General features: G+C 71.4%; 49 protein-coding genes and 2 pseudogenes. 32 read left to right on the top strand and 19 right to left on the bottom strand.

All coding sequences use genetic code 11. The features are described 5' to 3' along the window. The first annotated feature begins 136 nt into the window (after nt 1–136). The gene (locus tag ODJ79_RS41955; RefSeq protein ID WP_263029298.1) at nt 137–961 is read left to right on the top strand and encodes a rod shape-determining protein; all 825 of its coding nucleotides are present in this window, start codon (nt 137–139) and stop codon (nt 959–961) included. A 521-nt stretch (nt 962–1,482) separates the two neighbouring features. Beyond that, nucleotides 1,483–2,370: a transaldolase gene (tal, locus tag ODJ79_RS41950; RefSeq protein WP_263029297.1), complete on the top strand. Its 888-nt coding sequence runs from the start codon at nt 1,483–1,485 to the stop codon at nt 2,368–2,370. A 296-nt stretch (nt 2,371–2,666) separates the two neighbouring features. Here tal and ODJ79_RS41945 read toward each other — a convergent pair whose 3' ends face one another. Continuing rightward, entirely contained in the window at nt 2,667–3,269 is a 603-nt protein-coding gene (locus tag ODJ79_RS41945) for a DUF2249 domain-containing protein (RefSeq protein ID WP_263029296.1), read from the bottom strand. Between the two features lie 156 nt (nt 3,270–3,425). Between ODJ79_RS41945 and ODJ79_RS41940 the strand changes: the two genes are divergently transcribed. The 6 genes from ODJ79_RS41940 to ODJ79_RS41915 all read left to right on the top strand — a co-directional run bounded on the left by ODJ79_RS41940 (nt 3,426) and on the right by ODJ79_RS41915 (nt 7,469). Further along, nucleotides 3,426–4,094, top strand: coding sequence for a helix-turn-helix transcriptional regulator (locus tag ODJ79_RS41940; protein ID WP_263029295.1), 669 nt, complete (start codon nt 3,426–3,428; stop codon nt 4,092–4,094). Then, the gene (locus tag ODJ79_RS41935) at nt 4,094–4,426 is read left to right on the top strand and encodes a cupin domain-containing protein (protein ID WP_263029294.1); all 333 of its coding nucleotides are present in this window, start codon (nt 4,094–4,096) and stop codon (nt 4,424–4,426) included. The genes ODJ79_RS41940 and ODJ79_RS41935 overlap by 1 nt, the downstream gene beginning before the upstream one ends. Before the next feature lie 104 nt (nt 4,427–4,530). Then, nucleotides 4,531–4,989, top strand: coding sequence for a hypothetical protein (locus tag ODJ79_RS41930; protein WP_263029293.1), 459 nt, complete (start codon nt 4,531–4,533; stop codon nt 4,987–4,989). 423 nt (nt 4,990–5,412) lie between these two features. Continuing rightward, nucleotides 5,413–6,240: a universal stress protein gene (locus ODJ79_RS41925; protein WP_263029292.1), complete on the top strand. Its 828-nt coding sequence runs from the start codon at nt 5,413–5,415 to the stop codon at nt 6,238–6,240. A 50-nt stretch (nt 6,241–6,290) separates the two neighbouring features. Beyond that, nucleotides 6,291–6,626, top strand: coding sequence for a TraR/DksA family transcriptional regulator (locus ODJ79_RS41920; protein WP_263029291.1), 336 nt, complete (start codon nt 6,291–6,293; stop codon nt 6,624–6,626). A 516-nt stretch (nt 6,627–7,142) separates the two neighbouring features. Then, complete coding sequence (locus ODJ79_RS41915) at nt 7,143–7,469, top strand: TraR/DksA family transcriptional regulator (protein ID WP_263029290.1); 327 nt, start codon at nt 7,143–7,145, stop codon at nt 7,467–7,469. Between the two features lie 486 nt (nt 7,470–7,955). Here ODJ79_RS41915 and ODJ79_RS41910 read toward each other — a convergent pair whose 3' ends face one another. After that, on the bottom strand, nt 7,956–9,620 hold the full coding sequence (locus tag ODJ79_RS41910; protein ID WP_263029289.1) for a SigB/SigF/SigG family RNA polymerase sigma factor: 1,665 nt from the start codon (nt 9,618–9,620) through the stop codon (nt 7,956–7,958). 261 nt (nt 9,621–9,881) lie between these two features. Then, nucleotides 9,882–10,334 (bottom strand): SPW repeat protein, encoded by a 453-nt coding sequence (locus tag ODJ79_RS41905; RefSeq protein WP_263029288.1) that lies wholly within the window; start codon nt 10,332–10,334, stop codon nt 9,882–9,884. A gap of 239 nt (nt 10,335–10,573) precedes the next feature. On the opposite strand from ODJ79_RS41905, the gene ODJ79_RS41900 reads away from it, so the two are divergent. Together ODJ79_RS41900 and ODJ79_RS41895 are read left to right on the top strand one after the other, a co-directional pair. Beyond that, nucleotides 10,574–11,941 carry an APC family permease gene (locus tag ODJ79_RS41900; protein WP_317620749.1) on the top strand — a complete coding sequence of 456 codons (1,368 nt, stop codon included), beginning with the start codon at nt 10,574–10,576 and terminating at the stop codon, nt 11,939–11,941. 2 nt (nt 11,942–11,943) lie between these two features. Then, nucleotides 11,944–12,807, top strand: coding sequence for a class II glutamine amidotransferase (locus tag ODJ79_RS41895; protein WP_263029287.1), 864 nt, complete (start codon nt 11,944–11,946; stop codon nt 12,805–12,807). Nucleotides 12,808–13,030: 223 nt separating this feature from the next. On the opposite strand, the gene ODJ79_RS41890 is transcribed toward ODJ79_RS41895, so the two are convergent. Continuing rightward, nucleotides 13,031–14,095, bottom strand: coding sequence for a sodium:calcium antiporter (locus tag ODJ79_RS41890; RefSeq protein ID WP_263029286.1), 1,065 nt, complete (start codon nt 14,093–14,095; stop codon nt 13,031–13,033). Further along, nucleotides 14,092–14,634 carry a MarR family winged helix-turn-helix transcriptional regulator gene (locus ODJ79_RS41885; RefSeq protein WP_263029285.1) on the bottom strand — a complete coding sequence of 181 codons (543 nt, stop codon included), beginning with the start codon at nt 14,632–14,634 and terminating at the stop codon, nt 14,092–14,094. Before ODJ79_RS41885 ends, ODJ79_RS41890 begins: the two co-directional genes overlap by 4 nt. Nucleotides 14,635–14,716: 82 nt before the next feature. Here ODJ79_RS41885 and ODJ79_RS41880 point away from each other — a divergent pair, with 82 nt between their 5' ends. The 8 genes and pseudogenes from ODJ79_RS41880 to ODJ79_RS47340 form a co-directional block, all read left to right on the top strand. Next, entirely contained in the window at nt 14,717–16,519 is a 1,803-nt protein-coding gene (locus ODJ79_RS41880) for a glycoside hydrolase family 15 protein (protein WP_263029284.1), read from the top strand. Then, nucleotides 16,519–17,580 carry a glucose 1-dehydrogenase gene (locus tag ODJ79_RS41875; protein ID WP_263029283.1) on the top strand — a complete coding sequence of 354 codons (1,062 nt, stop codon included), beginning with the start codon at nt 16,519–16,521 and terminating at the stop codon, nt 17,578–17,580. Before ODJ79_RS41880 ends, ODJ79_RS41875 begins: the two co-directional genes overlap by 1 nt. Further along, nucleotides 17,577–17,774: pseudogene (locus ODJ79_RS47345) on the top strand (FAD-dependent oxidoreductase); the annotation flags it as partial. The gene ODJ79_RS41875 and the pseudogene ODJ79_RS47345, both read left to right, overlap by 4 nt. A 291-nt stretch (nt 17,775–18,065) precedes the next feature. After that, on the top strand, nt 18,066–18,596 hold the full coding sequence (locus ODJ79_RS41870) for a BON domain-containing protein (protein WP_263029282.1): 531 nt from the start codon (nt 18,066–18,068) through the stop codon (nt 18,594–18,596). Nucleotides 18,597–18,675: 79 nt separating this feature from the next. Continuing rightward, nucleotides 18,676–19,008, top strand: coding sequence for a hypothetical protein (locus ODJ79_RS41865; protein ID WP_263029281.1), 333 nt, complete (start codon nt 18,676–18,678; stop codon nt 19,006–19,008). A gap of 216 nt (nt 19,009–19,224) precedes the next feature. Next, a complete protein-coding gene (locus ODJ79_RS41860) occupies nt 19,225–19,737 on the top strand; it encodes a hypothetical protein (protein ID WP_263029280.1) in 513 nt (170 codons plus the stop codon). A gap of 107 nt (nt 19,738–19,844) precedes the next feature. After that, nucleotides 19,845–20,303 carry an SPW repeat protein gene (locus tag ODJ79_RS41855; RefSeq protein WP_263029279.1) on the top strand — a complete coding sequence of 153 codons (459 nt, stop codon included), beginning with the start codon at nt 19,845–19,847 and terminating at the stop codon, nt 20,301–20,303. A gap of 235 nt (nt 20,304–20,538) precedes the next feature. Further along, a pseudogene (locus tag ODJ79_RS47340) lies at nt 20,539–21,600 on the top strand (SigB/SigF/SigG family RNA polymerase sigma factor); the annotation flags it as partial. A 129-nt stretch (nt 21,601–21,729) separates the two neighbouring features. On the opposite strand, the gene ODJ79_RS41845 reads toward ODJ79_RS47340, so the two are convergent. Next, nucleotides 21,730–24,546: an ANTAR domain-containing protein gene (locus ODJ79_RS41845; protein WP_263029277.1), complete on the bottom strand. Its 2,817-nt coding sequence runs from the start codon at nt 24,544–24,546 to the stop codon at nt 21,730–21,732. Between the two features lie 100 nt (nt 24,547–24,646). On the opposite strand from ODJ79_RS41845, the gene fdh reads away from it, so the two are divergent. The 13 genes from fdh to ODJ79_RS41780 are packed head-to-tail and all read left to right on the top strand — an operon-like array spanning nt 24,647 to nt 39,268. Continuing rightward, nucleotides 24,647–27,970, top strand: a complete 3,324-nt coding sequence (gene fdh, locus ODJ79_RS41840; RefSeq protein ID WP_263029299.1) for a formate dehydrogenase — start codon at nt 24,647–24,649, stop codon at nt 27,968–27,970. Next, a complete protein-coding gene (locus tag ODJ79_RS41835) occupies nt 27,963–28,955 on the top strand; it encodes a 4Fe-4S dicluster domain-containing protein (RefSeq protein WP_263029276.1) in 993 nt (330 codons plus the stop codon). The genes fdh and ODJ79_RS41835 overlap by 8 nt, the downstream gene beginning before the upstream one ends. Then, nucleotides 28,952–30,010, top strand: coding sequence for an NrfD/PsrC family molybdoenzyme membrane anchor subunit (gene nrfD / locus ODJ79_RS41830; RefSeq protein WP_263029275.1), 1,059 nt, complete (start codon nt 28,952–28,954; stop codon nt 30,008–30,010). The genes ODJ79_RS41835 and nrfD overlap by 4 nt, the downstream gene beginning before the upstream one ends. 12 nt (nt 30,011–30,022) lie before the next feature. Further along, nucleotides 30,023–30,796 (top strand): DUF6629 family protein, encoded by a 774-nt coding sequence (locus ODJ79_RS41825; RefSeq protein ID WP_263029274.1) that lies wholly within the window; start codon nt 30,023–30,025, stop codon nt 30,794–30,796. Nucleotides 30,797–30,851: 55 nt separating this feature from the next. After that, entirely contained in the window at nt 30,852–31,847 is a 996-nt protein-coding gene (gene coxB / locus ODJ79_RS41820) for a cytochrome c oxidase subunit II (protein WP_263029273.1), read from the top strand. A 13-nt stretch (nt 31,848–31,860) separates the two neighbouring features. Then, nucleotides 31,861–33,747, top strand: a complete 1,887-nt coding sequence (ctaD, locus tag ODJ79_RS41815; RefSeq protein WP_263029272.1) for a cytochrome c oxidase subunit I — start codon at nt 31,861–31,863, stop codon at nt 33,745–33,747. Further along, on the top strand, nt 33,744–34,358 hold the full coding sequence (locus ODJ79_RS41810) for a heme-copper oxidase subunit III (RefSeq protein ID WP_263029271.1): 615 nt from the start codon (nt 33,744–33,746) through the stop codon (nt 34,356–34,358). The genes ctaD and ODJ79_RS41810 overlap by 4 nt, the downstream gene beginning before the upstream one ends. Further along, nucleotides 34,358–34,756: a hypothetical protein gene (locus tag ODJ79_RS41805; protein ID WP_263029270.1), complete on the top strand. Its 399-nt coding sequence runs from the start codon at nt 34,358–34,360 to the stop codon at nt 34,754–34,756. Before ODJ79_RS41810 ends, ODJ79_RS41805 begins: the two co-directional genes overlap by 1 nt. Next, nucleotides 34,744–35,565, top strand: a complete 822-nt coding sequence (locus ODJ79_RS41800) for a cytochrome c oxidase assembly protein (RefSeq protein ID WP_263029269.1) — start codon at nt 34,744–34,746, stop codon at nt 35,563–35,565. The genes ODJ79_RS41805 and ODJ79_RS41800 overlap by 13 nt, the downstream gene beginning before the upstream one ends. Beyond that, complete coding sequence (locus ODJ79_RS41795; protein ID WP_263029268.1) at nt 35,562–36,350, top strand: c-type cytochrome; 789 nt, start codon at nt 35,562–35,564, stop codon at nt 36,348–36,350. Before ODJ79_RS41800 ends, ODJ79_RS41795 begins: the two co-directional genes overlap by 4 nt. A 40-nt stretch (nt 36,351–36,390) precedes the next feature. After that, nucleotides 36,391–37,224 carry a ubiquinol-cytochrome c reductase iron-sulfur subunit gene (locus ODJ79_RS41790; protein ID WP_263029267.1) on the top strand — a complete coding sequence of 278 codons (834 nt, stop codon included), beginning with the start codon at nt 36,391–36,393 and terminating at the stop codon, nt 37,222–37,224. Further along, nucleotides 37,221–38,873, top strand: a complete 1,653-nt coding sequence (locus ODJ79_RS41785; RefSeq protein WP_263029266.1) for a cytochrome b — start codon at nt 37,221–37,223, stop codon at nt 38,871–38,873. The genes ODJ79_RS41790 and ODJ79_RS41785 overlap by 4 nt, the downstream gene beginning before the upstream one ends. Nucleotides 38,874–38,899: 26 nt before the next feature. After that, a complete protein-coding gene (locus ODJ79_RS41780) occupies nt 38,900–39,268 on the top strand; it encodes a sensory rhodopsin transducer (protein ID WP_263029265.1) in 369 nt (122 codons plus the stop codon). On the opposite strand, the gene ODJ79_RS41775 is transcribed toward ODJ79_RS41780, so the two are convergent. The 13 genes from ODJ79_RS41775 to ODJ79_RS41715 all read right to left on the bottom strand — a co-directional run bounded on the left by ODJ79_RS41775 (nt 39,265) and on the right by ODJ79_RS41715 (nt 49,795). Beyond that, nucleotides 39,265–40,122, bottom strand: a complete 858-nt coding sequence (locus tag ODJ79_RS41775; protein ID WP_263029264.1) for a cytochrome c-type biogenesis protein CcmH — start codon at nt 40,120–40,122, stop codon at nt 39,265–39,267. The two genes, ODJ79_RS41780 and ODJ79_RS41775, sit on opposite strands and share 4 nt — an antisense overlap. Then, a complete protein-coding gene (locus ODJ79_RS41770; RefSeq protein ID WP_263029263.1) occupies nt 40,119–40,658 on the bottom strand; it encodes a TlpA family protein disulfide reductase in 540 nt (179 codons plus the stop codon). Before ODJ79_RS41770 ends, ODJ79_RS41775 begins: the two co-directional genes overlap by 4 nt. After that, nucleotides 40,655–42,529 carry a heme lyase CcmF/NrfE family subunit gene (locus ODJ79_RS41765; protein ID WP_263029262.1) on the bottom strand — a complete coding sequence of 625 codons (1,875 nt, stop codon included), beginning with the start codon at nt 42,527–42,529 and terminating at the stop codon, nt 40,655–40,657. The genes ODJ79_RS41770 and ODJ79_RS41765 overlap by 4 nt, the downstream gene beginning before the upstream one ends. Beyond that, a complete protein-coding gene (locus ODJ79_RS41760) occupies nt 42,526–42,909 on the bottom strand; it encodes a cytochrome c maturation protein CcmE (protein WP_263029261.1) in 384 nt (127 codons plus the stop codon). The genes ODJ79_RS41765 and ODJ79_RS41760 overlap by 4 nt, the downstream gene beginning before the upstream one ends. Next, a complete protein-coding gene (locus ODJ79_RS41755; protein WP_263029260.1) occupies nt 42,906–43,622 on the bottom strand; it encodes a cytochrome c biogenesis protein in 717 nt (238 codons plus the stop codon). The genes ODJ79_RS41760 and ODJ79_RS41755 overlap by 4 nt, the downstream gene beginning before the upstream one ends. Before the next feature lie 196 nt (nt 43,623–43,818). Continuing rightward, complete coding sequence (locus tag ODJ79_RS41750; protein WP_263029259.1) at nt 43,819–45,609, bottom strand: thiamine pyrophosphate-requiring protein; 1,791 nt, start codon at nt 45,607–45,609, stop codon at nt 43,819–43,821. Beyond that, on the bottom strand, nt 45,606–47,234 hold the full coding sequence (locus ODJ79_RS41745; protein WP_263029258.1) for a GMC family oxidoreductase: 1,629 nt from the start codon (nt 47,232–47,234) through the stop codon (nt 45,606–45,608). The genes ODJ79_RS41750 and ODJ79_RS41745 overlap by 4 nt, the downstream gene beginning before the upstream one ends. Next, nucleotides 47,231–47,839: a gluconate 2-dehydrogenase subunit 3 family protein gene (locus ODJ79_RS41740; RefSeq protein WP_263029257.1), complete on the bottom strand. Its 609-nt coding sequence runs from the start codon at nt 47,837–47,839 to the stop codon at nt 47,231–47,233. Before ODJ79_RS41740 ends, ODJ79_RS41745 begins: the two co-directional genes overlap by 4 nt. Beyond that, the gene (locus ODJ79_RS41735; RefSeq protein WP_263029256.1) at nt 47,829–48,287 is read right to left on the bottom strand and encodes a hypothetical protein; all 459 of its coding nucleotides are present in this window, start codon (nt 48,285–48,287) and stop codon (nt 47,829–47,831) included. Before ODJ79_RS41735 ends, ODJ79_RS41740 begins: the two co-directional genes overlap by 11 nt. A 2-nt stretch (nt 48,288–48,289) precedes the next feature. Next, nucleotides 48,290–48,661, bottom strand: coding sequence for an STAS domain-containing protein (locus tag ODJ79_RS47335; RefSeq protein WP_411267426.1), 372 nt, complete (start codon nt 48,659–48,661; stop codon nt 48,290–48,292). Between the two features lie 44 nt (nt 48,662–48,705). Further along, nucleotides 48,706–48,870, bottom strand: a complete 165-nt coding sequence (locus ODJ79_RS41725) for a hypothetical protein (protein WP_263029254.1) — start codon at nt 48,868–48,870, stop codon at nt 48,706–48,708. Between the two features lie 17 nt (nt 48,871–48,887). Next, entirely contained in the window at nt 48,888–49,271 is a 384-nt protein-coding gene (locus ODJ79_RS41720) for a hypothetical protein (protein WP_263029253.1), read from the bottom strand. Then, nucleotides 49,271–49,795, bottom strand: coding sequence for a MarR family winged helix-turn-helix transcriptional regulator (locus tag ODJ79_RS41715; RefSeq protein ID WP_263029252.1), 525 nt, complete (start codon nt 49,793–49,795; stop codon nt 49,271–49,273). Before ODJ79_RS41715 ends, ODJ79_RS41720 begins: the two co-directional genes overlap by 1 nt. A gap of 666 nt (nt 49,796–50,461) precedes the next feature. Between ODJ79_RS41715 and ODJ79_RS41710 the strand changes: the two genes are divergently transcribed. Then, nucleotides 50,462–51,325, top strand: coding sequence for an alpha/beta fold hydrolase (locus ODJ79_RS41710; protein WP_263029251.1), 864 nt, complete (start codon nt 50,462–50,464; stop codon nt 51,323–51,325). Nucleotides 51,326–51,432: the final 107 nt, after the last annotated feature.

Genomic DNA, 51,432 nt, shown 5'->3' with positions numbered 1-51,432 from the left:
AGTCTTCCTGTGACGGCTCCTGTGGTTGCCCGAGCGGTCGCGCAGGCTGGAGATACAGCGGTCCCGCAGGCAAGGGAGGCAGTGACGACAGCGCGAGCAACGACCGTCTCAACGGAGTTCGAGAAATGAGGTCGGCATGTCCGTATTCACCACGATCGCCTCCGGCCGTTACCCGTGCAATGGCCCGGTGTCCGAGTCTCCCGCCGAGACCCAGGCGAGCGCTGAGACCTCGCCCACCGTGGTCGCCGCCATCCTCGGCAGCGGCCGAACGCAGGTGTGGGTGCCGGGCCGGGGAAGCCTGACCTGCCCGAGCGGCAACACCGTCGGTACCAGTCACGCACCGGTGCGCAGGGGACGCGTCGCCGACAGGCTCGGCTGCGTCGATCTTCTGGCGGACCTGATCCGACGATACCGCGATCCGATCCCGGCCGGCTCTGTCGTGGTGGTCTGCCGGCCCGTGCTCGCGACCATGGCGGAGCAGCACGTTCTGCGCCAGGTCGCCACAGCCGTGTTCGTGCCGTCGCGCGTGTTGTTCATCGACACGGTGCGAGCGGCAGCCATCGGCGCCGGCGGCGCCGCAGGCGCCCTACTCATCGCCGACATCGGCGCCGAACTCATCGAGGTGGCAGCCCTGCAGCACGGCAGGGTGAAGGCGGCGCGCCGCATGGACCTCGGCACCCGCGACCTCAAGCGTGGCGCCCCCATCGAAGCGCTCGCCCACGCCACCACCCGGATGGTCAACGAACTGCGCCTGGAGCCTGCCACCAAGGCGCTTGTCACCGCCGCGTTGACGCGCGGCCTCATGGTCGTTGGCGACGGCGCCCTGATTCCCAGCCTGATGTTGCAGATCACCGCGGACCTCCGCATCCCAGTGCGGTCGGCGGCCGCACCACGAACCGCAGCGCTCAACGGCGCGGGCCTGGCCGCCATGGCCGCAGCCCGCGACCCTTCAAGCCGATGAGCGACCAGTACAGCGACCCCTGCATCGGCAATTCAGCGGTCAACCGATCGTGCACCTAACGGCCGATGGCCGGCCCGCCCGGCCAGTCACCGCTGGGGCACGGCTCAACCGACGATGTACGCCGTCGGTGTGATCGCGATGTTGGTAGGGATCCTCGTGCCGGCCCAATGAAGTGCGGCCGGCCCAGGCCAGCCGACCTGCCCGTCGCCGGCAGCACGCCACTGCCCACCCGCCCAGCCGAAGAGGGGAACCGATGACCGTGATGGAGCGGCTCAACACTGAGTACGGCCAGAGTCCGTGGCTCGACAACCTCACTCGGGGCTACCTGCGTGAGGGCACCTTGGCTCGCCTGGTCGGCGAAGGGATTCGCGGCGTGACCGCCAACCCGACCATCGTCGCCAAGGCAATCGCCGGCTCGCGCGATTACGACAAGCAGTTCTTCGCGCTGACCGCCAGCCGGCCGTCCGCTGCAGGACGCGTACTGGCAGCTGGCCGTCGACGACATCACCGCCGCGCTGGCGGTGCTGCGCCCAGCGTTCGACACCAGCGGCGGCATCGACGGTTTCGCCTCCATCGAGGTAGCAGCCGAACTGGCCCGCGACACCGAGGCCACGGTGATGGCCGCCCGCGCACTGCACGAGCGGATCGCGGCACCCAACCTGTTCGTGAAGATCCCGGCGACCGCCGAGGGTGTACCTGCCGTCCGGGCGATGATCGCCGAGGGACGCAGCACCAACATCACCCTGATCTTCGGGCTCAGCCGGTACGCACAGGTCATCGAGGCGTACCTGTCCGGGCTCGAAGCGTTCGTCGGGCGCGGCGGCGACCCGTCGCGCGTGCGCAGCGTTGCTTCCTTCTTCGTCAGCCGGGTCGACACCGAGCTCGACCGGCGTCTGGAGGCGGCCGGCACGCCGGAGGCGTTGGCGTTGCGCGGCCAGGCGGCGATCGCCCAGGCCAAGCTCGCCTACCGGCTGTTCCGGGAGCGCTTCGCCGGCCAGCGGTGGCAACGGCTGGCCGCGCTCGGGGCGCGCCCGCAACGGCCGCTGTGGGCGTCCACCTCCACCAAGAATCCCGCCTATTCCGACACCCGCTACGTCGACCACCTGATCGGCCCGGACACGGTCAACACCCTGCCCGAGCGCACCATCGCCGCGTTCACCGACCACGGCAGGCTGGCCCGCACCATCGACACCGGAGTCGACGAAGCCGCCGCGGTGATGCGCCGGCTCGCCGGGGCCGGCATCGACATGCACGACATCGGCATCACCCTCGAAGATCAAGGCGTGGCCGCCTTCCGCGCCTCCACGCAACAGGTCCTCGCCGCGCTGGCGGCCAAGGCCGGTCAGCTCAGCAACCGCCGAAATGCAGGGCAGCTTTCGGTCTGCGCACGCCCGCACCGACGGTGGTGACGGTTACGGTCCACGCGGCGGGCAATGATCCGCCTCGCCCTCCGCCGGCGCTTGCGCCCGATTCGCCACGCGAACCGAGGGCCGGACGCGACGCGCGGTCTTCTTCCCCCTCGCCGCCGACCGGGTGGTTGTGCCGGTCGGCGGCGAACGATCACCACCAAGGCAAGAGGCGTCCTGCGGCCAGTCCAGCGACACCAGGTGAACACCGCCCGTGGCCCGCCGATCGCCCCCGGCGTCGGCGGGAGGGCCGAGCTGTTCCTTGGATCGCCATTGACGGCACGCTCATCGTCCTGCGTTCATCGCGGCCCTGCGGCCCGGCCGGCATCGATGAGCAGTGCCTGTCGGCGCTGGTGCACAGTCAGATAGCGCAGGCCCTCGACGCCGGCGGTGAAGCGCCGGCGTGAACGGCGCGGCATCCACAGCAGGACACCGGGTGTGAGATCGACCGTGCCGAGTTCGGTCTCCAAGTGGCCGCTGCCGGCCAAAACGTGGATGAGAACATCCAGGTCGGGTCCGGCGTGGGCATCGATCGTCTGCCCCGGGGGCAGGGCGATGACGTTGGCGTCGAGGTCCCGCTCACGGCCCTGCAGCTTCCACACCGCTCCGGTGACATCGGCGGCAATCGTGTCAGCGGTGATCGTGGCGGTGTCGACCAGTACCCGCGGGAGCGGGGTGCTGGCCAACTTGGTGATCTTGATCCGCCAGTCACGCATCTCACGGTTGAGGTATTCCCAGCAGTAGCTACCGGCGTGGTCCGCCTCGAACTCCTCGTGCAGATGCTGCGGATCGTGGTCATTCACCAGGACAAACGATGCGCCGACGGGCAATGCGGCGTAGGTCGTGAAGATCATGGGGTGCTTGTCAGGCTTGCGCATCCCGCGCACGTCCAGTTCCTGCACGTCGGGGCTGCTTGCGGTCGTCGACGACAACACGGTTCTCCTGCCCTCAGGTTTATACAACTCACTGTTGTGTAAACTCTAGGCCGTGACCTACGCGATCGCCCAACCGGACTCGACGCATCGTGCGCGCCGCCCAGCAGAGACCCAGGGGTCGCGATGACGACACCGCAGCCGGATCGGCAAGCCTCCCGACGTCGTGGACAGGTATTGCGGCTGCTGAGAATCGCGGACAGGCCCATGGCGATCGCCGAGATCGCCCAACGTCTGGGAATCCACGTCAACACCGCACGATTCCATCTGGAGACTCTGGTCAGCAACGGCCAGGTCGAGCGCACGACCGCCGACTCCGGCAGCCCGGGACGTCCACCCCAATTGTTCCAAGCGGTGCGGCGCATGGATCCGATGGGTACGCGGCATTTCCGGGTCCTCGCCGAGGTGCTCGCCGGGGCGATCGACACCGACGCCGATCCAGGCGACCGAATTCTGCGGGCCGGGCAGCAGTGGGGACTGCGCCAGGCGTCCACGGCCGCCGGGCCTGGAAAAGCATCAGGACCGGCCGAGCCCGTCGATCGACTGATGCGGCTGCTCGACGAGCTGGGTTTCGCACCCGAGCGCGACGACAGCGACGGGCGGCGGGTCGGCCTGCGGCAGTGCCCGTTCCTCGAGCTCGCGGTCAGCCGGTCGGACGTGGTCTGTCCGGCCCACCTGGGCCTGATGCAGGGAGCGATGCAAGCGTGGGAGTCACCGATCACGGTCGAGCGACTCCACCCCTTTGTCGAACCAGACTTGTGTATGGCTCACCTCGGCCCGGCAGGAGAATCATGATGGGCGTTGTGTCGTTGTCCGCTCTGGCGGCCGAGCAGATTGCCGCGGCTCATGCCTCGCCGGCCGGCCGTAGCGCGCGAACCGTCCACGGCGGTCATGCGCTGCGCCAGACGCTACTTGCCCTGGTCGCCGGCCGGGCGCTCGGCGAGCACGAAAGCCCCGGGGAGGCGACGCTGCACGTGCTGGCCGGGCGGGTGCGCCTCAGTGCCGGAGACGACTGCTGGGAAGCGGCCACCGGTGACCATCTGGACATCCCGCCGACCCGCCATGATCTGGCCGCCATCGACGACTCCGCGGTACTGCTGAGCGTTGTCACGGCGGCCCGAGCGTGACCGCGTCGTCGGAACCGGCCGGGATGCACGACGCGCCGGCGCCCAGTGGTAACGCGGCAGCGCGGTCCCACCCAGGGCACGGTTGGCAACCGAAACCGGCAGCCGTGCTGACCGCGATCGGCCTCTGTTCGATCGTGCTCGGTGGCCTTGTCGCCGCGGTCACCGGGCCGCTCGATCTGGCGCACGGCAGCTGGCTCGCGGCCTATCTGGTGCTGGTCGGTGGCGTGGCGCAGTGGGCCATGGGAAATGCCCGGCAGCGGCGACCCGAGGTGAGACAGCCGCGCCGCGGTTGGGCACAGATCGGATGCTGGAACGTCGGCAACCTCCTGGTGATCGCCGCAACCCTGGCCGGTGAACCCTGGCTGGTTGATCTCGGCTCGATCCTTCTGTTCGTCGCCTTGGCGATCGCGTGGCACGCCGCGCGACCCGCTGCCGGTATGGCAGCTCACTCGGCTCCGGCCCGGGCGCCAATGCTTTTCGACCGTGCCTACCGGATGGTGCTGCTCGTGCTGGCGGCAAGCATCCCGGTCGGCATGATGCTGTCCCAATTGCGGCACTCCTAAGCGTCATCCCGTGGCGCCGGGCGGCCGCCCACAGGTGCCGAGAGGCAGGCGCAACGGTGGGCAGGTCAAGCAGGCATACGCGTCGAGCGGAACCCAGTTACAGCTCGTCGAACGCGCGCTCCGCGTAGCCAGCCTGGAACCGAAGCGGTACAAGCGGAGCGACCTGAGCCCTGCGCCGAGCATTGCCAGGTCCAACCGGGCCATCGGGAACAGGACGCGAGAACCGGCACGGCCGCACGCTTACCTGCCGACGCCCGGCAATGTTGCGGGCCGAACAATGACCGCTGCGATACCTGTCGACCTTCGGCCAGCGGCGCGACAGTGGAGGCAGCCACGCGCGACCCGCCGGAACTTCCATCGTCAGCCGTTCCGGCACGCGCGAACATCCGCTCACCATCGAGCAGCCTTACGAGGAGGTACGCAATGAACACCCGCGTGGTCGCCGGCTTCGACGGATCGGCTGCTGCCACCGCTGCCCTGCGGTATGGCGCCCGGCAGGCCGCACGGCGCGGTAGCGAGCTGCGAATCGTGCACGCGTTCGGCTGGTCGGTCCTGATGGCTCCAATGTATCCGCCGTATTTGGACGTCGACCGCGCCCCGCGGGACGCATTGCTGGACATGCTCGCCGCGACGGCGGCCGCCGTGCGAAACGAGTTCCCGGATCTGCCGGTGACCACCCGGCTGGTCGACGGCTCAGCCGCCGCGGTGCTGATCGATGCCTCACGTGAGGCGCAGTTACTGGTGGTCGGCCATCGTGGCACCGGCGGATTCGCCGGTCTGCTCGCCGGGTCCACCGCCACACAGCTCGCCGGTCACGCGTCCTGCCCGGTCACCGTGGTACGGGACGCGAACGCCGCCGAGGGCGCGATGATAGTTCTCGGCATGGACGGCTCGCCGCACGCGCTGGCCGCTGCGGACGTCGCGTTCGCCGAAGCCCGCCGGCAGGACGCCGAACTGGTGATCATCTCCCAGGGCCAGGCTCCGTCGGAGACCGGGCCGGATGCGGTCACGGCACAGGTCGAACAGCTCGCCCGGCAGTACAGTGACGTCAAATACCGCCGCGATTCCGCCGACGGCGCCACGGCGGCGGCTGCCTTGATCGACGCCGCGAACCGGCTGCGCGCCGGCATGATCGTTGTCGGCTCCCGCGGCCATGGCGGGTTCCGCGGCCTGATCACAGGCTCAACATCGCGTGCCCTCGTCGACCACGCCGGCTGCCCGGTCACCGTCGTGCCATCCTCCACCGCCTGACTCCCGTGCAACGCGCTACCAGATCGGCTTGAGCCGAAGGAGAATGATCGATGTCGACACGTACGGCGCCACCGCCGATCGGCGTAACTGACAAGGAACGCGACATCAAGGCGCTGGCCTGGGATCTGACGGTGCACCAGCTGCACAAGGCGTTCGCCCGGTGCGCGCTCCCGACCCCGGATCAGGCCGACGAGACCGGACTTTCCGAAGAGCTCGCCCGGGTGCGGCTGGCCGCGGCACGACATGCCGTCGACGACGTCCGGGCCGCCCTGCGATGCATCGAGTCCGGCAGCTACGGCATGTGCCAGCAGTGCGGGTACATGATCGCGACCGACCGCATGCGGGACCGGCCCACCACCCGCTGGTGCGCTGTCTGCCAGGTATAGCCCGATCCCAGCCGCCTCGCTCTGCAGAGACAGGAGGAACCACGGTGGGAACTCCCACGCAGCCGACGCGCGCTGAAGCCGTCGTCGTGACGGCAGGACCGTCACCGCCCAAGGCCCCGACCCAGGACCCGCGAACCGATGAAGGCGACATCGTCGAAATCTGGGGGCGGGACTCCTTTCCTGCCAGCGACCCGCCTGCCAACTGGTGACGCCGGCGAGCAGGTCACCGCGATCCTGGACGCCGTCGTAACCCAGGCGCGCAGCTGCGCCTTGGACGTCCGCGTATGGGGCTCCGCGGTCGTCGGCGAGCCGGTGCCGGTGCTGCTGGCGGCTGCCGCCCGCGCGGACCTGCTGATCGTCGGGGGCCGTGATCGCGGCGATCACGGCCCATGCTCAGCGCCGAACCAGCCAGGCTGCACCACGCCGATTGTCCCCTGATGATCGCTCGAAACCATGACTGATCCGACAACGGCACGCTTGGCTAGGCTTGGCACTGCCGCGGCCTACGCTGAGGGAATGGTCCGGGATGAGCTGCTGCAACTGCGAGCGAGCGCGGAGGCCGAGGCAGCGACGTTGGCCGCGGACCTGGGGGCGCTGTTCGCGGCATCGCAAGATTCGAACGCCGACGACGAGCACGACCCGGAGGGCGCCACCATTGGCTTCGAACGTGCCCAGCTGACCGCGCTGCTGGCCGCGTCGCGAGAGCGGATCGGCGAGATCAACGGCGCGTTGCGCCGGGTGGACGAGGCGACCTACGGCATCTGCGAACGATGCAGGCAGCCGATCGCTGAGGAACGCCTTGCCGTGCGGCCGTTCGCCCGCTGCTGCATGGCATGCGCATAGGACACGCATACGCGGGCCGCGATCAGACGCGCTCGATTGCCGCCGGCTGCATTTGCCATCAGGCCGGTCAGGAGGGCGCTCGTGTCGTGGTCGAGCTCGCCGTCGACTATCAGCCGGGATACGCCGTCCCCGCACGTGCCAGTCGCGCGGTTCTCGCCGAGACAACGTCGCCCACCCTGCTCAGGTGGCGGTGGCGGGTAGTCGGTCATGGCCCTGGACGTGCATCACTTCCACGCCCTCGCGTGGAAGCCAGGGCTGCCGCCGGTCCGGCAGCACGAACTGCGACATCGAGCGGCTAACCGCGGCACCTCCCCACTTCGTCAGTCCAGGCCGCCGAGACCTTCGCTGTTGACTTTGGCCTTGCTCAAGGCGCAGGGGTGGTCGCATGAGGTTCGTAAAGGCCCTGCGGGGCCGGCTGGCCGGCCGTTGTCGCCAGGGGAGTTCGCCGGTGATCGCGGCCGGCACCTCGGGCCCCTGGTGGGGTATTTAGGGTGATCTTCCCGGTGGCCCGGGTGGTGGCGCTTCTGCTCCGGTTGAGGGCTTCTTCGGATCATGGTCGATGGGGGCGTGCTCGGGTTCTGAGCCGACGGCTGGTTGCGGCGAGCGACGTGGCCACGGCTGCCTCCGTGAGGGCGGCTGTGCGCCATCCCTGCGGGGTCGTCGCGTACCAGGCCGTCGAGAGCCGTACCAGTCCGGATTGCCGCTCGGGACGGCACCGTGGCGGTCACGGCTGGGTTCGGGGGTTGGTGCCTGTCGAGGATCCGGGCGGTCCTCATCGGGGTCGTGGGTGGGTCGCGGATGGCGGTGACCGGCGGGGCCTCGGGCAGGGGTGCAGAGGCCCATGTCGACCGGGCGGTGGCCGTCGCCGTGATCGGTGGGGTCGGCGGTGCCGTCTTTGGACGCGGTGAGGTGGTGCGTGAGCTGTCTGGGCGCGTCTGGCCGGCTCGCCTGCGGTGACGCCGGTGGTGTCGCCGGTCGGCGGTGTGCGTCGGCGATGGGCTCGGTGGCGTTGTGTGCTGTGGCCCGGTGGGAGGGTCGGCAGGGGAAGAGTCGGGTGACGCCGAGTCGGCGGAGGCGCTCGAACAGGACGGGGTCGATGCCGGTCACCATGAACGTGGTACCGCTGTGTCCGGTGGCGCGGTGGCCGTCGACGAGAGCGCGGACGATGGCGCCGTCGGCCTGGCCTGCTCGGGTCAGGTCGACGATGAGTCGCCGGGGTCGGGTCCGCACGGCGGTGTCGACGAGGGTGTCACGCAGTCGCGCGGCCGATGCCTGGTCGAGGTCGCCGGTGACGGTGACGGCGGTATGGCCTGCTGTGGTGGCGGCGGTGATCTGGGCTGTGGTGGCCGGTGCAGGGGTGTCGTCATCGCCGTCGAGTTGCCGGTGCAGCGTGTGCAGGGTGCGCCGCAGCAGGCGGGAAACCTGCATCTGGGATACGCCGAGGGAGTGGGCAATCTGTTCCTGGGTGGCGTCGCCGAAGAAGTAGCGGGTCAGGACGTACTGTTCGAGTTCGGGGAGTCGGCGGAGCAGTTCGCGCAGGGCGAGACGGTCGCATGCGCCGGCGAGGTCGGCGTCGTCCTGTCCGAGCAGGTCCTGCAGTTCGGCGGAGTCGTCGGTGTCGGACACGCGCGCGTTGAGCGAGTCGACGTCGTAGGCGCTGGCCGCGATCCAGGTTTCCACGACTTCGTCCTGGGGGCCGCCCAGTGCCTGGGCGAGCTCGGCGATCGTCGGCTGGCGGCGCAGGGTCTGGTGCAGTTGGGCGCGGACGCGGCCGAATTCCAGGCATCGCTCTTGCAGTTGGCGGCCGACGTGCACGCGCCAGCCCTTGTCGCGGAAGTGTCGCTTCAGCTCGCCGGTCACGGTCGGGATCAGATAGCCGAAGAAGGGTTTGCCTCGCCGCGGGTCGAAGCCGTTGACGGCTTTGACCAGTCCCAGCGCGGCGACCTGCTCGAGGACGTCGTCGTCCTGCCCGCGGAGGCGGTAGCGGTGCGCCAATCGGGTGGCGAACGGGAGGTTGTCGGCGATGATCTGTTCCCTTACCCGGCGACGCTCCTGCGGTCCGATGCCGGGGGCGTGCATGCGGGCGAACAGTGCCATGGTCGCTGCCTCGACATGGTCGACCCCGTCTGGCGTTGCCTGCTCAACTGTCATGGGGCTCTCCGAGGATGGCCTGGCGGTGCGGCACGGCTGAGCGCGGCGTCGGGTCCGGGCGACGTCGCCGGTCCTGATCGTTGGCGCGATGCCGGCCCAGCTTCTACCCGCCGGTAGTTCCCGAAGGATGCGGCCGGCCCGCCGTGACGCCCGGCTTTACCGGTGGGATCCCCGCCCGCGGGCGGGCCAAACGCGGGCCGGCAGTGATCTGCGTCCGATCATGGCGATGGCGGGTGCCGGAGCACCCGCCATCGTAGTTACCTAGCGTCGCCGGTTCGCTGTCTTGGTGGAGCCGCCCAACAGGATAACGCCGGCCGCAACGCCGAGCACGGCGATGATGACGCCGGTGATCAGGTTGTTGACCCAGATCCCGGCGACGGCGCCGGACTGGTGGATGATCCACTGGGAGACCGCTGCCCAGACTCCGATGATCGCGGTGGCCCAGCTCAGCCGGACCATGCGTTGGGGCATGAGCGTCAGCCCGAGCGACACCACCGCGACCGCCAGGCCGAGGACCAGGTTGTTGACTGTGATGGCGGGGTCGGTGCCGTTGAAGTGGATGACCCACGGCGAGATGGCCAGCCACAGTCCGGCGAGCAGTACCAGGCCGTCGGTGATGACGGCCGGGCCGCTCGCGGACACCCGTTCGTAGCGTTCGCGCAGCTCCAGGAGATCGGGATGATCGGCCATCGCGAATCGGGTTGTCTCTGACACGAATGTCACCTCCAACACAACAAGGGTGGACACAGCGCCTACCCCCCGGTGTCGGCCGGTAACAGGTAGCAGACGGGTTTCTCCGCCGCCGGGACCGGCTTTGCGCGGACGGCAGCCTCAGTTCGAGTGAGAGCCCGCCCCCGGCGTGGGCCATCCGATCGTCCGGCTGGGCCTGATCCGTTTGCGTGTCCGGAGTCCGGGAAGGCGAGACAGATCAATGAGATGCCCAGGAGGAACCCGTGGCCGGTGATACTCGAACACGACACAGCAGCGCCGGTCCCCGGACCGGGTCGATCGGCCTGGTGTCCTGCGTGGCGTTCGCGGTGGGCACCATGGTCGGCGCCGGGGTGTTCGTGCTGTCCGGTCTGGCGGTGCAGCGGTCCGGCCCGGCGGCCATGGCGGCGTTCGTCCTCGCCGGCGTCCTGGTGCTGCTGTCCGCGCTGTCGTTCGCGGTGGTCGCGAGCCTCGCGCCACCGGGCGGATCGGGATACGCCTACGTGGGGCAGGCCCTCGGCCGGCGCTGGGGGTTCCTCACCTCGTGGGCCTTCTGGCTCGGCGGCGTGATCGGCGTGGCGTTCGTGCTCAATGCCTTCGGCAGCTACCTGCACGACTTCTTCGTCTCCGCGCTGCCGGCCACCCTGGTCGCGGTGGCCGCGGTCGTGGTGATCGCGCTGCTGAACCTCGGTCCGGCCAGTCTCATCGGCCGGGCCGAGACCGCGCTGGTCGTCGTGAAAGTCGCCATCCTGGTCCTGCTGATCGTGTTCGCGTTCCTGCACCTCGGCCGGGCTCGGTTCACCCCGTTCGCGCCGCACGGCGCCGGCTCGGTGGTCACCACCAGCGCCCTGCTGTTCATCGCCTACCTCGGGTTCAACGTCGTCACCAACATGGCCGGCGAGGTCGACCGGCCGCAGCGCACCATTCCGCTGGCCATCCTGCTGAGCATGGGCATCGTCGCGCTGATCTACCTCGGCGTGGTCGTCGCGCTGCTCGCCGGGCAGATCAGCACCTACGACGAGGCCAGCGTCGGCACCGCCGCCAAGCACCTGATCGGCACCTGGGGCGGCATCCTCATCCCGATCGGCGCCCTGATCTCCACCCTGTCGGCGGCCAACGCGAACATGCTCGGCTCCTCGGAGATCATGGTCAGGCTCGCCGCCGACCGGCAGGTCCCCACCGTGGCCGGTCGCCTCTGGCATGGCCACCCCGCCGTCAGCGTGCTCGCCGGCGCCGTCACCGCCGTCATCCTTGTCCTCACCGGCGGCATCCAGGTGATCGTCGCGCTCGGCAACGTCGCCGCCATCGTGGCCATGGTCCTGGTGAACGCGGCCGCGTTCCAGGCGCAGCGGCGGGAGCACCGCGCCGGGATCCGGCTGCCCGCCGGACCGCTGCTGCCCGCCCTCGGGCTGCTCGCCGCGCTGGCCCAACTCGTGTTCATCGGCTGGTGGCAGACCCTGCTCGGGCTCGTCCTGGTCGCCGCCGGTCTTGGCCTGCACGCCCTGCGCGGCCACCACCAGGACCAGCACCGCGCCGTCATCACCGACCACCTGAGCCGCAACGCCGGACCGGCCGGACGGGCCCTGCGGCGGCACCCCGTGAAGGAGGCCTGAGCATGTGCCGGCTGTTCGGCATGACCGCCGCACCACGTCGCGTCCAAGCCACGTTCTGGCTGCTGGACGCCGCCGACAGTCTCGCCGTGCAGAGCCGTCGTGAGCCCGACGGCGTGGGCCTCGGGATCTTCCGCGACGACGGCACGCCGGAGGTCCACAAGGCGCCCGTCGCGGCCTACCGCGACACCGCCTTTGCCCGCGAAGCCCGCGAACTGCGCGCGGCCACCTTCATCGCGCACATCCGGTATGCCTCCACCGGCGGTCTCACCCCCGACAACACCCACCCGTTCTGCCAGCACGACCGGCTCCTGGCCCACAACGGCGTCGTCGGCGACCTGCCGAAGCTCGAGGACCAGCTCGGCGGCGCGATGAAGCTCGTACACGGCGACACCGACTCCGAACGGCTGTTCGCCCTCATCACCAGCCACGCCGAACAGACCGGCGACCTCGGGGAAGCGATCACCCGCGCGGTCGGCTGGGTCGCGGCCAACCTTCCCGTGTACGCCGTCAACCTTGTCATGACCACCGCCACCGACCTGTGGGCGCTGCGCTACCCCGAAACCCACCAGTTGTACGTCTTGGACCGCGCCGCCGGTGGCCCGACCGGCACCCACCACCTGGAACACGCCAGCGCCGCCGGCACCGTACGCGTGCGCTCCGCCGACCTCACCACCACCCCGGCAGTCGTGGTCGCCTCCGAACGCATGGACGAAGACCCCGGCTGGCGAGCCTTGCAGCCCGGCGAACTGCTGCACGTCGCCCCCGGCCGGCACATCACCAGCACCATCGCGCTCGACCAGCCACCAGCACACCAACTCTCGCTGGCCGACCTCGGCGCCCACGCCCAGGCCTCACAACAGCCGTAGCCCAGCGGGGTGGTGTCCAGGTGCCGGCGGAACGCGGCTTGCAACGCGCGGACACCGAGGCCGGCAGCCTCGCCAATTTTGTCCAGGCTGACCGGTTCGGCGGCGTGCGCGTCGATGTAGGCGACCGCGCGGCGCACCGCGGCCGGTGCAACCTGGCCGGGGCCGGGCAGGTAGACCACGGTCATGGTGGTGTTGGGTCCTGATCCGTGCTGGGTCCTTGGGTTCAACCGCTGATGAAGGCGAGGCCGGCGATGCCGATGGCGTACAGGATCAGGACGGTCAGGGAGTCGGCGCCCATGCGTAGCCGTTGCCGCTGGGGGCGGAAGACCAGCCCAACCATGTAGACCACGGTGAGCAGGCCGCCCAGGGCGGTGAGGTAGATGTCGCTGTTGTGCGCCCGGGGCAGCACGGCCTGGCCCGAGAGCACCGTGGCGAGCAGGAAGAGCACGGGCAGGAAGGCGTTGCCACCGAAGATGTCGCTGATGGCCAGCTGGTAGTCGCCCATCCGGGTGGAGGTCAGGCCGGTGGACACTTCCGGCAGCGAGGTCGCCGCTGCGAGGACGGTAGCGCCGAACAGGACACCGGACATGCCGAGGCGGCCGAACAGTGCCTCGCCACTGCGTTCGACGAATACGCCCGCGAGCAGGGTGATGGCGGCGGCGATGCCGAAGACGGTCGCGGCGCGGCCGGTGCTGATGCCCTTGGCGCTGGCCTGGCTCTCCTTGGTCGTCTTGGAGTGGCCCTGCGGTTGTTCCTGGGTGTCGGGGGCGTCGCCGCCCTCGTGCCAGGGCAGGCCCTTGCCGGCCCGGCGTAGCAGGAGCAGTCCGATGCCCCATAGGACGGCGATCAGGACGGCGCCGGGGGTGAGCCGGAACGCGATCAGCGAGGTGGGTAGCTGGGTGGACATGACCACGACCAGCAGCAGCGCGACCACCAGGGCGCCTTCCAGGAGCAGGGTCAGCGAGGCAGCCAGGTAGGTCAGCGGTTTGCGGGGGCGTACCCCGGCGGCGTCCAGCACGACCAGCACCACGGTCTGCAGCGCGATGCCGCCGAGGATGTTGCCGACGGCCACGTCGAGCTGGTGCGAGAGCGCGGCGCTGGCGGTGATCGCGAGCTCGGGCAGGTTGGTCGCCACCGCGAGCAGAATGACCCCGCCGAGGGCCGAACCCAGGTGCAGGCGTTCGGACAGGACGTCGGTGGCGTCCGACAGTTTAATCCCGGCGACCCAGATCGCCGCGGCGCACACCACGAAGATCAACAGCAGTAGCCAGGAGTTGAGTGAGCTCACGAAGCGGCTCCTTCGGTCGGGTGGGCCGGGGCTGCCGCGGTCGGCTCGCCGTGGACCTGATCGGTGCCCCAGCCCAGCGACCAGTTCTGATCAGGGACCTCGCCGGCCGCTTCCGCGAAGCCGAGCAGCGTGGTGACGAGCTGCTCGCGGGACGCGACGGGCATGGCCCGCAGGATGGTGCTGATCTCGGACCGGCGGGCGGCGGTGACCCGCCGGACCAGCTCCTGACCGGCGTCGGTCAGCGACACCCGAACGGTCCGCCGGTCCTGCGTCGACGGCTGGCGCCGGATCAGTCCACGGCGTTGCAGCCGGTCGCACTGCCGGGTCGCGGTCGAGCTGTTCACGCCGAGCAGCGTCGCCAGGTCGGCCATCCGCTGGGGTCCGTGGGCGGCCAGCAGGACCAGGGCGCGGTGCTGCGGCAGGGTGACCTCGTCGTCACCGGCGTTCAGCGACCGTACCGCCACGCCGACCAGGGCGCGGCTGGCCGTCAGGAACGCCTCGACCAGGTCGGAGTCGTCGGATGCGGAAGGGGTGGTCACGGAAATCTCATGCCCCGTGCATAGGTGTCTTATGCACGGGTATCGCAGAGATATCTGGACAAGGGCCGCTTATGGAGGCTGCGTGGTGTCACGAATCGAGGACTACGGGCTGCTCGGCGACCTGCATACCGCCGCCCTGGTCGGCCGCGACGGGTCGATCGACTGGCTATGCTTGCCGCGTTTCGACGCGCCGGCGTGCTTCGCCGCGCTGCTCGGCGACGAGGGCAACGGGTTCTGGCGCCTGGGCCCGGCGTCCGGCGGGCCGGCGACCCGGCGCCGCTACCGCGGCGACTCGCTGATCCTGGAATCGGAATGGGACACGCCCGAGGGCACGGTCCGGGTGATCGACACGATGCCCCCGCGCGGCGAGGCGGCCGACGTGGTCCGCCTCGTCGAGGGCGTGAGCGGGCGAGTGCCGATGCGGATGGCGCTGCGGTTGCGGTTCGACTACGGCCGGATCGTGCCCTGGGTACGCCACACCGACGGCCGGCTCGCTGCCGTGGCCGGCCCGGACGCCGCGTGGCTGCACACCCCCGTCGCAGTACACGGCAAGGAATTCACGACGTACGCCGACTTCACCGTGGATCCGGGCGAGCGGGTGCCGTTTGTGCTGACGTACCGGCCGTCGCACGAACCGCACCCCAAACCGGTGGACGCCGAGAAGGCGCTGGCCGACACCGAACTATTCTGGGCGTCCTGGATCAAAGGGTTCCGCTACGACGGACGGTGGCCGGACGCCGTACGCCGGTCGCTGGTGACGTTGAAGGCGCTGACCTATGCGCCTACCGGCGGCATCGTCGCCGCCGCCACCACATCACTGCCGGAGCAGCCCGGCGGACCGCGCAACTGGGACTACCGGTTCTGCTGGCTGCGTGACGCCACCTTCACCCTGCAGGCCCTGCTCGGTACGGGCTTCGTGGCCGAGGCCAAGGCGTGGCGCGAGTGGCTGCTGCGGGCCGTCGCCGGCGACCCTGCCGACCTGCAGATCATGTACGGCATCGACGGCACCCGCCGCCTGACCGAGTACACCCTCGACTGGCTGTCCGGCTATCAGGGCGCCACACCGGTACGGGTCGGCAACGCCGCCAGCGGCCAGTTCCAGCTCGACGTGTGGGGCGAGGTCCTCGACGGCCTGCACGAGGCCCGCACCGCCGGCCTGCACGTCGACGACCAGGCATGGGACCTGCAACGGGCGCTGCTGGACTACCTGGAAGGCCACTGGGACAACCCGGACAACGGCCTGTGGGAGGTCCGCGGCGACCCGCGGCACTTCGTGCATTCCAAGGTGATGGCGTGGGCCGGGCTGGACCGGGCGGTTCAGGCCGTCGAACGGTTCGGCCTGGACGGGCCGGTAGATCAGTGGCGGGCCACCCGCGAGCGCATCCGCGCGCAGATACTGGAACGCGGCTACGACCCCGACCGCAACACCTTCACCCAGTTCTACGGCTCCCGCGGCCTGGACGCCGCCCTGCTGCTGATCCCCCGTGTCGGATTCCTGCCCTGGAACGACCCGCGGGTGGTCGGCACCGTCGACGCCGTCCAGAAGGAACTGTGCTCCCACGGGTTCCTACTGCGCTACGACCCGCAGGCCGACGGCGGCGTCGACGGCCTCCCGGGCCGCGAGGGCGCGTTCATCACCTGCACGTTCTGGCTGGCCGAAGCCCTGTACGGCATCGGCCGCGAGCAGCAGGCGGTCGAAGTCTTCGAGAAGCTGCTCGGCCTGCGCAACGACCTCGGGCTGCTCAGCGAGGAGTACGACCCGGCCACCGGCCGGCAGCTGGGCAACACCCCGCAGGCGTTCAGCCACGTCGGGCTGGTCAACGCCGCCCGCCATCTGTCCTCGTCGCGGTCCGCCCGCGACACCACCGTGGGAGGTGAGCGCTGATGCGCGCCCTGACCGTCATACCCCTGCAGGCCGGATCCCTCGAGGTCACCGATGTCCCCGAGCCCGTCCAGGGCGACGGCGAACTGCTCGTCGACGGCCTCGCCGTCGGAGTGTGCGGCACCGACAAGGAGATCGCCCGTGGTGACTACGGGTGGGCACCATCCGGTAGCGACCGGCTGATCATCGGCCACGAATCCCTCGGCCGCGTACGCAGCGCACCGACCGGCAGCGGCTTTACCGCCGGTGACCTGGTTGTCGGAGTGGTACGCCGACCCGACCCGGTGCCCTGCGGCGCCTGCGCGCACGGACAGTTCGACATGTGCCGCAACGGCCGCTACACCGAGCGCGGCATCAAGCAGCGCCACGGCTACGCCTCGCAGGTGTGGACCGTCGAGGTCGACTACGGGGTCAAACTCGATCCGCACCTGGCCGAGGTGGGAATGCTGATGGAACCGACCTCCGTGGTCGCCAAGGCGTGGGCCGAGGTCGAGGCGGTCGGCTCCCGCGCCTGGTTCGAGCCCAAGACCGCGCTGATCACCGGCGCCGGCCCCATCGGCCTCCTCGCGGCGCTGCTCGGCGCGCAACGCGGCCTGGACGTCCATGTCCTGGACCGCGTCACCGACGGCCCCAAGCCACAGTTGGTCCGCGACCTCGGCGCCACCTACCACAGCGAAGATGTCGACACGGTCGCCGGGAAACTACACCCGGACGTCGTCATCGAGGCCACCGGCGTCGGCTCGGTCGTCCTGGCGGCCATGGCCAATACGGCCCCGTACGGCATCGTCTGCCTGACCGGGGTCTCGTCGCCCGGGCACAAGATCTCGGTGGACATCGGCTCGACGAACCGGGAGATCGTGCTGGAGAACGACGTGGTGATCGGCTCGGTCAACGCCAACCTCGGCCACTACACCGCCGCGGCGCACGCCCTCGCCAAGGCCGACATCGGTTGGCTCACCCGACTCGTCACCCGCCGCGTCCCCCTGCAACGGGCCGCCGACGCGTTCACCGCCGGCGACGAGGACGTCAAGGTCGTCATCGCCCTCGGCGGCAGCCCGTCATGACGACCTCTCGCCGGACCGACGTGTTCACCGTATCGCCCGGGCGCCCCCGGGTCGTCGTGGTCGGTGGTGGCTTCGGCGGCCTGCGCGTTGCTCGCGGCCTACGCCACACTGCGGCGGACGTCGTGGTCATCGACCGGGCCAACCACCATCTGTTCCAGCGCCGCCGTCCTAGCCACCTGGGCGTGGGCTCTGACCACCCGACGCCGCCGCCAACAACTAATCCTCAACCCCCACCAGGCACCCATCACCCAGCGACCGCTCCCGTCCGGCTCACCAGACAGGACACCATCGTGACCACCGGCGCCCTGCAGCCCCTTACCTCCGTGGCGGTCCAATACAAGGCTCAAGGCGCCCGGCTATATCTCGCGTGCGGGCGGGTAGGTGCGGTGGCGGTCGACGGCCGGCCCGAAGCGTCCGCGGTCCACGTCCGCCGCGGACGTTTCGCTCTTTTCGGGCGACGCGAGCGCGGCGGGAAAGGGGGAGCGGTGCAGCCAGTACCGGATGACAACTTCTTCGCACATCGGCGTGCGGGGTCATCGGCGGACGCGGACCGCGATCGGCGGCTGGCGCTGGCGGTGGTCCGGTCGCTGGCGGCCGACTTCCGCACCAACCGGGAGGCGGTCCGGGTCGCGGCACAGAACAAGGTCGTTCTGCTGCACGGCACGGTCCGCTCCTGGCATGTCCGGCGGACCGCCGGCGAGCTGGCCCGGCGCACGAGGGGCACGTTCGACGTGTGCAACGCGTTGAGCGTGTCCCCCGACGCGGTGGACGAGCGACCGGCCGACGCGTTCGTCGAACTCGTCGCCGAAGTGCCGGATCAGTGGGCGCCGCTGGCGCGGATCCGGTCCCGTGCTCGGGTGTGGTGGACGCTCGTCCTGCTGGCGGTGATGTGGGGCGGCCTGGCTGTCGGAATGGCGGTGGGCGGCCCGGTGCCGTCGCTGGCATTCGTGGGCTCGGCGATCACCGTGGTTGTCGCCGGCACTTGGTACGCCCATCGGTGCGAGTCGAAGAACTGACCGAGAAGCCTCGATCTCGCCTGCGTATCTGCCGGACGGCGGGGTAGACGCGCCCGATGACCGCCATCGTGGAGTGCGAATGACCGAGTCGAGTGTGCGGGTCGCCGTGTCCCGGCGGGCTCGTTTGGTGGGCCTGTTCGGCGCGGCCGTTGTCGCCGTAGCGCTGTTGTTGTGGGCCAAGTGGTTGCCGTACGCCGGTAAGGTGCCCGGCCTCGCCGGCCAACGCACGTGGCCCGGCTCCAGCATTCTCACCGTCGGCGGTGTCCACCCGGGTGCCGCCCCGTCGTGGCCGGCGGCGACCAGCTTCGCCTCGTCGTACCTGCGCGTGGTGTGGTGGGCGCTCGTGGCCGCCCTGCTGATCGCCGCCGCCCCGCAGACCCTGTGCCTCGGTCGCAGCTACGGCGCGTTCTGAGCCGGCGGGGCATCTGCGCTCGGCGATCGCCGGCGCGGTCGCCGCGACGCCGTCGATGATGTGCACGTGCTGCACCGCGCCGGTAGCGGTCAGCATGCGGCGCCAGGCGTGTCGACCGCCGCCGTCATGGCCTACTGGCTGGGCAACCCGCTGCTCAACCCGGCCGTGATCGTGTTCTTGCTGCTGGTCGCGCCCTGACTGTGGACGGCAGTGCGGGTGGCGGTCGGAACGCTCGTCGTGGCCGGCGGAGCGGCGCTGACCGCGCGGCTCGCTGAGACCCGGTCATCGTCTCAACTCCTGTTGCCCGACGAGGCCGACGATCCGCTGCCGTCGCCGCGCCGCTATCTCGCCGCCCTGCTGCGACTGTCGTTGGTCCTGGTGCCGGAATACGTGCTGGTCGTTCTGCTGCTGGGCGCTTTCCGGGGGTGGCTTTTCCCGATCGAGGGCCGGCTCGGCCCGGTCGCGGTGGTGGTGCTGGTCGCAGCGGTCGCTGGCACCCTCGTGGCGATATCGACCGCGGGGGAGATTCCGATCCTGCTGGGACTCGCGCTGTCCGGGCGAGCCACCGGCGCGATCGGCGCCCTTCTGGTTACGTTGCCGGCGGTTGGTATCCCGGGGATGGTGCTGATGGGGCGGGCGCTGGGCTGGCGGGCCACGATCGCAGCCGGGGCGGTTGCCGCGGCCGGCGGCCTCGTTTCGGCTGGCGCGTTGCTGCTGCTCACCCGTTGACCGGGGCTCGGTGTGGCGGATGTCGCCGGAGCAATGTATCGGCGACTGTTACGCAGGCATCCGGTGGGTAGGGACGTTCTGTTCCATCCTCACAGGAGGTGAGTGAAATGACGGAAACGTCGCGGTACGCGATGGCGGACCATCCCGATCTCCTCGAGATGCGGGAGCGCTACGAACGGGTGTCGGCCAGCGGGCCGGCGGTGATCACTGATGGCGTCGTGCTGCTGGCCGGGTTGTGGCTGGCGATCTCGCCGTGGGTGATCCACTTCAACACGACCGCGCCCGACGTGATGCGCAACAACCTGATCCTGGGCATCGCGGTCGGCGTGATCGCGCTGGGGCTGACCCTCGCGCCGATCCGGATGGTCCGGTTGAGCTGGGCGACCGCCGTGATCGGCGCCTGGGTGGTGATCTCGCAGTGGGTGATCCTGCAGGGCGGCGCGACCGCCGGACTCGTGATCAACAACGTCATCACCGGTGGCGTGATCGCGCTGGTCGGGATCGCCGCGGCCATGATCCTGTCCGCGGGGTCGCGCGCCACGACCACGGCCCGGCGCGCCAGCTGAGACGGTCGTTGCGCCCGTCACCGCCCCGCCCCTACGAGACCGAGGTTTAGTCCCGCAGGGGCGGGGCACTTGCTGTCCGGTTACTCGCGCGCGGCGTCGAGACTACGGCGCCACGGGTTCGTCGAACCCACCTGACGGGCGAGCCGAACAGAGCTGGCATCTCGCCGGCTTGTCGGTTCATTCTGCGCGGCGCGACCCTTCGGTCGGGGCCGCCAACGACGCCGTTGGGGGACGTGTGACAACCAACTGTGCAGTTCGCGAGCCGAGAAGGCACCCGGTCGACGCCGTCGAGACGGCCACCGCGGCGCTCTTCGCGGCACTGCAGGACGGGAGCGGGTCGGAGTGGGAGCGGCGGATCCGGGCCCGGATCGTGGAGCTCAACCTGCCGTTTGCCACCCGCCTGGCGCACCGCTACCGCAACCGCGGCCAGTCCGACGACGACCTTGCCCAGGTCGCCGCGGTGGCGCTCGTCAAGGCGGTCAACGGCTTCGACCTTGGACTGGGCAAGCCGTTCTTCGCGTACCTGATTCCGACCGTGCTGGGCGAGCTCCGGAAGCATTTCCGCGACAACGGGTGGGCCGTGCACGTCGGCCGGGCACTACAGGAACGGCACCTCGAGCTGTCCCAGGCCCGCGCGGCGCTGACGCATCGGCTGCGACGGACGCCGACCGTGGCGGACCTCGCCGCCGACCTGAGGATGGATCCCGCCGAGGTCATCGAGGCCTTGGCGGCGGGGAACGCGTACGATCCTGCATCGCTGAACACGCCGGTGTCGGCCGACGGCGAGGGCACCGAGCGCCTCGACCTTATCGGGGACGACGACCGGCTTCTGGCGCTGGCCGCCGACCGGGTAGCCCTGCGTGAACTGGTGCTCCGGCTGCCCGAGCGGGAGCGTTACATCCTGACCCGGTACTTCTTCGGCGACGCCACTCAGCAGCAGATCGGCCGGGACCTCGGCATGTCGCAGATGAACGTCTCCCGCCTGCTGCAGCGGACACTGCAGTCGCTGCGACGGCGGCTCGAGGGGGAGGCCGACGGCGTTCCGGTCGCGGCCGGCCCGGCGGTCGGCATCCATGTCGGACAGGCGGCGGCGCTGATCTCGGTCCGCGGCGACCTGGACACCCGCGCTGCCGCGCACCTGCGCGACGTGCTGGTCGACACCGCCGTGCGGGTGCGGCCCGGGCGTCTGGTCGTCGACCTGGCCGGGCTGGGCGCCGCCGACGGCCCGCTGATCCGGGCGCTGGTCGACGCGTACCGGGCCGGCGGCCACAGCGGCACCATCCTCGTGGTGATCAACATTCCGGCCGAGCTGTTCGACCTGTTCCGCCGCCTCGGCCTGCACCGGCTGTTCGCCTGCCGCTGCACCGCCGACAGTGTCGCCGACCGGCCGGTGACGCGTGCGCCTTTGGCCGGCACGAAGAGGACATCAGTCACCGAGGCGCTGGAAGACCGCTCGAACCACGGCCACCCGGCCCTGCCCGTCGAGCGATGGCCGGGCGGCGAACCGGATCGGCGTCACCGTGCCGTTGCGCCGCAGCGGCACTACGACATCGACCGGGTGCTTGAGGCGGGTGAGCCGCCGCACGGCGTCGATCATCAGCGTCTCATCCTTGGGATCGACGTACCGGCGCAGCGCGCCCAGCTTGACCGGGCCACGTCGCGGATCGCGGCGCAGCAGGTCGTAGACCGCCGCGGACCAGACCGCGTCGCCGCCGGCGAGGTCCCACTCGGCCCAGCCGGTGCCGGTGGCCTCCTCGAGCTGCCGCACTCGCCGGTCGAGGTCGTCGTCCCGCTCGCGGCGCCAGTGGACGAGCAGGCCGTCGCCGAACCGCGCTGCCCGTCCGCTCATCGTGACGGGAACCGGACCCGAGGCCGTCTCGATGTCGAACTCGGCCGGTCCCCAACCGGCGGAGGTGCCGGACCGCATCGCCGCCCGGTAGCCGTCCGCGATTCCGGTGGTGAGCACGTGCGGGTAGAGCTCGTGCAGATGGCGGCCCACGATCTCGTCCGGGGTCCGCCCGGCGACATCGACGGTGCCCGGGCTGCAGATCTCGAACCGCCAGTCGGTCACCTCGCCGGCCCGGTCACGCACCGGGCGAAGCAGCGCGTAACAGGGCGGCAGCGCACCGACGACAATCTCGGCCCAGTGCGCCGCCGGCGAGGCCGCGGATCCGTGCGGGGCCGCGCGCAGCAGTTCGGACAGTCGCCGGCCGGCCGCCTCGGCCAGCGCGGTGACCTCGGTCCGGGTCCGGTCGTCCAGCCGGGCCGGTTCGGGCCAGAGGATCGACGCGACGCCGAAGATCCGGCCGGCCTCGTGCAGCGGCAGGCAGGCCCGGCGCTCTCCGGCGCCGAGCAGTTGGTAGCCGTGGGCGGCCGCCTCCCGGCGGGTGATCCACAGCGGCTGGTCGGTGGCCACCGCGCGCAGGTAGGGGACATTGAGCGAGCTCGGCGTGCGGCGCCACGTGCCGATCAGGTCGGCCGGCAGGCCGTACGAGCCGGCCAGCCGCACGGCGCCGTCCGGCTCCAGCACACCCAGCACGACCGCGTGGGCACCCAGCCGGCGCAGCCCGGCGGCCCACAGGATCGATGCCACCCCGTCGCCGTCGGTGGCGCCCCGCAGTTCCGCCAGCACCTGTTCGCCGGGTTCGACCGCGGCCAGGAAAGGCTGCCCGGACGGGTGCGCGGCGCCGAGGTAGATCTCCGGGTGGAAGTCCTCGTCGGCCGACGCCGGCGGCGGGCCGGCCGGCAGCACGGCACCCACCGCGGCAGCCGCCGCCTCCAGCAGGCTCACCCGGCGCTGCCGGGCAACCGCGCCCAGATGCTCGAGGGCGGCCTCGATCGAGCAGCCGAGCCGGGCACTGAGCAGGCCTTTCGCCCGGTCGACGAGCGCTTGGACCTGCTGCTCGTGTCGGAGCCGCTCGACCTTACCGGTGAGATGCCGCAGCGTGTCGGCGAGGGCCGAGGCGTCGTCGGACGCCGTCGGGGATCGGCCGGGCGCCGCCTCGGGAGGCGGCGGGCCGTCCGCCGGTGCGCCGGTGACCTCCTGCAGCAGCCGGAGCCGCTCCAGCACCGCCGTACGCCGGTCGTCGTGCCGCCAGGTCACCAGGATGCCGTCGCCCAGCCGGGCCGCCCGGATCCAGATCGTCGTGCCGGCGCCGCGGCCGGGGCCGGCCAGTGGCTCCCGCGCCGGGCCATGGGTGAACGGCCGCCCGGTCCGCAGGACGTCCTGATAGCCGCGCAGGATGTCGCCGCCGGCCAGGTGCGGCTGCAGCGCGAGCAGCCGCCGGCCGACCAATTGCTCGGCGGGACGGCCCATCGCGTCGCGGGCCTGTGGGCTGCATTTGTCGAAGCGCCAGTCGACGATGGCGCCGGACTCGTCGGTCACCGGGCTGAGCAGGGCGAAGGATCCGGCGAGTGCCTCCAGGACCGCGTCGAGCCAGTGCGCGGCCGGTGCGGCGACCGGGACCCGTTCGTCGGCGGCCAGCTGCCGGAGCCGGCGCCCGGCGGCCGCCGTGAGAGCGGTCACGAGGGCCCGGCCGGGCAGGTCGCGGCCGGGATCCTCGGGCCACACCGCGACGGCAACGCCCACCACCCGGTCGCCGCGGCGCAGGGGTAGGCAGGCCCGGAACGGATAGGTGCCAAGCAGGTCCAGGCCGGCGCGATCGGCCTCGTCGCGGGTCAGCCAGAGCGGGCGGCCCTCGGCAACCGCGGCCAGGAAACCGACGTGCAGCCCGGAAGGAAGCCGCTGCCACGCGCTGACCAGGCCACGGGGCACACCGTACGACCCGACCAGCCGGACCGTGCCGTCCGCCTCCCGCCGGGCCAGCAGCACCCCGGCCGCGCCGAGCGGCCGCAAGCCCTCGGTGAGCAGGGCCTCGGCCACCGCGTCGGCATGCGGGGCCGCCGCCATCGCCGCGCACGCCAGGTGGTACCGGGCGGACTCCTGGTCGGGCACGGTGGCAGGCGCGGCCGGCGCGGTCAGGCCGAGCAGCCCGGCCGCCACCTCGGCGACCTTGGTGTTCGTCTGCTGGGAGATCCGGGTCAGTTGCTCGAACGCCTGGTCGGCCGAGCAGCCGAGGCGGCCCATCAGCACGCCCTTCGCCTGTTCGATCACCGACCGCGACCGCCGTGCCCGGCGCAGGCCGTCCAGCTCCTGGTTCAGACGTGCCAGGACGGTGGCCGGCGGGAGGTGCCGACTTCGAGCGCCGGCCACGACGGTGTTGTCTTGACTGGCCCGTGACATGGCGTGCCGAGTACCCAAGAGACCGCGAGCCTCACCTGTCGACCGGGGTGTTTGAGGCCGGTGGGACGGGGTAGGCGGGTCCGCGGACCAGGGGGTGACCATGGGATTGCGGGAGACGTTCCTGCCGTGGCCGGTGCTGCGGCAGGCGATCGCCTCGGTGCGGGCCGGTGACCGGTCGGGTCGCGGCGCCGCGGTGCGCTCGCGTGCCACCGACCGGTTGACCCCGCGGACGGAGACGGCCGACCGGGTGGTCGGCAGCGTGTGTCCGTACTGCGCGGTGGGTTGCGGCCAGCTCGTCTATGTCAAGGACGAGCAGGTGGTGCAGATCGAGGGTGACCCCGCGTCGCCGGTGAGCCGGGGCCGGCTGTGCCCCAAGGGTGCGGCGACCAAGCAGTTGGTCACCAACCCGTTGCGCGAGACGAAGGTGCGCTATCGCCGCCCGTACGGCAAGGATTGGGAAGATCTTGATCTTGGTACGGCGATGGAGATGATCGCCGACCGGGTGATCGCCACCCGCCGGGAGACGTTCGTCGAGAACGACGACCGCGGCCGGCGGCTGCGTCGCACGATGGGCATCGCGATGCTGGGCGGGGCGACGCTGGACAACGAGGAGAACTACCTGATCAAGAAGCTCGGGACCGCGCTCGGGGCCGTGCAGATCGAGAACCAGGCTCGTATTTGACACTCCTCCACCGTTCCCGGTCTGGGAACCTCCTTCGGTCGCGGCGGCGCGACGACCTTCCAGCAGGACCTGCAGAACGCCGACTGCATCGTGTTGCAGGGCTCCAACATGGCCGAGTGCCACCCGGTGGGCTTCCAGTGGGTGATGGAGGCCAAGGCGCGCGGCGCGACGGTGATCCACGTCGACCCGCGGCTGACCCGCACCGGCGCGGTCGCCGACGTGCACGTGCCGATTCGGGCCGGTAGCGACATCGCGCTGCTCGGCGGCCTGATCAACTACGTGCTGAGCAACGGGCTGGAGTTCCGCGAGTACGTGGTCGCCTACACCAACGCCGCCACGATCCTGGACGAGACCTTCAAGGACACCGAGGATCTTGACGGATTGTTCTCCGGCTGGCAGGACGACACCGGCAGCTACGCCACGGACAGCTGGCAGTACGACGGGGTCAGCGTGGCCGGCTCGGCCGGCAAGCGGGAGCAGGGCGTTAAGGAGGGCAAGGACGCCGAGCAGTCCGGCAAGCAGCGTTCGCACGAGCGGCACTCGACCGGGCGCGGGCACGAGCACGGCAGCCACGGCGCCGCTCTGGAGGATCTGCACCAGATCCGCCGGGACGAGACGCTGGAGGATCCGCGCTGCGTGTTCCAGGTGATCAAGCGGCACTTCGGCCGGTACACCCCGGAGATGGTGTCGCGGGTCTGCGGCATCCCGGAGGAGATCTTCGATCAGATGGCCCGGGCCGTCACCGAGAACTCGACCCGGGACCGGACCACGGCGTGGGTCTATTCGGTCGGCTGGACCCAGCACACCGTCGGCGTGCAGTACATTCGCGCGGCCTCGATTCTGCAGTTGTTGCTGGGCAACATCGGGCGGCCCGGCGGCGGCATCCTCGCGCTGCGCGGTCACGCCAGCATCCAGGGCAGTACCGACATCCCGACGCTCTACAACCTGCTGCCCGGCTACCTGCCGATGCCGCACCCGGACTCGCACGGCAGCCTGGACGAGTACGTGGCCGACGACTCGTCGGAGACCGGCTACTGGGGCAACATGCGCTCCTACGCGGTGAGCCTGCTCAAGGCGTACTGGGGTGGGGCGGCCACGGCGGACAACGACTTCTGCTTCGACTACCTGCCACGGATCACCGGCGATCACAGCAGTTACCAGACGGTGCTGGCCCAGCTGGACGGCACCTGCAAGGGCTATTTCCTGAACGGGCAGAACCCGGCGGTCGGCTCGGCGAACGGCAAGGCCCAGCGCCTCGGGATGGCGAACCTGGACTGGCTGGTCGTCCGCGACTACTCGCTGATCGAGAGCGCGACCTGGTGGCAGGACGGCCCCGAGATCGAGTCCGGCGAGCTGCGGACCGACGAGATCGGCACCGAGGTGTTCTTCCTGCCTGCGGCCGCGCACACCGAGAAGGACGGCAGCTTCACCAACACCCAGCGGATGCTGCAGTGGCACCCTAAGGCGGTCGAGCCGCCCGGCGACGCCCGGAGCGACCTGTGGTTCTGGTTCCACCTCGGCCGGCTGATCCGGGACCGGCTCGGCGCTTCCACCGACCCGATGGACCGGCCGATCCTCGACCTGACCTGGGCGTACACCACCTCCGGTGCACAGGCCGAGCCGAGCGCCGAGGAGGTGCTCCAGGAGATCAACGGCTGGGCGGCGGACGGGTCGTGCCTCTCCTCGTACGAACAACTGAAGGACGACGGGTCGACCGCGTGCGGCTGCTGGATCTACTGCGGGGTCTACCAGGATGGCACCAACCAGTCGGCCCGCCGCAAGCCGCACACCGAGCAGAGCTGGGTCGCGCCCGAGTGGGGCTGGGCCTGGCCGGCCAACCGGCGGCTGCTCTACAACCGGGCCTCGGCCGACCCCGACGGCAAGCCGTGGAGCGAGCGCAAGGCGTACGTCTGGTGGGACCCGGACGACGGCAAGTGGACCGGCCACGACGTGCCCGACTTCCAGCCCACCAAGGAGCCCGGCCACCGGCCGCCCGAGGGCGCGAAGCGGCAGGACGCGCTGTCCGGCGTCGACCCGTTCATCATGCAGGCCGACGGGAAGGGCTGGCTCTACGTGCCGGCCGGCCTCTCCGACGGGCCATTGCCGACGCACTACGAGCCGCAGGAGTCGCCGGCCCGCAACCTGCTCTACGGCCAGCAGCACAACCCGGCCCGCCAGCTGACCAAGCGCAAGATCGACCCCTATCAGCCCAGCGGCGACGAGCCGGGCAGCCAGGTGTTCCCGTACGCGCTGACCACCTACCGGCTCACCGAGCACCACACCGCGGGCGGCATGAGCCGCTGGCTGCCGTACCTGTCGGAGCTGCAACCGGAGATGTTCTGCGAGGTCTCCCCGGAGCTCGCGGCCGAGGCGGGCCTGGACCACCTGGGCTGGGCCACCATCGTCACCGCCCGCAACGCGATCGAGGCGCGGGTGCTGGTCACCGACCGGATGCTGCCGATGCGGGTGGACGACCGGATCGTGCACCACGTCGGACTGCCCTACCACTGGGGAACCAACGGCCTCACCGCCGGCGACAGCGCCAACGACCTGCTGCACATGGCGCTCGACCCGAACGTGCACATCCAGGAGGCCAAGGCGCTGACCTGCGACATCCGGCCCGGCCGGCGGCCACGCGGCCCGGACCGGCTGCGCCTGGTCGAACAGTACCGGCAGCGGGCCGGCATCACCGAGAAGACCGGCACGATTCATCGGACCGCTGGGGAGGGCTCGGATGAGTGACGACCTGCTGGAGGGGCCGACCGGCTACCGTGACCAGCCGCCGCGGATGGGCTTCTTCACGGACACCAGCGTCTGCATCGGCTGCAAGGCGTGCGAAGTGGCCTGCAAGGAGTGGAACGCCGTCCCCGACGACGGCCTCTCCCTGCTCGGCATGTCCTACGACAACACCGGCATGCTGGGGGCCGACACGTGGCGGCACGTGGCCTTCATCGAGCAGGACAAACCCCTGGGACGGCAGCAGAACGCGGTCGCCGCGATGCCGGCCGGCCCCACCGCGACCCGGCAGGACGCGCTGGTCGTGGCGGCCGGGCTGGGCGTCAAGCACGGCGCCGAACTGGGCAGCGACACCGGCAGCATCCAGCCCGGCGCGCTCGCCGGCCAACCACCGGCCGGCGGGGTCACCGCGGACGGGCGCACGGAACTGCGGTGGCTGATGGCCAGCGACGTCTGCAAGCACTGCACGCACGCCGCCTGCCTGGACGTCTGCCCGACCGGCGCGCTGATGCGCACCGAGTTCGGCACCGTGGTCGTGCAGGAGGACATCTGCAACGGCTGCGGCTACTGCGTGCCGGCCTGCCCGTACGGCGTGATCGACCAGCGCAAGGACGACGGCCGGGTGTTCAAGTGCACGCTGTGCTACGACCGCCTGGGCGCCGGCCAGGAACCCGCGTGCGCCAAGGCCTGCCCGACCGAGTCCATCCAGTACGGCGTCCTGGACGAGCTGCGGGAACGCGCCAAGCAGCGGGTGAGCAACCTGCACGACGCCGGGGTCGCCGAGGCCCGGCTCTACGGCGCGGACCCGGACGACGGGGTCGGCGGCGCCGGCGCGTTCTTCCTGCTGCTCGACGAGCCGGAGACCTACGGTTTCCCGCCCGACCCGGTGGTGACGACCCGGGATCTGCCCCGCACCTGGAAGCACACGGCGCTGGCCGCGGCCGGCGTGGCCGCGACGGTCGTGGCGGCGTTCTGGGGAGGACGGCGATGAGCGCCCGCGAGCAGCATGGCGCCGAGGTCCGCCGGGACGGCCCGCACGGCACCGCACCCGGACGCGAGTCCCGCATCGGATCCCGTGGCGGCCGGCGGGCGGGCCGCGGCGGCGAGATGGTTCCGCCGGCCGATTTCCGCTCGTACTACGGCCGCTCAGTCATCAAGGCGCCCACCTGGACGGCCCGCGACATCGGCGGCTACCTCTTCCTCGGCGGCCTGGCCGGCGGCTCCGCGCTGCTCGCCGCGGGCGCCGACCTGACCGGGCGCACGACGATGCGGCGCTCGGCGCGGCTCACCGCGGCGGCCGCCGCCGGTCTCTCTATCACCGCCCTGATCCACGACCTCGGCCGGCCGGGGCGGTTCGTGCACATGCTCCGGGTGTTCAAGCCGACGTCGCCGATGTCCGTCGGCACCTGGATCCTCGGCGGGTTCGTCCCGCTGGCCGCGGTCGCCGCCGCCGGCGAGGCCCGCGAGTTGCTGCCCGCGGCGCTCCGGCCGCTGACCGCGGCGCTGGCCCGGCCCGGCGGCCTGGCCGCCGCCGCGCTCGCGCCCGCACTCACCACCTACACCGGCGCTCTGATCGCGAACACCGCGGTGCCGGTCTGGCACGGCGCCCACCGGGAACTGCCGTACCTGTTCGGCGCGAGCTCACTCGCCGCCTCGGGCGGCCTGGCCGCCGTCACCTCACCGCCGGCCGAGGCCGGTCCCGCCCGGCTGGCCGGGATCGCCGGAGCCGTGGCCGAACAGTTCGCCGACCACACCATCCACCGGCGACTCGGCCTGGTCGCGGAGCCGCTGTCGCAGGGCCGCGCCGGCCATTACCTGCGGGCGTCCCGCTGGTCGACCCGCGCGGGCGCGGCCCTGCTCGCGGTCTCGGCGGTACGCCGCAACCGGACGCTCGACGTGGCCGGCGGCCTCGCGCTGGCGGCCGGCTCGCTGTTCACCCGCCTCGGCTACTTCCACGCCGGCTCGACCTCGGCGACCGCCCCGAAGTACACCATCGTTCCGCAACGGGAGCGGCTGGACGCGGCTTCCGCCTCGTCGCCCGAGTGACCGACACCGCGAGTGCCGAACCTCAACCGCTGCGGCTACCCCGTTTGGAGGCCGGACGCCGGGGTAGGCGGCCGTATGTGTTTCTCTGCGTCGGCTGATTTCGTTGCCGCCGGCAGCGTCGCCACGCTCGCGGCGGCCACCCTGCTGCGGGTGCGCCGGCGCGGAGAGCTGCTGTTCGGGCTGTTGCCCGCGCTGTTCGCGGTGCACCAATTCGTCGAGGGATTCGTCTGGCTACGGGTGGACGGGCAACTGGGCGAGGCCGCCGGTGACGCGGCGGCCTACGCCTACGTCCTCTACGCCGAGGGGGTACTCCCAGCGCTCGTGCCGATCAGCATCCTGCTGATCGAGCCGCCCTCGCGTCGGTGGCGGCTCGTTCCCTTCGTGGTTCTCGGCTGCCTGACTGCGGTGTACCTGTTCTGGGCCGACTGTGCGCACGCGGTGACATTCCACCAGGACCATCACTGCATCGCCTATCAGACCGACGGCAGGTTCCTCGGCGTAGCAGCGGTCGCGTACGTCGCGGCGACGTGTGGCGCCGCACTGATCTCCGGCTACCCATGGATGATGATCTTCGGGGTGGCGAATCTGGCCGGAATGGCCGTGACCTTGATCGTGCGGGCCTCCGCGTTTGTGTCGTTGTGGTGCGTCTACGCCGCCGTCACGAGCCTGTTCGTCCTGCTGGTCTTCGTCCGGCAACGTCGTATCCGTTCGCCCGCGGGGCGCGGCGACCAGCACGAAACACCGAGTTCGGCGCGGGCGCGGCGTACCCGGTCATGCCCGGTTTAGGCCGGTGAGAAGGGGGAAACCGCCCCGCCAGTCCGCACGGCGGGAGGGGGATCAGGTGCGAAGGGGCAGGTACGGGACGGCCGCCGCGCTCGCCGCCGTCCTGCTGCTGGCCGCCTGCTCGACCGGTGAGCAGTCGACGCTGAACGCCGTGGGCTCGGGCGCGCGCCGTACCGAGGGCCTCTGGTGGCTGATGTTCTGGATCTCGATGGGCGTTTTCGCCGAGGTGATGGCGATGCTCGGCTGGGCGCTCTGGCGGCGCCGCCGGGCCGAAGCCGTGATCAAGGGCGGCGACGCGCTCGGCCTGGTGACCGTGCTCGGCGTCGCGATCCCGCTGGTCATCCTCGTGATCGTGTACGGCGTCGGGCTGCGCGACCTGAACGCGCTGGCGTCCGCGCCCGGCGGCGCCGACGTCAACGTGGAGATCATCGGGCATCGCTGGTGGTGGGAGGTGCACTACCCGGACCGGCCGGGCGCGGTCACCGCGAACGAGCTGCACATCCCGGTCGGCGAGTCGGTGCGGATCACGCTGCGCACCGCCGACGTGAACCACAGCTTCTGGGTGCCGCAGCTGATGCCCAAGACCGACCTGATCGCCGGCAAGACCAACCAGACCTGGCTGCACACCGACCGGGCCGGCTCGTACCGGGCGCAGTGCGCCGAGTACTGCGGCCAGCAGCACGCCTTCATGGCCCTGCTCGTGATCGCCGAGCCGCGCGCCCGGTTCGACGGCTGGGTGTCCGCGCTCGCCCAGCCCTCGACGACCACCCTGAGCGCCGCCGAGCAACGCGGGCGGGCGGTCTTCGAGCAGGGGTCGTGCGCCGCCTGCCACACCGTGCGCGGCACCACCGCCCAGGGCAAGGTCGGCCCGGACCTGAGCACCATCGGGTCCCGGTGGAGCATCGGCGGCGGCGCCGCCCCCAACGACGCCACCCACCTCGGTCGGTGGATCACCAACTCGCAGACCCTCAAGCCGGGCAACGCCATGCCGCCGCAGCCGGTGCCCACGCAGGATCTCCCCGACCTCATCGCCTACCTCCAGTCCCTGCGGTAGAAGGGCGGCCCGGATGACAGCTACCGAGATCGCCGAGCTGGAGCAGGACTGGGGCGAACGGCCCTCGCTGCACAGTTGGTTCGCCACGGTGGACCACAAGCGCATCGGCCGCCGCTACATGGTCACCGCGGGCGTCTTCTTCATCATCGCCGGGATCAACGCGCTGATCCTGCGGACCCAGCTGGCCGGGCCGAACCGCAAGCTGCTCAGCCCCGAGGAGTACGACCAGCTGTTCACCATGCACGGCACCGTGATGATCTTCTTCTTCGCGACGCCGATGTTCTTCGGCTTCGGCAACTTCCTGGTGCCGCTGATGATCGGCGCCCGGGACATGGCCTTCCCGCGGCTCAACGCGTTCGGTTACTGGGTGTTCGCCTTCGCCGGCGTGGTGATGTTCGGCAGCGAGTTCGTCAAGGCGGCGCCGGACGCCGGCTGGTTCGCCTACACGCCGCTCACCGACCACCCCTACTCGATGGGTCACAACCTCGACGTGTACGCGCTCGGGCTGCTCTTCCTGGGCGTCTCGACCACGGCCGGGGCGATCAATTTCATCGTCACCGCGCTCAAGATGCGCGCTCCGGGGATGTCGCTGAACCGGGTTCCGCTGTTCGTCTGGGCCATCGTCGCCACCTCGTTCATGGTGATCTTCGCACTGCCCGCGCTGAACGTGGCCAACGCGATGCTGTTCACCGACCGGCGCTTCGGCGCGCACTTCTTCGACACCACCCACGGCGGCAGCGCGCTGCTGTGGCAGCACCTGTTCTGGATCTTCGGGCATCCGGACGTCTACATCATCGTGATGCCCGCGCTCGGCATGGTGTCCGCTATCCTGCCCGCGTTCTGCCGGCGCGGTGTCGTCGCGTACCCCCTGATGGTTTTGTCGATCGTCACCATCTCGATCATCTCGTTCGGCGTGTGGGTGCACCACATGTTCGCGACCGGGCTGCCGCAGCTGTCCTACAGTTTCTTCAGCGCGGCCAGCACGCTGATCACCATTCCGTCCGGCATCCAGATCTTCGCCTGGCTGTTCACGATGCTGCGCGGGCGTATCCGGGCCGGCACGCCGTTCCTGTTCGTCGTCGGGTTCATCGTGACGTTCGTGCTCGGCGGGTTCACCGGGGTGATGTTCGCGATCACCGCGTTCGACCAGCAGGTCACCGACTCGTACTTCGTGGTGGCGCACTTCCACTACGTGCTGTTCGGCGGCGCGGTGTTCCCGATGATCGCCGGGGTCTACTACTGGCTGCCCAAGTTCACCGGGCGGATGTTCAGCGAGCGGCTCGGCAAGTGGGCGTTCTGGCTGGTGTTCACCGGGTTCAACGTGACGTTCATGCCGATGCACGTCTCCGGGCTGCTGGGCATGCCGCGGCGGATCTACACGTACCCCGGCGATCTGGGCTGGGACCTGTGGAACCTGATCTCCACGATCGGGTCGTACGTCCTGGCGGTCGGGCTGTTCCTGGTGCTGCTGTCGGTGGTGCTGGCGATCCGGCGGGGCGCGCCGGCGCCGGACGACCCGTGGGGCGGCGACACCCTTGAGTGGGGGACCAGCTCGCCGCCGCGGCCGTACAACTTCGCGGTGATCCCCGAGGTGCACAGCGTGCATCCGATGTGGGACGAGCGCACCCTGGCCGAGCTGGCCGGGGGCGAGGTGCTCGCCGGGCACAAGGCGATGCAGACAAGCGAGCTCGACGGGCGGCACGAGCGGGACATGGAGATGCCCGAGGAGTCGCTGACCCCGCTGGTGACCGCGCTCGGCATCCTCGTCGTCGTGCTCGGCCTGCTCTGGGCCTGGTACTGGGTGGCCGTGATCGGCGGCCTGATCATGTTCGGCTCGATGGCGCACTGGCTGTGGCCGCCCGAGCGGACGCCGCAGCAGGCGGGAGCGACAACACCATGACGGCCGTACGCGAGGCCACCGAGGCGCCGGCGATCACCACCGAGATTCCGTCCGGCCGGACCACCGGCTGGTGGGGGATGGTCCTGTTCGTCACCACCGAGGCCACGTTCTTCGCGGCCGCGCTGGGCAGCTATTTCTACATCCGGTTCCAGTCCGGGCCGCAGTGGCCGCCGCCGCCGGGCGAGGACCCCAAGCTGATGAAGATCTGGGTGATGACCGCGGTGCTGCTGCCCAGCAGCCTGCCGGTGATGTGGGCCGAGCGCGGCATCCGCAAGGGCCAGCGCTGGCGGCTGCGCGTCGGCCTGCTGCTCACCCTGCTGATGGGCACCACCTTCCTGCTCGGGCAGGTCTGGGAGTACGCCGAGGACCTGCACAAGCACACGTTCACCACGGACGCGTACAGCTCGCTGTTCTTCGGCATCACCACCTTCCACGGCTTCCACGTCTTCGTCGGGCTGCTGATGGTCGGCTGGCTGCTGGCCGCCTCGCTGCGCGGCAGCTTCGGCTACCGCCGGCACGAGCGGGTCCGGCTCACCGCCATCTACTGGCACTTCGTCGACCTGGTCTGGGTCGCGATCTTCATTTCCCTCTACCTGTCCCCGAGGCTGTGATGAGCACGCAGACCAACCAGGAAACCCGCCGGCTCGGCGGGCTGCTGATGTGGTTCGGCGCGCTCGGCGGCGCCGTCTCGTGGGCGGTGCACCTGTTCGTCGCGTGGGGCTCCGACGAGCTGACCTGCCAGACCGGCCGGACCAGCATCCAGGGGATCCCGCTGCGCGCGGTGATCGGCGCCGGGGTGGTGCTGCCCGCGCTGGTCACCCTCGCCGCGCTGGCCGTGGCCTGGCGGGCCTGGCGGCAGGCGAACGCGGCCCGACGCTCGGCCGACGACCCCCGGATGGAGCGCGCCGGGATGGTCGCGCTGGTCGGCCTGTGCGCGAACGCCCTCTTCTTCTCGATCATCGTGGCCGGTGGGGCCGCGGTCCTGGTGCTGTCGCCATGTCAGCGCTGACCGGCGCCCAGCGATGGGCCGACCTGCTGGGCGTCCTCACCGTCGCCGGGCTCGCCGCCGCCTACGGGCGCGGCGTCCACGAACTGTGGGCACGGCGCGGCGCCGGCGCGGTGGTGCCGCGATGGCGGGCGGCGGCCTTCGGGCTGGGACTGCTGACCCTGCTCGTCGCGCAGCAGGGGCCGGTGCACGAGGCGGCCGAGCGCTCGGCCGCCGGGCACATGGCCCAGCACATGCTGCTCATGCTGGTCGGCGGCCCGCTGCTGGCCGCGGGCGGGGCCGCGCTGCCGCTGCTGGTCGCCGCGCCGCGCCGGATCCGGGCGGCGGTGGCCCGGCTGCGTTTCCGGGGCCGGTGGTTGCGCCGGCCGATGAACACCGCCCTGCTGACCGCCGGCTTCTACACCGTCGTGCTGTGGTTCTGGCACCTGCCCTCGCCGTACGTGTGGGTGGAGCGCAACGTGGCCGTGCACGGCCTGGAACATCTGAGCCTGGTGGCGGTCTCCTGGGTGCTCTGGTCCACGGTGGTCGGCGCCCGGGCGTACCGGCTGAGCCCGCCGGTCGGCCTGCTACTGCTGTTCGCCTCCGGCATGCCGGCCGCCGCGCTGGGCGCGGTGCTGACGCTGGCGGCGCAGCCGATCTATCCGGGCGTGCCGCTGGCCGACCAGCAGCTGGCCGGGCTGGTCATGTGGGTGCCGATGGACGTGCTGATGCTGCTCGCCGCGGTCGTGCTGTTCCTGCGCTGGATGAGCGGCCTCGAGCGGAGGCTGCCGGCGGCCCGCGACCTGCTACCGGCGGAGGAGGTACCCACATGAGAAGCATCCGTCGCCGGCTGTTCGCCGCGGCGGCCGGGCTGGGCGTGCTCGGCCTGCCGCTGACGGCGCCGCCCGCACCCGCGCCGCCGACGGCCTCCTCTGCGCCGTCGACAGCCTCACCCGCGCCGTCGACGGCTGCCCAGGCGCCCGGCTGGGAGCTTTATCAGCAGAGCTGTTCCAGCTGCCACGGCATGCAGGGCGAGGGCACCACGCGCGGGCCGGCCCTGACCGGCGTCGCGCCCGCCGACGTCGACTTCCAGCTCAGCACCGGCCGGATGCCGCTGCGGACCGGGCAGAACCAGGAGGTCCACCGGATACCGGTGTTCTCCCCGGCCGAGATCGACGCGCTGGTCCAGCAGGTCGGCACCTTCCCGCCCGGCGGCGGCGTCCCGATCCCGGTGGTGCGGCCGGGCGACACGCGCAGCGGGCGAGAGCTCTACCTGACGTACTGCTCGGCCTGCCACTCGGCGGCCGGCGTGGGCGCGACGCTCAGCAACGGGCACGTCGCCCCGTCGCTGTACCGGGCGACGCCGACCCAGATCGGTGAGGCGATCCGGGTCGGGCCCGGGCTGATGCCGGCGTTCCTGCCGGGCGAGCTGTCCGGCGCCGACATCGACAACATCGCCGGGTACGTCGGCGTGCTGCAGAACCACGACGGCAACCTCGATCGCGGCGGCTGGCGGCTGGGCCGGCTCGGGCCGCTCACCGAGGGCGCGGTCGCCCTGGCGCTCGGGCTGGGCGCGGTCGTGCTGCTGGCCCGGCGGCTGGGAAGGAGGGCCGGATGAACGGCTTCCGGCCGGCCCACCGGCGGGGGAGGAGGGCCGGATGAGCGGCGACGACCCGGGACCCATGGGCGGCGAGCGCGGACTGGTCCGCGGCATCAAGATCGCGTTCGGTGTGACGGTGCTCGGCGCGGCCGGCTTCGCGGTCGCGTACGGCCTGGGCGGCAACACCCAACTGCTCGGCCTCGGCCTGGGCGTCGCGTTCGCCGGCCTGGCCGCCGGGCTGTTCCTGTGGGGCCGGCACCTGCTTCCCAGCGGCGGGTTCGTCGAACAGCGGCCGCCGTTGAGCGCGCCCACCCGGCAGCGGCAGCTGCTGGCCGAGGCGGCCGGCGGCCCGCAGAGCCCGATCCACCGGCGCGGGCTGGTCGGCATGCTGGTGCTGGCGGCCGGCTCGATCGCGGTGGCGGCGCTGTTCCCCCTGCGTTCGCTGCTCTCGTTCCGCCGGCCCGACCCGGTCACCCAGCTGCGGCACACCGCGTGGCAAACCGGCGGCCTGCGGCTGGTCACCCCGGACGGCGTCCCGGTCCGCGCGGCCGACGTCACCGCCGAGAACATCCAGATCGTGGTCCCCGAGGGGCACGCCCGCGACGGCGACGCCCCCGCCTTCGTGGTCCGGATCGACGGCAACCCGGTCGCCTACTCGCTGCTGTGCACCCACGCCGGCTGCCCGGTCGCCCTGTACGAGCAGAGCACCGGCCACCTGCTCTGCCCGTGCCACCAGTCCGCCTTCAACCTCAAGGCCGGCGCGAAACCGATCGCCGGGCCGGCCGCGCGGCCGCTGCCCGGCCTGCCGATCGAGGTCGACGAGCAGGGCTATCTGCGCGCCACCGGCGACTTCACCGGGCCGCCCGGAGCCGGCTTCTGGAGTCGCACATGATCACGCGGCGGCTCTACCGGCAGCTGGACGCGCGGCTGGGCACCACGTCGCTGGGCCGGACCGCGCTCGCCAAGGTCTTCCCCGACCACTGGACGTTCATGCTCGGCGAGATCGCGCTGTACTGCTTCATCGCGCTGGTGCTCACCGGGACGTACCTGACCCTGTTCTTCGAGCCGAGCACCGCGGAGTCGGTGTACCACGGCGCCTACCAGCCGCTCGACGGCTCGAAGGTGTCCAGCGCCTTCGCCTCGACCGTCCGGCTCAGCTTCGATGTCCGCGCCGGCCTGCTGATGCGCCAGGCACACCACTGGGCCGCTCTGCTGTTCGTCGGCGCGATCGTGCTGCACCTGCTGCGGATCTTCTTCACCGGCGCCTTCCGCAAGCCCCGCGAGATCAACTGGCTCATCGGGGTCACCATGCTCGCGCTGGCGCTGCTGAACGGCTTCACCGGTTACTCGATGCCCGACGACCTGCTCTCCGGCACCGGCCTGCGGATCATCAACTCGGTCGTGCTGTCGGTGCCGATCGTCGGCGGATGGATCGCCCTGCTGGCCTTCGGCGGCGAGTTCCCCACGCCGGAGCTCACCCCGCGGCTCTACATCAGCCACGTCTTCCTGGTGCCCGGCGTGTTCGCCGTGCTGATCTCGCTGCACCTGGCGATCCTGATCCGGCAGAAGCACACCCAGTTCCCCGGCCCGGGTCGCACCGACACCAACGTCACCGGCTCCCGGCTGTGGCCCGCGTACGCCGCCCGCTCGCTGAGCCTGGCCACCGCGGTCCTCGCGGGGGTCTTCCTGCTCGGCGGCCTGGTGCAGATCAACCCGGTGTGGATCTACGGGCCGTTCCACCCGGCCCAGGCCACCTCCCCGGCCCAGCCCGACTGGTACGTGGCCTGGGGCGACGGCGCCCTGCGACTGTTCCCGAACGTCGAGTTCCACATCTTCGGCCACCTCGTCCCGTCGCCGTTCCTGCCCGGCGCCGTTCTCGGGGCGGTGATCTTCCTGCTGCTGTACGCGTGGCCGTGGCTGGATCGCTGGGCAACGGGCGACCGCGACTTCCACCACGTGCTCGAACGGCCCCGGGACCGGCCGGGGCGGGTCGCCGTCGGCGCCGGAGCGCTCACCTTCTTCGCGGTCCTGCTGGTGGCCGGGGCCGACGACATCCTCGCCCGGCTGACCGCGTGGCCGATCGCCACCATCCTGCGTACCCTGCAGATCCTGGTCTTGATCTTGCCGGTTGTGGTGGGCGCTATCGCCTTCGTGGTAGCCCGTGCGCTGCGAGCCGGCACCGCGCAGACCTTGGCCGAGCTGACCGCCGCGGAGCTGCGGACGGGATTTGCCCGGCACGCCGCCAGCGCACCGGAGCCGACGCCGCCGGACGCGGCGATCCACCTGTGGCGCAACGAGGACGAGACCTGGCGCTGGCGGTGGTCGGCGGCGGACGAGGAGCTGACCAGCAACGAGGTGTACCTGAGCCGGGACGAGGCGTTCGCGGCGGCCCGGGTCGCGTACGCCGGGGTAATGGTCATGCAGGACGAGCCGCCGGCCGGGCAGGTCCTGCCGCTGCCCGAGCACCCGCCCGGCTGGGGCGCCCGCCTGGCCGCGGCCGGCATCTGGGTCGCGCTGTTCGTGACCCGCCGCCGCAAATAGCACGCCGTCGAGAAAGGAAAGAATTTATGGAGCCACTGGGCGCCACGACCTGGGTCATCGCGGAGGGCTACATCCCCGGTTCCTCCACCGGGCCGCAGCCGCAGATGCTCAGCCACGAGACCGTCTGCCTGCTCAACACCGGCGACGAGGACGCGCACGTCGAGATCACGGTGTTTCTCGCCGACGCCGAGCCGCTCGGGCCGTGGCGGGTCACGGTGCCCGCGCGGCGGACGCTGCATCAGCGTTTCAACGACCTCACCGACCCGCCGGTGCCGCGCGACGCCGACTACGCCAGCGTCATCCGCAGCGACCGGCCGATCGTCGCCCAGCACACCCGGCTGGACTCGCGTCAGGCGGCGAACGCCCTGCTGTCCACCATCGCGTACGCCGCTTAGCCGCGCGGGGCGAGCAGCCGCCGGACCTGGGCCGCGGCGGGGTCGTTCGGGGCCGCCGCCAGGAACCGGCGCAGGGTCGTCGTCGCCGCGGGCGATCCGGTCGCGCGCTGGGCCAGGCCGAGCAGCAGCAGCGCCTGGGTGTCGGCGGGCCGGTCGGTCAGCACCTGCTGGGCCACCCTGCCCGCCTCGCCGGCCTGATCGGCGCGCAGCAGATCGAAGGCCAGCCGCAGCCGGATGTCGTCGTCCGGTTGCCGGGTGACGGCGTCCCGGTAGACGTCGGCCGCCTCGGCGTAGCGGCCCTGCGCCTCCAGTGACCGGCCGAGATCGGTCTCCGTGGCGCCGGAGGGCGGGGCGGGCGGCGCGGACCGGGGACTGGCCACCGCGACGACGGCCACCATGGCGACCAGGCCGGCCGCGGCGATGTCCCAGTACCGCGGCGACCAGCGCCGTGCGGCGGCCGTCGCCCGGGCCGGGCCGGCGGTGCGGCGCGCGCGCCACCCGAGGTATCCGAGCAGCCCGAGAACCAGCAGCGGCACGAGCCAGAGCACCGCCCCGAGACGGCCGTGCGGGGGATCGGCGAGGATGCCGGTCCCGTACCGGTCCACGAAGTACTGCCGGATCTGGCCGGGTGAGCGGCCCTCGGCCAGTTGCGCGGCGATGGTGTCACGCATCGCGGCGGCCATCGGCGACTGCGACTGGGCGACCGACTCGCCCTGGCAGGCGGGGCACAGCAGCTGCGCGGCGATGCTCGTGCCGGTCTCGGCGCGCGGCGCCGCCGACCGCCAGGCCGCGGCGCCGAACCCGGCGAGCAGGACCACCAGCACCGCGTACGGGAGGAAACGCCGCGCCCTCATGAGCCCAGCAACTCCGGCACCTGTTGCCGCAGCCATCCGGCGTCCACCTCGCCCTGCACCCACCAGCGCACCCGCCCGGAACGGTCGACCAGGAAGGACTCCGGGACGCCGCGCGCGCCCCAGGCCACGGCCGCGGCGCCCTGCGGATCGGTCACGCTGGTCAGGTCCTGCGCGCCGGCCTCGGTCAGCATCCGCCGGGCGGATTCCACGTTGTCGCGCATGTCGATGCCGGCCACCGTGAAGCCCTGGGCGGCCCACTGCCGCTGGGCCGCCGCGAGCGCGGGCAGTTCCTGCCGGCAGGGGTCGCACCAGGACGCCCAGACGTTGACCAGCACCACCTTTCCGTGTTGCCGGGCGAGATCGAACGAGCTGCCGGTCAGGGTGGTGCCGCGCAGGGCCGGGGCCGGTTCGTCGCGGGGCTGCGCCTGCGGGATGTCACGCCGGCCGCCGGTCGACCGGAGGCCGGCGGCCAGGGTGACGCCGAGCCCGGCCACTGCCAGCAGGACGAGGCCGAGCCGGATCAGCCGCTTGTTCATGCCGTGCTCACCGCCGCAACGGGCTCGGCCGCCGGGACCGGGCTGCGGCGGGCCGGCCGGCGCAGGACCGACAGCGCGCCGCCGAGCGCGGCGAGCGCCCCACCGGCCCAGATCAGGCCGACCAGCGGGTTCACGGCCAGCCGCACCGTCGCGGCGCTGCCGTCCGGGGCCACCGCGAGCACGGTGGCATACACGTCGCGCAATGGGCTCGAGCGGATGCTGGGAACGCTCACCGTCGTGTCCCGGGCGGGGTAGTAGCGCAGCGCGGGTTCGCTCACCCCGCTCGCGCCCCCGGAGAGCTCGAGCCGGACGGTCGCCGTCCGGGGATCCACCGCCGCGAGGCGGGCGGTGACACCACCCGCCCGGACCGTCTGGCCTGGGTGCAACTGACGCTCCACCCCGATCGTGTACGCCGAGGACGCCGCCACGCCGACCGCGACGATCGCCAGTCCACCGTGCGCGAACAGCCACCCGACGCGGCGCCGCGGCACCGCCGCGACCAGCCCGGCCAGCACGTACGCGCCCAGCCCGAACGTCGCCAGCGGCAGGATCCCGGGCCGGCTCAGCAGCCCGGCGACGGCGGCCGTGCCCAGCCCGATCATCGCCGGCACCAGCAGCGGCCGTAACGAGGCGGCCCGGCCCGGCCGCAGCACCGGCGCCACCCCCATCAGCAGCAGCACGAGCAGGGCGACCGGCACGGCGGACCGGTTGAAGTAGCCGGCGCCGACGGTGGCCTGGCCGCCCTGCACCGCCTCGGCCAGCAGCGGGAACAGCGTCCCGGTCAGCACGACCGCGGTGATCACCACGAGCAGGACCGCGTTGCCGACCAGCGCCGACTCCCGCGACAGCAGCGGCGAGGGCGCACCGGACGACCCGGCCCGGGAGCGCCACGCGCTGAGCCCGAGTACCGCGGTGACCGACAGCAGCAGGAAGCCCAGCAGCATCGGGCCCAGCGGCGAGGCGGTGAACGCGTGCACGCTGGCCACCGCGCCCGAGCGGGTCAGGAACGTGCCGGTCAGCACCAGCAGGAAGGTCGCGCAGGACAGCGAGACCGTCCAGGCGCGCAGCGCCGGCGTGCGCCGCCCGGCGATCAGCGTGTGCAGCAGCGCGGTCGCGGTCAGCCACGGCATCAGCGAGGCGTTCTCCACCGGGTCCCAGGCCCAGTAGCCGCCCCAGCCGAGCACGGCGTACGACCACCAGGCGCCCATCGTGATCCCGGCGGTCAGCAGCGCCCATGCGCCGAGCGTCCACCGGCGCACCACCGCTTGCCAGATCCGGTCGCTCCGGCCGGTCAGCAGGGCGGCGATCCCGTACGCGAACGGCACGGCGAGCGCGATGTACCCGGCGTACAGCAGCGGCGGATGCACCCCCATCGCCGGATGCTCGCGCAGCAGCGGGTTCGGCCCGGGACCGTCGGCCGGCGCGGGGGACACCGCGGCGAACGGGTTGGCGGCGAAGTAGGTGAGCGCGAAGAAGAACACCGCCACCACGCCGACCACCGACAGCGCCCACGGCCGCAGCTCGTCCGGTCCGGCCGCCCGGCGCCCGAGCAGGACCGCGCAGGCGGCCAGGATGAGCAGCCATAGCAGCAGCGAGCCGTCCAGGGCGGCCCACAGGCTGGTGACCGTGTAATACAGCGGCACGTCCCGGCCGCCGTTCTCGGCCACGTACCGGACGCCGAAGTCGTGCGTCAGCAGCGCCGCCTCCAACGCGCCGCAGGCCAGCGCCGCCGCGCCGAGCGTGGCCCAGCCGGCGATCCGGGCCGGCCGGGCGGGCGCACCGGCGATCGCGACCCGCAGCCACAGCAGGGCCGACCCGACCGAGGCCACCAGCCCCAGCGCGAGGCAGACGCTGCCCAGGTGGCCGATCACCGGGCGGCCTCGGCGGGCCGGTATTCATTGCCGTGCTTGACCATCACCGTGTCCGAGCGGAACACCCCCTGGCCGTCGAGCGCGCCCACGACCACGGCGTCCTGTCCCTCCCGGATCGTGCCCGGCAGGTCGGCGTCCTCCTCGACGTCGACCTGCGCGGCGCCGTCGCCGATCCGGAACCAGGTGGCGCCGTTCTCGGTGCGCAGCGAGCCGGGCAGCACCTGCCCGCCGAGGCGTACCCGATGGCCGGGGCCCCCGTCGAGCACCTCACCCGGCGTTCGGTAGAAGGTCAGCGTGTGCTGCAAGCCCGCCGTGACCAGCAGCGCCATCCCGGCGAGCAGCAGGCCGAGCAGCAGCAGCCGGGCACGGCGGGCGGTCACGGCCGCACCCGCGCGCGCCGGGACGTCACCTCGGGCACGCCGGCCCGGCGCTCGAGGACGGCCAGCCGGCACAGGAACAGCCAGCCCGCGGTCACGGTGGCGGCGAGGACGCAGATCACCAGCGCGGTCAGCATCAGGCCGTCGATCGGTGGGGCGGTCCGCGGTGCCAGGATCGTGGCCGGTTGGTGCAGCGAGCGGAACCAGACCACCGAGAAGTGCGCGACCGGCACGATCACGAAGCCGGCCACGCCCAGCCAGGCGGCCCGGCGCTCACCGTACGCGCGGCGCACGGTGAGCTGAGCCGCGTACACCAGGAACATGGCGACCGTGCTGACGATCCGCGGATCCCAGGCCCACCACACGCCCCAGGCGAGACGGCCCCACAGCGAACCGGCCAGGAAGGCCACCGCGGTGGCGGCCAGGCCGAGCTCGGCGGCGGCCCGGGCCGCCCGGTCCCAGCGCGGGTCGGCCCAGATCAGCACGCCGCCGCTGGCGATCAGCACGGCGAAGAAGGCCAGATACGCGGTCCAGGCGGCCGGCACGTGCAGATACATCAGGCGCTGCGCCTGACCCTGGATGGCGTCCGGCGGCGCCACGGTCAGGCCGGCGAGCAGACCGGCGGCGGTGAGGCCGGCCGCCGCCCAGCCGACCGTGCGCCGATCGCGTGCGGCGTGGCGGCCCGCCAGCAGCGGGGTAGCGGGCTGATCGGACATCGGTTCCTCCGCTGGTAAAGTGGGGCGCTCGTCGCGTCCCCGGTGAGCGGCCGTTTAAACCTCGAACCGACCGGCTTTGGTGGTGGCGCAGGCGGCCGGCCGCTGCTCGGAGGCGCCGACCTCGTTCTGGATCTGCTTCAAGCCCATCGGTCGGTCTTGGTGACACCCACCGTGCTGGCAGGGCGCCGTTCGGTTGTCAGTGCTCGTGCGGCAGGAACTCCTGGATTTTGGTCTTGGCACCTTCCCGGATGATGCCCCAGCGGCTGCTGTCGCCCTTGAGCAGGGCGCCGGCGGCGTCCTTCATCTGCTCGAAGGTGGAGTGCGGCGGGATGGGCGGCACGTCCGGGTCGGTGCGCACGTCGAGGAGGGTGGGCCGGTCTCCGGCGAGGGCCTGCTGCCAGGCGTCGGCGATCTGGTCGGGTTTGTCGACGGTGACGCCGCGTAGGCCCAGACCGGCGGCGAAGGCGGCGTAGTCCACGTCGGGCAGTGTCTGGGAGGGCAGGAACGAGGGTGCGCCTTCCATCGCCCGCATCTCCCAGGTGACCTGGTTGAGGTCGTTGTTGTGCAGCACGGCGATGATCAGGCGCGGATCCTGCCACTGCTGCCAGTAGTGCTTGATGGTGATCAGCTCGGCGAGGCCGTTCATCTGCATGGCGCCGTCGCCGGCGAAGACGATCACGGGCCGGTCGGGATGGCCGAACTTCGCACCGATCCCGTACGGGACGCCGGGTCCCATGGTGGCCAGATTGCCGGAGAGGGAACCGCGCATGTCGGCGCGGAAGCGTAGTTGGCGGGCGTACCAGTTGGCCGCGGAGCCGGAGTCGGCGGTGACGATGGCGTTGTCCGGCAGCAGCGGCGACAGCTCGTGGAACAGCCGCATCGGGTTGATCGGGTCGGCGTCCACCATGGCCTCGGCCTGCATGACCTGCCACCAGCGGGACACGTTGTGCTCGATCGTCTCCCGCCACGCGCGGTCCGGTTTGCGCCCCACCAGCGGGATCAGGGCGCGCAGCGTCGCGGCGGCGTCGCCGACGAGGTTCACCTCGTACGGGTAGCGCATGCCGATGTACTTGCCGTCGATGTCGATCTGCACCGCCCGGGCCTGGTCGAAGGCCGGCAGGAATTGCGTGTACGGGAAGCTGGAGCCGACGGTGAGCAGCGTGTCGCAGTCCATCATCATCTCGTAGCTGGGCCGGGTGCCGAGCAGCCCGATAGAGCCGGTCACGTAGGGCAGGTCGTCGGCGAGCACGTCCTTGCCCAGCAGCGGCTTGGCCACCCCGGCGCCGAGCAGTTCGGCGATCTGCTCCACCTCGGCGCGGGCGTGGCGGGCGCCCTGCCCGGCCAGGATGGCGACCTTGCTACCGGCGTTGAGCACCTCGGCGGCGCGGGCGAGAGCCGCGTCGTCCGGAACCGCCGTGGGCCAGTCGACGCCGATGCTGGAGGGCACCATCTTGAACTCGTGGGTCGGTGCCGAGTACTCGAGCTCCTGCACGTCGGACGGAATGATGACGGCCGTCGGGGCGTGCTCGGTGAGCGCCACGCGGATCGCCCGGTCCAGCACGTTTGGCAGTTGCTCGGGAACGGTGACCATCTGCACGTACTCGCTCGCGACATCCTTGAACAGGCTCAGCAGGTCGACCTCCTGCTGGTAGGAGCCGCCCATCGCGGAGCGGGCGGTCTGCCCGACGATGGCGACCACCGGGACGTGGTCGAGTTTCGCGTCGTACAGGCCGTTGAGCAGATGGATCGCGCCGGGCCCGGAGGTGGCCATGCAGACGCCGAACCTGCCGGTGAACTTCGCGTAGCCGACCGCCTCGAACGCGGCCATCTCCTCGTGCCGCGCCTGCACGAACATCGGCTGGTCGCCGGCGCGGCCCCAGGCGGCAAGGATGCCGTTGATGCCGTCGCCGGGGTAGGCGAAGACCTTGTCCACGCCCCATTCCTTGAGGCGGCCGAGCAGGTGGTCGGCAACGGTGGGTTTGCTCATCGGTTGCTCCCTCGGAGTCGGTCGGCGGCTCGCGCGGCGACGGCCATGATGGTCAGAGCCGGGTTCGCGCTGCCCTGGGTCGGGAGCACGCTGCCGTCGGTGATGTACAGGTTGGGTACGGCGAAGGTGCGGCAGTCGGCGTCGACCACCCCGTGCCGTGGGTCGGCCGCCATCCGAGCGCCGCCGACCAGATGTGCGTACCGCTGGATGGTGATCACCTCGCCGGCGCCCGCGGCGTGCAGGATGTCCTCCATGACCTGCTGGGCGGCCCGCATCAGCTGCCGGTCGTTGTCGCCCTGGCTGTAGGAGAACTTGGCGACCGGCAGGCCGTGGCGGTCCTTCTCGTCGGCCAGCGTCACGCGGTTGTCCGGCCGGGGCAGGAACTCGCACAACGCGCCCAGGCAGGACCAGTGCACGTAGTCGCTCATGTAGCGGCGCAGGTTGTCGCCCCAATGCCCCTGGGCGGCGACGTGCTCGGCCCAGGTGATCGGCAGGGGCGAGACGGTCTGGATCGAGAACCCTCGTTTGTAGGGCCGGGCCGGGTCGGTCTCGTAGAACTGCTCGGTGCTGACCTCGGGCGGCGGCGCCTTGTACATCCGGATCTCGGCGTCGAACCGGCCGGCCGTCTGCGGTGCGCCCTGCACCATGAGGTACCGGCCGACCTGGTCGAAGTCGTTGCACAGGCCGTCCGGGAAACGTGCCGACGCGGAGTTGAGCAGCAGCCGTGGCGTCTCGATCGAGTAGCCGGCAACCGCGACCATCCGGGCCCGCTGGAACCGGGTGATGCCGTCGCGGACGTAGTGCACCCCGGTCGCCAGTCCGGTCCGCTGGTCGACCTCGATCCGGGTGACCATGGAGTCGGCGCGGACCTCCGCACCGTGTGCGAGGGCGTCCGGGATGTGCGTGATCAGGGGCGAGGCCTTGGCGTTGACCTTGCAGCCTTGGAGGCAGAAGCCGCGGTAGATGCAGTGCGGCCGGTTGCCGAAGCGGCCGTTGGCGATCGCCACCGGACCGACCTTGGCGGTGATGCCGGCCGCCCGGGCGCCACGCAGGAAGATCTCGCCGTTGCCGCCGACCGGGTGCGGCCGGTGCGGGTAGGTGTGCGGGTCGCCCCAGGGCCACCGTTCGCCCGCGACCGGCAGTTCCTGCTCGATCGCCTCGTAGTAGGGCCGGAGATTCCGGTACGACAACGGCCAGTCGGCGCCGACCCGGTCGCGGGTGTACGTCTCGAAGTCGCTCGGATGAAAGCGCGGCGTGTATCCGGCGTAGTGCACCATCGACCCGCCCACTCCGCGACCGGAGTTGTTGGAGCCCAGCGGCACCGGATCGGTGCCGTCGATGACCCGTGGCTCGGTCCAGTACAGGTGGTGCGAGCCGGCCTCGTCGCTGACCCAGTCGCGGTCCGGGTCCCAGAACGGCCCGGCGTCCAGCGCCGCCACCCGCCATCCGCCGCGCGCCAGCCGTTGGGTCAGCACGGAGCCGCCGGCGCCGCAGCCGACGACGACCAGGTCCACCTCGTCGGTGTCGTCGAAGCGGCGCATGTCGGCGCGGAGCCGATGGTTGGTCCGGCTGCCGTCGTTGGGCAGCAGCCAGGCGGAGGCGTTGCGGTCACGTACCGTGCTCATCGCAGCGGGTCCTCGTCGGGGCGGGCGTCGCGCACCTCGAACGGGTCGCGGCGGTCCACGCCGATGTTCTTGTAGCCGCGCGGGTAGGCGGGCCCCGGGAAGCCGATCTCCGACCAGATGTCCGGGTGCGCGTAGAAGGCGGTGCACGCGTACCGCGTCCAGAGGCTCCAGACCCGTCCCGCGGGCATTCCGTGCCACCGCCGCGTACCGAGGTCCTGGACGGCCTGGATCAGCTCGTCCTGCTCCTTCTCCGAACAGCGGGCGAAATCCTGCCCGTGCGCGCGGCGGGCGTCGTCCTGCAGCGCGGCGAGGGTGGCTCGCCACGCCTGGCCGTCCTCCGGCAGGTCGGCGTATCGCCATCCGTCGGTCTGCGCCTCGGCCAGCCGGGCGTCGATCATGGCGGCGACGGCGATCCGGTCGTCGCCGCGCTGCCCGAGCAGCCGGTCACAGAGCACGGCGGCCACCGCCTGTTCCTCGGGGGTGAAGAACCGGAAGTCCCGGACGTTGCTCATCCGGCCGAGCACGACGCCCGCGGTGACCGGGTCCCAGTGCCGGTGCTGGGCCGGGACGTCGAAGCCGGGGAATCGGGTGTGCTCAGCGTTCACGGCGTAGCACCGCCGCGAGCAGTCCCATGCCGCCGACCATGGTGACCAGCAGAGGCGCCAGCAAGGGCGGCCCCATCTCCATGTTGTAGCGGGCGTTGGCCCAGCCGCCCGGCTTCTGCGCGATCCCGCGGGCGTGCAGGTAGGTTCCCTGCAGGCCGTTGAGCACAATGGCGGCGGACGCGATCGGCAGGACCGTCTTGGCCATCCGCTTGCTGAAGAAGCCCGCGACGCCGGCGGCCGCGCCGACCGGACCCAGCGTCACCGGCACCCACATCATCTTGTTGCCGAAGCTCGCCGAATCGTGCTCGAAGAAGATCTCCGCCGCGGTGACCAGGGCGCCGGCCGCGGTCAGCGCCGACAGGCTGCGCTCAAACCGTCCGGTCCGGACATTGCCGACCAGCCGGTCAACATCCCATCGAGCCCGGGACCGCCTGCTTGTTGAACGCACAACTACCTCCTCGGTTTCAAGGCGTGCCGCCGCGCCCGGCGGCTGGGCCGGGGCGCTGGCGGCCGCTGAGCCGGCGGGCACCCGGGCGGGGCGGCCTGGACTCCGCTGATCCGGAGAACCCGCGCGACAATCCCGTGCGCGCCGGTAATCCGGCAGGCGATACGCCGGCGGCCGACGGCGGCCTGGACTCCGAGCAGCGCCCGAACACCGGCAGCGTCCAGGAACGAGACCGCCCGCAGATCAAGCTCGAGGGCGCGGACGCCCGGTACAACGGCCGATTTTGCGGCGAAGACCACCACCGCTTCGGCGACGCAGAGATCGAGGTCACCGGTCAGGGCAATGCGTAGGATGGCCCCGTCACGCTCCTGGGACATGGTGAAGGTGCGCGCCGGCTCGGCGCAGGTCCGCGGCCTGACAGTCATCTCGGTCTCGCCCCGCCGCGGGTAGGGATGGACTTACCGCTCAGCGGGCAGGCGGCGTTGACCAGGCTCTCGACGCTCTCGCCGAGAAGCTTGCCGGGGTCGGGACTCTCGTTGACGCCGGCGCGGCCCGGGCGGCTGGGCTTGACGGTGAGCGCATGCATAAATCCTCCAGCGATGGTCAGCTGACGGAATCAGTAATCGGAATGTTCGGCTGCGTGGACCGACCGGGCTCGGGCACCTCACCACCAAGGACCGTGCGGGCGGCGCGGCGAGCCACCAGGAACGCGTGCCGGCAGCTGCCGCTGTCGCCGTTGACGGGCGGTGACTGCGCGATGACCTCGCCGGCCGAGTCCGTGAGCGACCATCGGAAGCACCCGTCCATGGCCGGCGTGACGCGCAGGGTGCCGTCGCTGTCGCGTAGCCGCTGCACCGCCTGCTGCCAGCCGAGCCCCGGAGTGCGGGCAATCGGCGCGGTGGCGAGCACCTCTAGACCTGCGGCGCTGCGGTGGACCAGCTGCCAATGCGCGGGCATCCCGTCGCGGCCGGGCCGCACAGCGATCATCACCGTTCTGCCCCCGTAGGTGCGTCTGAGTACTGCTCGTTCCAGCCCAGCCACCACTGCTGGTCGTCGTTTTCCCCGGCCGCTTCGGCGAAAGTCGTCAGTGCCGTGACGACCGCCGGCTGCCACAGACCGCAGGTGTTTTCGACGATGCGCTGCAGCTCGGCACGCCGGTGCGCCATGGTCTGCTCGACGATCTGCCGACCCTCCGCGGTGGCCCGGACCTGCACCGCGCGCCGGTCGCTGGCCGAGCGGCTGCGCCGGACCAGGCCCTTGCGGATCAGCCGGTCCAGCATCCGGGTCGCGGTCGACGGGTTGACCTGCAACTCGTCGGCGATGTCACTGCTGCGTTGCGGGCCGCGCGCGACCAGCACGACCAGGACACGGAACTGCGGCAGAGTGACGTCGGGGTCGACGACCGCGAACGACCTGGCCGCGACGCCCACGAAGGCCCGGCTGGCCAGCACGAGCGCTTTGACCGTGTCCGGCTGGGCCGGCTCGACCGGTACTGGTTCGGTGATGCTCACGATGCGCTCCGCGCAGCCGACGTGTAGCCGAACAGCCGAGCCCACCGCAAGTCCACCAGCCGCACCCAGCCCGGGCACAGCCGGCCAAACAAGATCAAAGACTCATGTCCGGGGGAGTGCATGAGACACGCCTACCCACCGTTGCACCAGGCAAACATTGCCGTAGACAACCTTTCCGCGCGGATCGTCGCAGGCCGCCTGCGACTCGTCCGGCCGAACGGGCGCCGGCCATCAGGGTCTGCCGATCGTGTTGTGCAACCGCCGCCGGTGGTGGCCCGCTGATCTCCGTCGGGGTCACCGGGGGCCGGTCGGTGTACATATCGGCCGCCGCGGCGATGGCCAGCTTTGGCCTGGCACGCCCTGTACCAGGGCGTGGCCGGCGTGGGGGTCCGCGCTCGAGGGGCTGCTCGCCACCGGTTATCTGGCCACCGGCAGCTTGCTCAAACCGGTGATCGTTCAGATCGTTATCGATGTGTGCGCTGCTGCTCGCATCGATCCCGGCCAACGCCGCAAGCCGGTGACCCACGGATCAAGGCCCGAACTGGCCCGGACTCCAACCTGTCACCGAGCGTCTGTCCGGGGTGGCGCCCATGGGATAGCCTCGGGTCGGAGTGCCGGGAAGCCTGGTCGGCGATGTCAACGCTGGCTGATGTTCGGAGGCGAACGGTGCGTACCGTCGAGCGGCCGACCACGGTGGCCGTGCTGGATTGCGGCCCGATCGAATATCGCCTGGAACGCGGTGACGGCCCGGTGGTGCTGCTGTTCCATGGCGGCCACATGCGGGCGGGTCTGGCCTTGGGTGAGCAGATGTTCACCGACGGGGGCTACACGATCCTCGCGCCGTCAAGACCAGGGTATGGCCGCACCCCGCTCTCGGCCGGACCCTCTCCAGCGGCATATGCCGATGTGGTGCGGGCCTTGTGCGAGCGGCTGGGCATCGCCCGGGTTGCGGCGGTCGTCGGTGTCTCCGCCGGTGGCCCGACGGCCGTCGCCATGGCGGCCAAGCATCCTGACCTGGTCGAGCGGCTGATCCTGATCAGCGCCGTCGGCCGGCTGCCGTGGCCCGCTCCGCTGGTCCGCCTGGGCTCTCGGGTGACGTTCGCACCCGGGGTGGAAGCCGGTACCTGGGCCGCTGTCCGACTGCTCATGCGCTGGTCCGAACGGGGTGCGCTGCAGCTTCTGATGGGCAGCTTGTCGACATTGCTGGCCCGGCACGTCATCGGGACCCTCACGCCGGCCGACCGGAAAACGCTCCTGGCATTGTTCGGCTCGCTCCGCTCAGGGCGAGGCTTCGTCAATGACCTGCGCGCGGTCGCCGACCTCTCGCCGCATGTCCGCCAGCCCGCCGTGGTCATCGCCAGCCGCACCGATGGGGGAGTGCCGTTCGCGCACGCGGAGTCGCTCGTCGCCGGCATCCCGCAGGCCACGCTGGTGGAAAGCCGAGCGGCATCGCACTTTGTCTGGTTCGGCCCTGACTGGCCGGCCATCATCGAGCGTGTCCAGCGGTTCCTGCATCGGGAAGGGACGTAAACCGCTGGGGCATCGCGAACCTGGTCGCCGAGGCGGGCCGGCGGCCCCGGTTCATGACGATGACGCGACGTAGCGGGCGATTGACGGCGGGTGGTGATCCGGCATTT

The organism is Actinoplanes sp. KI2 (assembly GCF_025630775.1).
In the GTDB taxonomy this organism is placed as follows: domain Bacteria; phylum Actinomycetota; class Actinomycetes; order Mycobacteriales; family Micromonosporaceae; genus Actinoplanes.
The sequence above is the reverse complement of the archived record's forward strand: the minus strand, read 5'-3'. Positions and strand labels throughout refer to the sequence as shown.

Coding starts and splice junctions, on each gene's coding strand:
- ODJ79_RS41915 (WP_263029290.1), top strand. CDS start 7,143: ATGGTCCGGGATGAGCTGCTGCAACTGCGAGCGAGCGCGGAGGCCGAG.
- ODJ79_RS41940 (WP_263029295.1), top strand. CDS start 3,426: ATGACGACACCGCAGCCGGATCGGCAAGCCTCCCGACGTCGTGGACAG.
- ODJ79_RS41895 (WP_263029287.1), top strand. CDS start 11,944: ATGTGCCGGCTGTTCGGCATGACCGCCGCACCACGTCGCGTCCAAGCC.
- ODJ79_RS41810 (WP_263029271.1), top strand. CDS start 33,744: ATGACGGCCGTACGCGAGGCCACCGAGGCGCCGGCGATCACCACCGAG.
- ODJ79_RS41845 (WP_263029277.1), bottom strand. CDS start 24,546: ATGTCACGGGCCAGTCAAGACAACACCGTCGTGGCCGGCGCTCGAAGT.
- ODJ79_RS47335 (WP_411267426.1), bottom strand. CDS start 48,661: ATGTCCCAGGAGCGTGACGGGGCCATCCTACGCATTGCCCTGACCGGT.
- ODJ79_RS41785 (WP_263029266.1), top strand. CDS start 37,221: ATGATCACGCGGCGGCTCTACCGGCAGCTGGACGCGCGGCTGGGCACC.
- ODJ79_RS41755 (WP_263029260.1), bottom strand. CDS start 43,622: ATGTCCGATCAGCCCGCTACCCCGCTGCTGGCGGGCCGCCACGCCGCA.
- ODJ79_RS41720 (WP_263029253.1), bottom strand. CDS start 49,271: ATGATCGCTGTGCGGCCCGGCCGCGACGGGATGCCCGCGCATTGGCAG.
- ODJ79_RS41745 (WP_263029258.1), bottom strand. CDS start 47,234: ATGAGCACGGTACGTGACCGCAACGCCTCCGCCTGGCTGCTGCCCAAC.
- ODJ79_RS41795 (WP_263029268.1), top strand. CDS start 35,562: ATGAGAAGCATCCGTCGCCGGCTGTTCGCCGCGGCGGCCGGGCTGGGC.
- ODJ79_RS41770 (WP_263029263.1), bottom strand. CDS start 40,658: ATGAACAAGCGGCTGATCCGGCTCGGCCTCGTCCTGCTGGCAGTGGCC.
- ODJ79_RS41910 (WP_263029289.1), bottom strand. CDS start 9,620: ATGACAGTTGAGCAGGCAACGCCAGACGGGGTCGACCATGTCGAGGCA.
- ODJ79_RS41935 (WP_263029294.1), top strand. CDS start 4,094: ATGGGCGTTGTGTCGTTGTCCGCTCTGGCGGCCGAGCAGATTGCCGCG.
- ODJ79_RS41780 (WP_263029265.1), top strand. CDS start 38,900: ATGGAGCCACTGGGCGCCACGACCTGGGTCATCGCGGAGGGCTACATC.
- ODJ79_RS41855 (WP_263029279.1), top strand. CDS start 19,845: ATGACGGAAACGTCGCGGTACGCGATGGCGGACCATCCCGATCTCCTC.
- ODJ79_RS41750 (WP_263029259.1), bottom strand. CDS start 45,609: ATGAGCAAACCCACCGTTGCCGACCACCTGCTCGGCCGCCTCAAGGAA.
- ODJ79_RS41875 (WP_263029283.1), top strand. CDS start 16,519: ATGCGCGCCCTGACCGTCATACCCCTGCAGGCCGGATCCCTCGAGGTC.
- ODJ79_RS41790 (WP_263029267.1), top strand. CDS start 36,391: ATGAGCGGCGACGACCCGGGACCCATGGGCGGCGAGCGCGGACTGGTC.
- nrfD (WP_263029275.1), top strand. CDS start 28,952: ATGAGCGCCCGCGAGCAGCATGGCGCCGAGGTCCGCCGGGACGGCCCG.
- ODJ79_RS41835 (WP_263029276.1), top strand. CDS start 27,963: ATGAGTGACGACCTGCTGGAGGGGCCGACCGGCTACCGTGACCAGCCG.
- ODJ79_RS41725 (WP_263029254.1), bottom strand. CDS start 48,870: ATGCATGCGCTCACCGTCAAGCCCAGCCGCCCGGGCCGCGCCGGCGTC.
- ODJ79_RS41800 (WP_263029269.1), top strand. CDS start 34,744: ATGTCAGCGCTGACCGGCGCCCAGCGATGGGCCGACCTGCTGGGCGTC.
- ODJ79_RS41775 (WP_263029264.1), bottom strand. CDS start 40,122: ATGAGGGCGCGGCGTTTCCTCCCGTACGCGGTGCTGGTGGTCCTGCTC.
- ODJ79_RS41805 (WP_263029270.1), top strand. CDS start 34,358: ATGAGCACGCAGACCAACCAGGAAACCCGCCGGCTCGGCGGGCTGCTG.
- ctaD (WP_263029272.1), top strand. CDS start 31,861: ATGACAGCTACCGAGATCGCCGAGCTGGAGCAGGACTGGGGCGAACGG.
- ODJ79_RS41955 (WP_263029298.1), top strand. CDS start 137: ATGTCCGTATTCACCACGATCGCCTCCGGCCGTTACCCGTGCAATGGC.
- ODJ79_RS41925 (WP_263029292.1), top strand. CDS start 5,413: ATGAACACCCGCGTGGTCGCCGGCTTCGACGGATCGGCTGCTGCCACC.
- ODJ79_RS41920 (WP_263029291.1), top strand. CDS start 6,291: ATGTCGACACGTACGGCGCCACCGCCGATCGGCGTAACTGACAAGGAA.
- ODJ79_RS41865 (WP_263029281.1), top strand. CDS start 18,676: ATGACCGAGTCGAGTGTGCGGGTCGCCGTGTCCCGGCGGGCTCGTTTG.